The sequence below is a fragment of the Corynebacterium sp. HMSC034A01 genome (genome assembly GCF_001838175.1).
GTDB lineage: Bacteria > Actinomycetota > Actinomycetes > Mycobacteriales > Mycobacteriaceae > Corynebacterium.
On the sequence record NZ_KV835972.1, the window covers coordinates 1 to 53,910 of the forward strand.

Below are 53,910 nucleotides of genomic sequence, written 5' to 3' on the forward strand. Positions count from 1 at the left end.
CCTTCCCAGGCTGCAGGCACGGGGCGTATGCTTCCGAGATTCACCACGTGAAAGCGTGGAAACACGGCGGGCTGACCAACATGGACAACCTGGCGCCGCTATGCAGATATCACAACCGCATCAACGACGATGACCCCTGGCGCAACACCCGCGGCCGCATCGCCATGATCAGAGGCGCGCCCTGGTGGGTCTCACCACGCGGATATCACCTGAAAAGCACCGACCGCGGAGCACTCGACCAACTCTTCGGACCACCAAGCACCTAGCAACGCGAAACGCCGCCGCCCAAACGGACGACGGCGTAAAACGCACGCGTAAAAGCGCTCGAAGTCGAACTACTTGGTGGCGTAGTTCTTCTCCACGGAGGTGTCCACCGGCACACCCGGGCCCTGGGTTGCGGAGACGGTGATCTTCTTCAGGTAGATGCCCTTCGCGGAGGACGGCTTGAGGCGGAGGACCTCGTCGAGCAGTGCGCCGTAGTTCTCAGCGAGCTGCTCCGGGGTGAAGGACGCCTTGCCGATGATCGCGTGCAGGTTCGACGCCTTATCCACGCGGAAGGCGATCTTGCCGCCCTTGGAGTCCTGGATCGCCTTCGCGACGTCCGGGGTGACGGTGCCGGTCTTCGGGTTCGGCATCAGACCACGCGGGCCCAGCACGCGGGCGACGCGGCCGACCTTGGCCATCTGGTCCGGCGTAGCGATAGCCACGTCGAAGTCGATCTGGCCGGCGTTGATCTGCTCGATCAGCTCGTCGGTGCCGACGATGTCCGCGCCAGCCTCCTGCGCCTTGGTTGCGTTCTCGCCCTCGGCGAAGACTGCGACGCGGACGGTCTTACCGGTGCCGTGCGGCAGGTTGACGGTGCCGCGGACCAGCTGGTCAGCCTTGCGCGGGTCGACGGACAGGCGCATTGCCACGTCGATGGTTGCGTCGTACTTGTCGGAGGAGGTCTCCTTCGCAAGCGTGACGGCGTCGAGCGGGTGGTAGAAGTTGTCGCGGTCGACCTTCGCCAGCTGCTCGATGTAGTGCTTGGACTTCTTAGCCATGTTGGGTTCCTTTCAGGAGTTGTGGTTTGCGGGCCTGGCTTGCGGCCCTTCCACGTGAAGCTTTTTACTTCTCGACGTCAATACCCATGGAACGGGCAGTACCAGCGATGATCGCAGCACCTGCCTCGATGTCGCGGGCGTTGAGGTCGTTCTTCTTGGTCTCGGCGATCTCCTTGCACTGCTCCCAGGTGACCTTGCCAACCTTGTCAGTGTGCGGGACGCCGGAGCCCTTCTTCAGGCCTGCAGCCTTCAGCAGCAGGGACGCTGCCGGCGGGGACTTCAGGATGAAGTCGAAGGAGCGGTCCTCGTAGACGGTGATCTCCACCGGCACGATGTTGCCGCGCATGGACTCGGTTGCGGCGTTGTAGGCCTTGGTGAACTCGACGATGTTCACGCCGTGCGCACCCAGTGCCGGACCGACCGGCGGGGCCGGGTTGGCCATGCCTGCTTCGATCTGCAGCTTGATCAGGCCGGTGACCTTCTTCTTTGCCATCGCATTACCTCCTAGTTACAGCACCCGCAGCCACGATGAGCTGCCGCGGGGCTTCCGGATGCCGGGGATAGACCCAGCCACCGGGGATTTACAAGAATTGAAAACGTCGCGCGTGCGTGCACGCGCGACGAATCAGGATACGCCGTGAGGACGTCGAGAAGCAAAACGCTTCTACATGATGCGCTCGATCTGGTCGGCGGTCAGCTCCACCGGGGTCTCGCGGCCGAAGATGGACACCAGCGCCTCGATCTTGCCGGTCTCCGGGTCGATCGCGTTGATGGTGGCCGACACGGACGCCAGCGCGCCGGAGAGGATCGTGACAGCCTCGCCGACCTTGTAGTCGTGCGCGAGCTTCTTCGGCGCCTCTTCCTCCGGCATCGCCACGACGGTCTCGCCCTCGGCGTTGACCTCCGGCTTCGCGCCGGTTGCGGCGGACTTGGGAAGCAAGAACTTAGCGACGTCCCGGTGCTTCACCGGCGTCGCATTCCCCTCGTTGCCCACGAACGAGGTCACACCCGGGGTCTCGCGGACCACGGACCAGGCGGCGTCGTTCATGTCCATGCGCACGAGCACGTAGCCCGGCAGAAGCTTGCGCTTGACCAGCTTCTTCTTGCCGTCTTTGTTCTCGATGGCCTGCTCGATGGGCACGACAACCTCGTAGATGGAGTCCTCGACCTCAAGGGTCTGGGAACGCATCTCCAGGTTGGTCTTCACCTTGTTTTCGTAGCCGGAGTAGGACTGGATGATGTACCAGTCGCCCGGCTGCTTCTTCAGCTCACGGGTGTACTCGCGCAGGCGGCGGCGGTACTCGCTGTCGGAGTCAGCGTCCGCGTCAGCCTCGCCCTCGCCCGCGGCGGCCTCGACGTTGTTGAGGTCGGTCTCCTGGACCGGCTCCTCGACGGCACCGTCGGCGTCGGTCGCGGTGCCTGCGTCATCGGCCTCGGCGTCGACGGCGTCCTGCACCTCGGCGTCGCTCAGCTCCGCGCCAGCGACGTCCGCGTCCGCAGCGTCAGCCTCGCCGCTACTGTCGCTCTCCTCGTCGGAGGAGTCACCGCCCTCGGTGCCGGCCGGGTCGTCGTCGCCGCCGCCGAGGACCGGGTCGGTGGAGGGCTGCACGGGCGCGCCCTCGTCGATCATTTCCTGCTCGTTGTTCTCGATTGCGCCTTCAACGTCTTTGTTTGCCTCAGTCATGGGTGTGTCTCCTCATCCGTCGAAACGTGTGCGCCCCAGGGTACCGGGGCAAAAATTATCCCGCCCTCCTCGGCGTCCGAGGCGGCGGGAAAAGTTTGTACGCGTGGAATTGTACCTAGCGGATGAAGATCCAGCGAATCAGCATGGACGCCAGCGTGTCGGTGCCCCACACGAAGATGGTCAGCACGATCAGGAACGCGAACACGATGAGCGTGTAGTTGAGCATCTGCTTGCCGGTGGGCCAGATGACTTTGTTCATCTCGGAGACGACTTCGCCTGGGAAGGCGGTGACTCTGGAGCCGTCCTTCTCGTTCGCATCGTCGGCGGCGACGGGGGCACGCTTCGCTTCGTAGCCTTCGGAGGAAACGGGAGAAGCCCCACGCAGCTGACGCTTGCCGGTCGGCTGTGCGGGGTTTTGACCGTTGGGGTTAGTCACTAAAACTCCTCCAGGTTGTTTTGGCAGGGGCGACAGGACTCGAACCTGCAACCTACGGTTTTGGAGACCGTTGCGCTACCAATTGCGCCACGCCCCTAGGGCACTCGATCAAGTGCGCCTAACCCTACCACGGTCACCTTCCGGTTCCCGTTTGAGGTGAGTAGCGATGGAGAGAATTGAACTCTCGACACAGCGATTATGAGTCGCTTGCTCTACCACTGAGCTACACCGCCATGGTGCTCGCCGGGCCGAAAGGCCCTAGCAAACAACAGAGCCCCCTGACAGAATCGAACTGTCGACCTTTTCCTTACCATGGAAACGCTCTGCCGACTGAGCTAAGGGGGCACAGCCTCTGTGTTGTGGATCTTCGCTTTCGCTCTGACCCGCTCCGTTGAAGCCTTGGAAAGATTAACCCGATGTTGTTTTCAAACACAAATCGGCTGGCAGTTGCAGGTTTTTAAGCGGTTATGGTGTGCACTTTAGACGTCGTGAAGCAATTGCTTAACGACGAAACCCCGCCGGTGAAACCGACGGGGTTTGTGTGTGGTGCCAGGTAGAAGATTCGAACTTCTGAAGGCAATGCCGGCGGATTTACAGTCCGCTCCCTTTGGCCGCTCGGGCAACCTGGCAAGCACGTTCAAAGTGCGGGATTTACCTTACAACACCGCCCCGCAATCGGCGCAAATCGGCTGGTTAACCGACCCGTTCAACGGTCATGCGCGTCATGGTGCGAAGCGCTTCACGGGCGGGGCCGTCCGGCAGGGCGTCGAGTTCGCGCTCCACGGTCTCGACGTAGCCGCGCACGGTGTCCAGGGCGCGCTCGCGCCCGCGGGTCTGGCCGATGAGTTCCAGCGCCCGTGCGACGTCGGCGTCGTTGGTCAGCGGGCCGGTGAGCAGCCCGCGAAGCTCCTCGCCCGCCGGCGAGTCCTCTTGCAGCGCGTAGAGCACCGGCAGCGTGAACACGCCCTCGCGCAGGTCGGTGCCGGGGGTCTTTCCGGACTGTTCGGGGTCGGAGAAGATGTCGATGATGTCGTCGACGATCTGGAAGACCATGCCCACCGCGTCGCCGATGCGGGAGCAGCGCTCCACCACCTCGTCGGAGGCGCCGGCGTGGCGCGCGCCCAGGTAGGCGGCGGAGGAGATGAGCACGCCGGTTTTTTCCTCGATGACTTTCAGGTAGTGCTCCACGGGGTCTGCCGCGCCCGTGCCGTCCGCGCCGACGGTTTCGCGCATCTGGCCGGTGACCAACTCGGAGAATGTGTCGGCGAAGTGGGCCACGGTGTCGAGGTCCATGAGCGCCATCTGTCGCGACGCGTGGGCGAACAGGATGTCGCCGGCGAGGATGGCCACGGTGTTGGTCCACCGGGTGTTGGCGGATTCGACGCCGCGGCGGCGCTCGGCTTCGTCCATGACGTCGTCGTGGTAGAGCGTGGCCAGGTGCACCATCTCGGTCACGGCGGCGCCGCGGATGACGTTTTCGGCGCCGGGGTTCGGCCCGAATTCGCTGCAGAGCAGCGCCATCATGGGGCGGAAGCGTTTGCCGCCGGCTTTGGCCAGGTGGGTGACTTTGTCGGTGAGGAAGCTCTCCCCGCGGTTGAGCTCCGTTATCAGCAGCTCCTCCACCGCTTCGAGCCCGGTGTTGAGCCGGGTGTTGAGCGCGTCGTCGCCCAGGTCCAGGTTGAATCCGTGGCGCGGTGACGGAGTGGTGCCGTACGTCATAGATAACGTCCTTGCAGGTTGGATGGGCCCATGTGTAACGCACTAACCGTAGCCCAATTACCCCGCCGGGTGCACTTGCGGGTGGCGCTGGCAGAATGTGGCGCGTGAGTGAGTTGTTCGACCTCGTTGTTGTGGGCGCTGGCCCTGCGGGTTCCGCAGCCGCGATCGCGGCGCAGCGCGCCGGCATGAGCACTTTGCTTCTCGACACGCAGGGCCCCCGCCGCGACAAAACTTGCGGGGACGGGCTGACGCCGCGCGCCGTCGATACGCTTGTGCGCTTGGGGCTGGACGTGCCTGCGTACCGCAACAAGGGCCTAAAGTTGCATGGCTTCGGCGGGGATGTTGTCGCGCCGTGGCCGCGCGGCGAGGGGTCCGCGTCCCCGAGGGCGAGGTTTGACGCGATGCTTGTCAGCGAAGCTTCGCTCGCCGGCGCAACCGTGCGCCACGACTGCGCGGCGACGGGGGTGCGTTTCAGCGGTTCCGCGATCAGCGAAGTGGAGACCGAACAGGGCGTGGTGCGTGCCCGCTGGGTGGTCGTGGCGGACGGGGTGCGCTCCCCCTTCGGCAAGCTGCTGGGACGTACGTGGCACCGCGGGCAGGTCTACGGGATCGCGGCGCGCTCCTACTGCACGTCACCCTTTTCGGACGAGCCGTGGATGCACTCGCACGTGGAACTTCGCGACGCCGACGGGGTGATCCAGCCCGGCTACGGCTGGATCTTCCCGCTCGGCGACGGCACCGTCAACCTGGGCTGCGGCGCGCTGTCTACCGACGCGCGCCCGGCGAAGGTGAACACGAAGAAGCTGCTCGCCCTATACGCCTCGCAGCAGCGCGAGGCGTGGCAGCTCGGCCCAGAAAAGGCCGTGGCCTCGGCGCTTTTGCCCATGGGCGGGGCGGTGTCCAACGCGGCGGGGCCGAACTGGGCGCTGGTCGGCGACGCGGCGGCGTGCGTGAACCCGCTCAACGGCGAGGGCATCGACTACGGGCTGGAAACGGCGGTGCTCGCCGTCGACCTGATCGCGGACGGCGGGGATTTGACGCTTGCGTGGCCAGCGCTTCTGCGTGAGCAGTACGGCGACGCGTTCACGCTGGCCCGCACCCTGGCGCGCCTGCTCACCTACCCGCAGTTTTTGCCGCTGGCGGGCCCGGTGGCGCTGCGCGGGCTCGGCGGGCGCTACCTCATGCCGGCGGCGGCGCGGCTGATGGGCAACCTCGTGGCCGAGGGGGATACGGACCTCGTCGCAAGGCTGTGGCGTACAGCTGGCAAGAGCGCGCGGGCGGTGTCTGGCGGCCAGCCGCTTTGGGACGTGCGCTAGACCGGCTTCACCGCACTATGCAGCGCGACGATGCCCGCGGTGAGGTTCTGCCAGCTGGCGTCTGACCAGCCGTTGGCGTTGATCGCCGCGGCGAGCTCCTCCTGGCCCGGCCAGGCGCGAATGGACTCGGCGAGGTACTCGTAGGCCTCCGCGTTGGAGGAAAACAGCTTCGCCAGCGCCGGCACCGCCAGCGGCAGGTACTCCTTGTACAGGATGCGGAAACCCGGCACGACGGGGGTGGAAAATTCGTTGACGGCCAAACGCCCGCCCGGCTTGGTCACGCGCGCCATCTCGCGCAGGCCCGCCTCGAAGTCGTGGACGTTGCGCAGCCCGTAGGAGATGGTCACCGCGTCGAAGGTGTCATCCGCAAACGGCAGGTGCATCGCGTCGCCGACGACCTTGGGCACGTCGCGGTCCTTGCCGGCGGCGAGCATGCCCTGGGAAAAGTCGCAGGCCACTACCCACGCGCCGGACTTGCCCAGCTCCACGGTGGAGACGGCGGTGCCGGCGGCGAGATCCAGCACGAGCTCGCCGGGCTGCAGGTTCAGGCGCTCGCGGGTGCGGCGGCGCCAGTACTTGTCCAGGCCGAACGACAGCACGGGGTTGGTGATGTCGTAGTTTTTGCCCACGTCGTCGAACATGCCGGCAACGTCGAAGGGCTTTTTGTCCAGATCCGCCTTGGCCATGGTGCGCAAGTTTACTTTGCCACCCACAAACGGAGGTCGTACGACAACACAACACTTGCAAGTTCGGCTCACCGAACTTTATTATTCGCCGGTATGGGACTTGATGACTCCAACATGGGCGCATGGCTCGAAGCCATCGCATTGTTCGAGACCGCACGCGAAGGCGACTACCTCGCGTCCTCGCGGCTCGTGCGTTCCAGCGCTAACCCGGAAGACGTCACGCTCAACCTGATGCGGCTGCTCGCCGTCTACCTGCGCGACGAATCCCCGCAAAAGCTCGACCGATTCATTGCCACGTCCCACCGCGTCGGCCCGCCGCCGCTTCTCTAACCGCACGGAAAAACACAGAAAGAAAAGGACCAACATGCTGAAATCCAAGGCGCTCGCACTCGCCGCCACGGCTGCGCTAGCTGCCGGCCTCGCAGGCTGTTCGCAGGACAGCACCGACGCCGCAGGCGGCAAAGACACCCCCGTGGTACTCACCACGTTCACGGTGATCCAGGACATCGCCTCGAACGTCGCCGGCGACCACCTGCGGGTGGAGTCCATCACCAAACCCGGCGCGGAAATCCACGGCTACGAGCCCACCCCCGGCGACATTTCCCGCGCCGCCGATGCGGACCTGATTTTGGATAACGGCATGAACCTGGAGAACTGGTTCGCCCAGTTCGTCGCCGACCTGGACGTGCCCCACGCCGTGGTCAGCGAAGGTGTCGACCCGATCGACATCGCCGAGGACGCCTACGCCGGCAAGCCCAACCCGCACGCCTGGATGAGTCCGGTGAACGTGCAGAAGTACGTGGACAACATCGTCGACGCGTTCAGCGAACTCGACCCGGAGCACGCCGATGATTTCAAGGCCAACGGCGAAACATACAAGCAGGAACTGCAGGCTGTGCAAGACGAGCTGGAAACCAAGCTCGCCGCTGTCCCCGACAAGCAGCGCGCCTTGGTCACCTGCGAAGGTGCGTTCTCCTATCTGGCTCGCGACGCGAAGTTGACCGAGCGCTACATCTGGCCGGTCAACGCTGAGCAGGAAGCCACCCCGCAGCAGATCGCCGGCGCGATCGAGTTTGTGAAGGAAAACAACGTCCCGTCTGTGTTCTGTGAATCCACGGTCTCTAACGCGCCGATGATGCAGGTCGTGAAGGCCACCGGCGCGGAGTACGGCGGCACCCTCTACGTCGATTCGCTTTCTGAGGAAAACGGTCCGGTGCCGACCTACCTGGATCTGATTCGCCACGACACGAAGGTGATCATCGACGGTTTGAACGGGGGCAAGCAGTGATCCCCGCAATCGCGGTTGACGATGTTGCGGTGCGCTACGGCGACGTCGTCGCGCTCGACGGCGCAACTTTGAGCGTCCAACCAGGCCGTATCTGTGGGCTGATCGGGATGAACGGCGCGGGCAAATCCACGCTACTCAAGGCGATCATGGGGTTGGTCAAGCCGGATCGCGGCACGGTTCGTATCAACGGCATCGACCCCATGCGCGCCCGCAAGACGCAGGTGCTGGGCTACGTCCCGCAGAGCGAGGACGTGGACTGGCAGTTCCCGGTCACAGTGCGTGATGTGGTCATGATGGGCCGCTACGGCCACATGGGCTTTACCCGCCACGCGCGTGCGGAGGACATTGCGGCTGTGGATCGCGCGTTAGAGCGCACCCACCTTGAGTCGTTCGCAGACCGCCAGATCGGCCAACTTTCGGGTGGCCAGAAGAAGCGTGCCTTCATCGCCCGCGGTATCGCTCAGGGTGCGAGCATCATGCTTCTCGACGAACCCTTCGCCGGCGTGGACAAACATTCCGAGGCCACCATCACTGAGCTGCTGCGTGACCTCGCGGCAGAAGGCACCACTATTTTTGTGGTGACGCACGACCTGGTTGCCTTGCCCCAGCTCGCGCCGGAGACAGTGCTGTTGAACCGCCGGGTGTTGATGCACGCCCCGACTGAAGTGGTGTTAGAGCCGGACAATTTGGTACAGGGCTTCGGTATGGGGGTGTCAGCATGATTGCGCTGCTTACGGAGCCGTTTGGGTACGAGTTCATGATGCGTGCGCTTGCGACCTCGCTGGTGGCGTCGATTGTCTGCGCGCTGTTGTCGTGCTGGCTGGTGTTGGTTGGCTGGTCGCTGATGGGCGATGCGGTAAGCCACGCTGTCCTACCGGGCGTGGTGCTGGCCTACATTCTGGGCGTGCCGTTTGCCGTCGGCGCGGTGGTGTTCGGGTTCCTTGCGGTGGCACTGATCGGGCTGGTGCGCGATACGTCCCGGGTGAAGGAGGATGCGGCCATTGGCATTGTGTTCACCACCATGTTCGCGCTGGGGCTCGTGCTCATTTCGGTAACCCCTTCGCACACGGATCTGAACCACATCATCTTCGGCAATCTGCTTGGTGTGTCCCGTGGGGACCTGCTGCAGGTGGCCATCCTGGGAGCGATCGTGTTGAGCGTGCTGGTGCTCAAGCGGCGCGACTTCACCCTCTACGCGTTCGATCCCACCCATGCACACGCGATTGGGTTGAATCCGCGCCTGCTCGGTGCGGCCCTGCTGGCACTGCTGGCGCTGACGTCAGTGGTGGCACTCCAGGCCGTTGGCGTGATCCTGGTGGTGGCGATGCTGATCATCCCGGGTGCGACCGCCTACCTGCTCACCAACAAGTTCGGCACGATGCTGGTCATCGCCCCGACCATGTCGGCAGCGTGTGCAATCGTGGGGTTGTACTGCTCCTACTACCTGGACACAGCCTCTGGCGGCATGATTGTGCTCGCCCAAGGTGTGGTGTTTGGTGTGGTGTACCTGTTCGGCCCGCATGGGGTGCTGCGGGGTCGTCGTTACGCATCCACGCGCACGAAGACGGAATCCGTGGCTTCCTCGCCGAGCGGCACCGCCTCCGCCGCGCCGGCAAGCCGGACCGCGACCGCGCCGGAGTAAGGGGCACCCTCTCCCACCTCGAGGGTTGCGCCGACGACGAGCCCATGGCTGTCAAGGAACTTCAGCAGCTTCGGGTCGTCGTCCGCGATGCGCTCGATCGTGGCCGTGTGCCCGGGTTGCACACCGGTCAGCGGCACCGCCGCGGGGGTGTCGACACGGCCGCTGGCTGAGGGGATGGGGTCGCCGTGGGGGTCGCGGCTGGGGTAGTCCAAAAACGCGTCGATACGGTCGACCATGAAGTCGCTCACCGAGTGTTCGAGGTTTTCGGCCTCGTCGTGCACCTGGTCCCAGGTGTAGCCCAACGCCTCCACCAAAAACGTTTCAATCAGGCGGTGGCGGCGGATCATCGCCACCGCGTACGTGCGGCCTGTGTCGGTCAGCTCGACGGCGCCGTAGGGCTTATGTTCCACCAGGCCCTGCTCGCCGAGCTTGCGCACCCCGTCGGAGACGGTGGATTTGCGCAGTCCAAGGTGCTTGGCCACCGACGACGGCGTCACCGGCGTATCTGACCACTCCGAAAGCGCCCAGATGCCTTTGAGGTAGTTCTGGGTGCTGGTGGACAGGTCGCCGACGGACATGCTCGCCACTCTACTTGGCGGCGCGCATGCGCCTACGCGGTATCGCCGCGCCGCGCTTGCCTGCGGGATTGGCCTAAGCGTGCCGGCGCCCAGCGCGGCAGGGCCACGTCGCGGCCGAACAGGTGCACCACGTTGCGCTCGTAGGTCTCCAGCACCTCGGTGTAGTAGCCCAGCAGCTGGTCGCCGAGAGCGGCCCAGGTCTTGTCAGCCACGGATTCGCGGGCGGCGGCCTGCAGGCTGGCGTGGCGGGCGTCGTCGAGGATCCAGCGCGTGGCGTCCGGCAGCTCGTCTTCGAAGGTGTCCACCTCGAGCAGCAGGCCGTTGTCGCCGTGTTGGATCAGGTCGATGGGACCGCCGGCGCGCGGGCCGATCGTCGGCACGCCCGAGGCCTGCGCCTCCTGGATGGCCTGGCAGAACGTCTCAAACTCGCCGGTGTGCACGAACAGGTCCAGCGACGCGTACGCGCGGGCGAGCTCCTCGCCGGACAGCGCCCCGGTGAACACGGCGGAGGGCAGCACCGTCGCCAGCTCGTCTCGCTCGGGGCCGTCGCCGACGACGACGAGTTGGACCGACGGGTCGCTGACAAGCGGGGCGAGGCGGTGCACCGACTTCTCCGCGGCCAGCCTGCCCACGAAGCCCACGATCTTCTTCGCCCCCGTGGGGTCCCACATGCGGCGCAGCACGTCGGAGCGCTTGTCCGGGTTGAACAGTTCGGTGTCCACGCCGCGGCCCCAGTGGCGCACGTTGTTGATGCCGTGGGATTCGAGCATGCGGATATAGCTTGACGACGGCGCCAGCGTCATCTCGCTCATATTGTGAATCGTGCGCGTCCAGTCCCACGCCAAATTCGCCACCATGGGCAGGTGGTACTTGGTGGCGAAGCCGGCGACGTCCGTCTGGTAAAGCGCCACCGCCGGCACCCCGAGCTGGCGCGCGGCGAACGCGCCCGCCCCGCCGAGGACGAACGGGCTGGCCAGGTGGATGATGTCCGGCTTGAACTGGGAAAGCGCCGCGGCGACGGTGGTGGTGGGCACGCCGATCGGCAGCGAATCCACCAGCGGGACCATCACAGTGGGCACGCGGACGATCTCGAAGCCGAGGTAGTCCGGGATCTCGTCCTGGAAGTCGCGTGCGCCTGGCGCGACCACCATCGCCTCGTGGCCTTCGCGCTTGAGGTGCTCGAGCACGCGCAGCACCGAATTGGTCACTCCGTTGACGTTGGGCAGGAAAGACTCCGCCACGATTCCCACTCGCATATCAGGCACTCTCCCACTGCAATCCGAACTTGTCGCCAATTTTGGTTGAACCAAACATGAATTTTTACTCCTCCGGCACCCACCGTCCGACGGCGAACCAGGCCCCGGCGGCGACGAGCGTGGCCACCGCCCACGTCGACAGGGCAGGGGTCAGCGCCAGCGCCCAGCCGCGGCCTTCCACCTTGACCAGGTCGGGGTCGGACTTCGCGTAGGTCACCCACACGTGCTGCCCTTCCCCCAGGCCGGTCGGGTACAACAGCCCGCGCGGCGGGGAGACCAGCTGGCCGTCTTCGGTTTGGTACTCCACGAACGTGCGCATGGGTCCGGTTTCGGTGACGGTGGCGGTGCCGCGGCCGGGGTTGGCCTGGATGCGGGCGTCGTTGAGCGCGGGGCCGGCGACCATTGCCACGCTGCCGAGCGTGGCAAAAGCGTAAAGCGCGAGCACTACCTGGTGCGCGCGGCGGCGCCACCTCATCGGTTCAGGCGCGCCGCCAGCGCCCGTCGGGTTGCGCGTGTGGTGGCGGCTTCCACGACGGTGATCGGGTTCGGCTGGGATTCGAGCTCCAGCAGCACCTCGTTGAGTTCGGCGAGGGTGTCGGCGCGGCGGTAGTCGGCCCCGTAGGCTTCCGCCAGCTTCTCGACGTCCACGCCGTGCGGCGTGCCAAACACCCGCTCAAACGCGCCGCGGAGGTGGTCTGCGCCTGGTTCGAGGGCCTCGAAGATGCCGCCGCCGTCGTCGTTGGCCACCACGATGGTGAGGTTGCCCGGGCGTGGCTCGTCGGGCCCGATGAGCAGGCCGTTGGCGTCGTGGATAAAGGTCAGATCCCCCATCAGGGCGACGATACGCGGTGCGCGGATCTCGTCGGGCCGCAGCGCCTGGGTGGCAAGCGCCACGCCGACGGCCTGGGAGACGGTGCCGTCGATGCCCGCGGCGCCGCGGGCGGCGTAGGTGGACACCCCGTCGAACGGCATGCCCACAAACGACGCGTCGCGCACCGGGTTGGACGAGCCGAGCACCAGCGTGTCGCCCACGCCGAGGGTGTCGCACACCGCGGCGGCGACGTGCAGGCCGGTGAACCCGAACTCGTCTTCCGTGAGCGCCTGGCGCACGGTTTCGGCGCCGACGTCGCCGGCGGCCTCGCAGATCTTCAGCCACGTGTCCGTGGGCTGGCCGGTGGCGTTGACACGCGAGCCGCGTGTGTCCGGCTGGCCGGTGAACGTCCCGGTGCGCGAGATGCCGATGACCTCGATGTCCGGGTCCGCCAACAGCGCCATCACGTCACGGTGCAGCGTCGGGTGGCCGACCACGATGACCTGCTCCGGTTTGGTGTCGGCGGCGAAGTCGCCCCCGTCGTGGGAGATGGCCACCTCGGACTGCGCAAAGAAGCGCGCGGCCAGCGGGTGCACCTGGTGGAAGGGTGTGGGCGCGGTGGGCTCGGCGATGGTGGGCATGTGCTCGAGTCCCGGCACCTCCCAGGCCTCGTCGCCGGCGATGACCAGGGTGTTGCGGGTCAGGTCGACATCAACGGCGCCGTTGTCCACGTACCCGCGAGCCCCCTCGAGCGCACCCGGCCCAACCCGGCGCGGCTGCCCCACCGGCTCCGGCAACGCTTCCGGTACCAGCGGGGCGTCCAGGGCCACGTTGATGTGGACCTGGGGGGTGGCAAAGGAGGCCGCGTGGGCGTCGTCAAGCGATTGCACCTGCTGCGTTTCGGCGTAGCGGCTGAAGATGCCCTGCTGCCAGATGGTCTGGCTTGCCCCGGTGCCCACGAGGCGCTCCGGGCGGTCCGCGCTGATCACCGCGAGCGGGGTGTGGGACATGTGCGCCTCAATCACCGCCGGGTACGCGTTGGCCACGGCGGTGCCGGAGGTCATCACCACGCCGACGTGGCGGCGCTGCACTCGTGCCAAACCGAGGGCGGTGAAGGCGGCGGAGCGCTCGTCGATACGCATGTGCACCGTCACGTCGCGGCGCGCCAAAAGCGCGTAGGCCAGCGGCGAGTTGCGCGAGCCCGGGCTCATGACCACATCGGTGCAATGCTTCGCGACGAGCTCCGCCACCGCCGCCGCAATCTCCATAGCTGCCATCTACTGCTCCTGTAGGTACTCGTCCGCGCCGCCGCGCAGCTGGTCCAGAATGTCGCGGGCGCCGTCGCGGATTTCGCGCTCGATCTCGTTCGGATCCGGCGCCGGCACCGGCTCCGGCTCCAGCGTGGCGGTGGGGTTGTCCCGGTCCCGGAAAATGGACGGGAACTTGGTGGTGGTCTCCGTCTTCGTTTCCGTGGTGGTCTGGGTAACCGTGCTGGTCTCCGTCACCGGCGGCTTGTCCGCCTCCGCCGCCGCGCCGCGCCACAGCACGGCCAGCACCACCGCGGCGATGAAGCTCAGCGCCGCGAACACGCCAAGTGCGATCGCGCCCGCCGACGTGCCCTTCTCCGGCTCCGGCTCATAACCATTGTCGTAGTACGGCTGTTCGTAGACGGGCTGGGCGTAGTGCTCCTCGTAGCGCGGCTGCGCCTGCTGCTGGTACTGGTTTTGGGACTGGTCCGGGAAGTACTGCCGGGGTCGCTCGCGGCGCGGCTCGCCACCCTGGGGGCCGTACTGTCTCGTCTCGTTATCCATGCGAAATACACTAGCGCGCCCCGCCAAAAGCTCTTGACGGGGCGCGAAGGTGTCGCGGCGGTATGGGCTTACAGCACCAGCCCGAACACTGGCACCGCGATGAAGTAGGTGGCCAGCGTGATCAGCACCATGGCGATCACGTTGAGCCAGACGCCGCCCTTGATCATCTCGCCCATGGTGACGTAACCGGAGGAGTACGCGATCGCGTTCGGCGGGGTCGCCACCGGCAGCATGAACGCACAGGTGGCGGCGAGTGCTACTGGGATGGCAAGGAGCATGACGTTCATCTCCGTGGCGTCGGTAAGCCCGATGCCCACTGCGACGCCGCCCATGATGGGCAGGAACGTCGCGGCGGTGGCGGTGTTAGAGGTCAGCTCCGTCAAGATCAGCACGAGCGCGGCGACTGCGAAGATAAGCAGGATCATCGGCAGCGACGCCAGCCCCTTGGCCTTCTCGCCGATCCACAGGGACAGGCCAGTAGCGGTGAACATGGCGGACAGGGAAAGCCCGCCGCCGAACAGCAGCAGCACGTCCCACGGCATCTCGTTGGCCGTCTCCCAGTCCAACAGACGCTTGCCGTTGGAGGTGCCGGGCACGATGAACATGAGCAAGCCGGCGATGATGCCCACAATCGCGTCGTCGTACGGGAAGTCCCAGCCGAACTGGCTGCGGCCAAGCGGGATGAAGATCCACGCCAATGCGGCCACGAGGAAAATCACACCGACTGCGACCTGGGGGAAGGTCCAGGGGCCGAGCTTTTTCAGCTCGGCGTCGATGAGCTCGCGCCCGCCCGGGATGGTATCCACCTCAGGCTTGAACACGGTGATGAGCACCCACCACGCGATGAAGGTGAACACCACGGCCACCGGCAGGCCCACCAGCATCCACTCGCCGAAGCCGATGACGATGCCGTGGGCTTCTTCCATGTAGCCCTTCAGCAGCGCGTTCGGCGGGGTGCCGATGAGCGTTGCCAGCGATCCAATCGACGCCGAGTACGCGATCGCCAGCATGAGCGCGGTAGCGAACTTCTTCTGGTTTTTCATCCCGCCGACGGTGTCCGCGGTGAGCATGAGCACGGAGGTGCCGATGGGCAGCATCACCACGGCGGTTGCGGTGTTGGACACCCACATGGACATAAAGCCGGTGGCGAGCATGAAGCCCAAAATGATGCGCTTCGGGCTGGTGCCCACCACCTTGACCACCATCAGCGCCAGGCGGCGGTGCAGGTTCCAGCGCTGCAGGCCCAGCGCCATGAGGAAGCCGCCCATGAACAAAAAGATCGTCGCGGACGCGTACGGCGAGGAGACCTCTTTAAACGGCGCCACGCCCGCCAGCGGGAACACGGCAATCGGCAGCAGTGCGGTGGCGGCCAGCGGGATCGCCTCGGTCATCCACCACGCGCCCATGAGCACGGTGGTGGCGGCGACGATGCGCATGGTGTCCGCGGAGTACTCCACGCCTTCCTTCGCGCCGGAGGACTGGGAGACGGTATCGGCCGCGCCGGAGGGGAAGAAGAAGTAGACGAGCACGGCCAGCACCACGCCGGTGATCAAGCCGATGAGCTGGCGGCGCCACTCGCCGGGTTCGGGCGCTTTGGCCAGGTCGCCGTCGGAAAGGGCGGCGGAATCGTGGATCACGGGAGTCGACATGGGCGAAAGGTTAGCGGACACCCCCTGATTCCCACACCCGTTTCCGAATTTACACCCGGATTCGGGGGCACTGATTTAGCACCTCTACGCAGGCGCGGACGCGGTCGAACCACCAGTCGCGGCGCGTCGCCGGCGCCCGCAGCGCGTGCAGCCTGTCCGGATCGGGGGTAGTGCGAGTCACCGCCATGCGCCCGTCCGTGATCTCCCGGGGCTCCGCGACGTCTTCAACAAACAGCCGCTGCGTGGCCAGCCCAGCCGCGCGCGAGCCAGCAAGTTTCGCGGCCACCAGCCCCGCGTCCATCCCGACGGCGGTATCCAACGCGCTGGCCACGGTCACATCGAGGTTCAAGTCGCGGGCAATGCGCAGAAGCTTATCGACGCCACCTAACGGCGCCACCTTGCACACCGCCACATCCGCCGCCTGAAGTTCGGCCACCCGGTATGGGTCGGCGGCGCGGCGGATAGACTCGTCCGCCGCGATCGGCGTCTTGGTGCGCCGTCGGACTTCCGCGAGTTCCTCCACGGTGGCGCAGGGCTGCTCGATGTACTCCAGCTCGCCGAGCTTCTCGGCGGCCTCGACGGCCTCATCGACGCTCCAGCCGCGGTTGGCGTCCACGCGAAGGGTCGCGTCGGGGCGAAGTTGGCGGACAGCGGCGACGCGCCGGAGGTCGTCGTCAAGCGATTGCCCCTTCTCCGCCACCTTGATTTTGAAGGTGGAAACGCCCGGGTAGCGCGCGAGCACCGGCTCGACGTCGGCGACCGCCGGGATGGTGCCGTTGACCTCGACTTCGCCGTGCGCTTCAGGCAGGCCGGTAAATGCCGCCTCGATGCCGGCGGCGAGCCACGCGGCGGATTCCTGCGCGCCGTATTCGACGAAGGGGGAGAATTCGCCCCAGCCGGCGGGGCCGTCGATGAGCAGGGCCTCGCGGGTGGTCACGCCGCGGAATTTCACGGCCATGGGCAGGGCGACGACATGGGCGCGCTCGAGGATCTCGTCGGCGGAAGGCAGCATGGTGCAAAGTGTAGGCATGAGTTACTCCACCGCCCAGCCCTTCGACCCCAGCCAGTGGCGCGAGGTCGAGGGCTTCGATTTCACGGACATCACCTACCACCGCCACGTGGGCGACACGCGTGCCGACGGCACCGTGCGCATCGCGTTCGACCGCCCCGAGGTGCGCAACGCGTTTCGCCCCCACACCGTGGATGAGCTCTACCAGGCGTTGGATCACGCCCGGCGCGATCCGTCGGTAGGCGTGGTGCTGCTGACCGGCAACGGGCCGAGCGAGAAAGACGGCGGGTGGGCGTTTTGCTCCGGCGGCGACCAGCGCATTCGCGGCCGTTCCGGCTACCAGTACGCCGGCGGCGAGACCGCAGAAACCGTCGACGAAGCGCGTGTGAAGGCCGAGGGCGGGCGCCTGCACATCCTGGAGGTCCAGCGTTTGATCCGCACGATGCCGAAGGTGGTCATCGCCGTGGTCAATGGCTGGGCGGCCGGCGGCGGGCACTCGCTGCACGTGGTGTGCGACATGACCATCGCCTCGAAGGAAGAGGCGCGGTTCAAGCAGACCGACGCGGACGTGGGGTCCTTCGACGCCGGCTACGGCTCGGCGTACCTGGCCAAGATGGTGGGACAGAAGTTCGCCCGCGAAATCTTCTTTTTGGGCCGCACCTACTCGGCGGAGGAGATGCAGCGCATGGGCGCGGTGAACATCGTCGCGCCGCATGCCTCGCTTGAGGACGAGGCGATCCAGGTCGCCCGCGAGATCAACGGCAAGTCCCCCACCGCGCAGCGCATGCTGAAGTTCGCGTTCAACCTTGTCGACGACGGCCTGATGGGCCAGCAAGTCTTCGCCGGCGAGGCCACCCGCCTGGCGTACATGACCGACGAGGCCGTCGAGGGCCGCGACTCGTTCTTAGAGAAGCGCCCGCCGAATTGGGAGGAATTCCCCTTCTACTACTAGGCGTCTTGCTGCTCGGCCGCGCCGGCCAGCAAGTCCTCTACTGAAATTGCGCCGCCTGCCGCTTCGAACTCCCTCTGGGCGTCGGTCAAAAGCTGCGGGTCGTTGAGGATGTCTGCGATGGTTTGGGCCAACCCGACCGCGGCATCGAACGCGCCTGCAAAAGCGTGATCTGAGATCGCCGCGTCGGCGAAATCGGTGGTGTGCAGTGCTGTACCCTCCGGCGCGATTTTCACCAGCGGATGGATACCCGGAACCAGGTGGGACACGTTGCCGAAATCGGTCGATGCGGCTTGCGAATCCGGCAAGGTCCCCGCCGGAAGCACATCCCTTCCGCGTGACGCCTGCGTGGCACCCCACCGCCGAGCGAGCGTCTCGTTGTTTCGCACGGGCAGTGACATCGGATGTTCGTCCCACTGCGCATCCACTGCCGTGCCTGTCATTAACGCCGCACCCTGAAGGATGTCCTCCACGCGTTGGCTTAAGTCCATCAGTGTCTCTGTGTACAGCGAGCGAACATACAGCTGCAGGGTGGCGGTCTCGGGGATGATCGAGGCGCGGGCTCCGCCGTCTGCAATCACGGCATGCAACCTGTCTGAAGGCGGCATCTGCTGGCGCAGCAGCCCGCACGCTTGGTAAGCGAGCGTCGCCGCGTCGAGGGCGTTTCGCCCCATGTACGGCTGCATCGACGCGTGCGCCGGCACGCCGGTGAAGGTGGCCGTCAACGTGCGGCGGCCCACCCACACGTGGGACACAAGGTCGTAGGAAAACGGGTGCATCATCACTGCGCAATCGACGCCGTCCAGCATGCGGCCGCGGATCATGTATTCCTTGCCTGTGTGCCCCTCTTCCGCGGGGGTGCCAAGGAACACGATCCGGCCGCTGCCGCTTCCAACGGCGCCGAGAAACGCGCCTACCCCGGCCGCCGCAATGACGTTGTGCCCGCAGGCGTGGCCGATGCCGGGTAGCGCGTCGTACTCAACCAACACGGCAACAGTGGGATGCGCCGCTGGGTCGTAATCGTTGCTGTGCCATTCGGCCCGCAGTGCCGTCGATACGCCATGTGCGCCACGTTCCACCTGGAACCCGCGGCGTTCAAGAATTCCGGCGATCACCGCTTGCGCGTGGTGCTCTTCAAACGCCTCCTCCGGGTGGGCGTGCAGGTCGCGGACGATGTGGTTGAGGTCCGCGCGGACCTTTTCCACCCGCGCCTCGGCGTCCTTCCAGGACTGCAGGTGCTCTGGACTTCTCGGCACACGATCGAAGTCCGGCTCTGCCTCCGCGAGTCGGTCCTGGACGGCTTCATCCATGCGCTCCAAGAACGCGCTGGAGGGGGTGGTTGGTCGGGCGGGTCGGTCGGAAGTAGGCATTGGTGCTCAGCAGTGGTCTTGTCGAACAGGACATTTCGGCCGACGGTAACAAAAAGCCCGTGCACCACGTCGGAGCCAATTTCCTCACTCTTACTAGACACCTGTGCGGGAATTTCAGGGCGCTTCAAGGTCAGCGGGTTACGCTCCGGCCATGTTGAGACGAACGATGACAGCCACAATCGTCGCCGCCTCGCTGACTCTGGCCGCGTGCGACGGAAACATCCCAGACACCCCGACCACCGCTGACGCCGCCGATGCCTCCGCCGCGGAAGCGGCCCCGCCCGCCGACGCTCCCGCCGCTGCCCCTGTCGCGCCGGTTGCGGACGAAGACAACCTCCCCGCGCCCCCGCCATCGTCGGCGGTACCCAACAAGCGCGACGCGTACGCCGCAGCACTCGCGGACCCCGCGCAATACTTCGCCGACCAGGACGGCCTCGACGGCACGTTCACCTACGACCTCATCGACGTCGACGGCGACGCCGAACTCGAGCTGCTCCTGCGCGCTGGCAAGGAAGGCCCGGCACCGGTGCGGGTGCTGCAGCTTGTCGACGGCACCCTCACGGCCACCACCGACTACCTGGTTGACGCCGCCGGCACCTACCCCACCGTGTTCACCGCCGGCGTGCAGCCGGGACTGACGCAATACGAGACGGACGGTACGACGCTGACCGCGACCCAGTTCGAGCTGCACGGCAACCGCCTGGTCAAGACGTTCGGCCCGGAGGAGACCATCGTGGGCAACCCACTGGACGACGTGACCCTGATCCACTGGACCCCGACCACGGACACCGCGCAGCTGGCGGAGCTGGACCAGCCCGACCCGCTGAACGTGCCGCGCGAAGGCACCATGAAGCAGGTCTCCGACATCCCGGAGCTCAACGACCAGTCCTACCGCGTGCAGTTCGGCACCCGCGACCGCGGCGGCCGCATCCCGGTGACCTACCCGGACCTCGGCTGCGCCGGCCTCCTCGAGCCGACGCACGCCTCCGCTGGCGAGGAGATCCAGGACGGTTTCCGCGAGAACATCACGGAAGGCACCTGCGACAACGGCGGCACCTGGCACTTCTCCATCAACGACTCCCGCGAGCGCGCCACCTACAACGCCCCCACCGGGCGCTACCACGCGGAAGGCCCGCTGACCCGCACCGGCTAAGCACGGCTCAGCGACGGACCGGGCGCATCCCGCGCAGTACTCGGAGCAGCACAACCACCACCGCGGCCAGCAGGATTGCGCCAACCGCGAGCGCACCCCACACCCGCAGGCCGGTGGCGGTCACGGGCCAGGCGGGCACCGCGGCGATCCACAGGAAGGACTCCGCCAGTACGTCGCCGCCAATGGTGACAGAGACGATCGTGACCAGGATTGTCGCCGCCAGCGTCCACATCACGCCAAAGCGCACGGTCACAGCGAGCGCAGCGAGGGTGAGGACGGTGCCGGCAATTACGGCGAGCACACCAAAACGCGCACTCCCAGCCACTGCGCCCGCGATCAGGCACACAAGCGCAACGATGCTGGTAAACCAGCTCATTAGCGCGAGGCCGACTCGCGGGTGCTCCACTTGCATCAGCGCCCATGCCGGGCGGATCCGCGGCCACACAAGCGTGGGCAACACGCCCGCGCCAACCGGGAGGATCGCGTACGCGAACAGCGCCTGGCGCACATCTGCCGGATAACGTGTGGCAAACAAAAGTACCAGTGCGGTCAGCACAAGCACCATGCTTAACGACGGCATCCGCCCCGCCCTCGCAACCCCCTTCCACGCGGACACAAACCCGGTGTGCGCGGGCCTCGGCTTGGCCGGCCCAGTAAGCGCGGGCGCAACGACTTCGTGGGTGGTGCGGCGTCTAAGAATGGGTCGCGTGCGGCGCGGAGTGAGCACGGCAGCAGCGAATCCGGCCGCGGCTAGAAGCAAGGTGAGCGCGAGCGCAGGAAACGGCGACTCGCCGGCCATGGGTGAGGTGTCCTCCAGCGGCAACAGGTTGAAGTGCATCTCCATCGTGGGTAACGCCAAGCGCGCGGGCCAGGCACCGGGGTTAAGCCACCACCAGCTTCGCTCCACGAAGTACCCGAGCTCGATGGTGAACACGAATGCGGCTACGAGCGTCGGCAACAGCCCAACACGGCGTGTGGCCGCGGCTGCCAGGCCCGCGGGGCCCAGCATGCCGAGCCACACAAACGCACCGACGAGCGCGACTTGCGCAGCGCCATCCAGGCCGAACACCAGCGCCGCCGCAACGGGCACCACGAAGTCCAGAACGGCGAACACGGCCAGGGCCAGCCACACCACTGTGATGCGGGCGGCGCGGGTGCCCGTGGAGGAGACGGGCCGCCAGAGTGTGCCCCCGGCGCGGGAGTCGCGCTCGCGGTTTTCAGCCAGTCCCGCAAACAGCGCCGCAACGGGAGCGGCCATACCGGTGACCAAAAGCCCCTGGGGATACAGCAGGGACTTCGCGGAGCCGACATCGCCGACCAACGAAAAAGCAGTCAGCAGCAGGCCAAGAAGCAGCCCCGCTCCTGCGAGCCACCACAGCGTTGAGCCTTTGGCGCGGATCCATTCGGCGCGAAGCAGACTCATTGCCCGCCCCCTGCGGTCAAGCGGAAGAAGGATTCCTCCAAGTTCGGCCCGAGCTCCGCAAGTTCCCCGGCGAAGCGGACGTCGCCGCCGGCGATGACGGTGGCGTCGTCCGCCATGTGCAGCACCTCGCCCAACTGGTGGGAGCTGACCAGCACAGTGCGCCCGGCGCGGGCGTAGTCCCTCAGGTAGGCGCGCAGGTGGGCGATGCCCTCGGGGTCGAGGCCGTTTTGGGGCTCGTCCAAAATGAGCACCTCCGGCTCACCGATGAGCGCCTGCGCCAGCGCCAACCTGCCCTTCATTCCGGTGGAGAAGGTGCCCGCCTTCTTCTTGCCTGCACCCTGCAGGCCGACGAGTTGGAGCACCCGGTCAGCCTCCGTGTCGGGCAGGCCGAGCAACGCAGTGTGCACGCGCAGGTTGTTGCGCGCGCTCAGGTGGCTGTAGAAGGCGGGGTCATTGATCGAGGCGCCCACGTGCCGCAGCGCCTCGCGGGTGAACGGCTGGCCCACTAGTGTCACCTCGCCCGCGTCCGGCTGGATCAGGCCGAGCAGCACCGACATCAGCGTCGATTTCCCCGCGCCGTTGGGCCCCAACAGCGCGTGGACGCGGCCCGGGGTGGTTGTCAGTGAAATATCGCGCAGCACCTGGTGCCCGCCGAACGAAACTGCGACACCGCGGCAGGCGAGTTGTGTATCGGTCATGCCCCTATCGTCCGCGGCGAGCGAGCCTCACACATCGGTCGGCGGGACCACAACGCCTCCTTCGCTAGGAGGAGATGCCGGCGCGTTGCGCGATCAGCGCCAACGCCACCCGGTCGCGTGCGCCGAGTTTGGCCAGCAGGCTGGAGACGTGCGTTTTCACTGTGGTTTCCGCGATGTACAGCGCGGCGGCGATCTCTGCGTTAGTCGCTCCGCGGCCGATCTCGGCGAGCACCTCAAGCTCGCGGGTAGTCAGCCCCTCCAGCGCAGTGGCCGACGCCGGACTACCTGGACCTTCGCGGACCCACTCCATCACCCTGCCGGTCACGCCGGGCGCGAGGACGGATTCGCCGCCGGCCACCGCGCGCACCGCTCCCGCGAGCACGTCCGGCTCTGCGTCCTTGAGCAGGAATCCGTGGACGCCGGCGGCGATGGCTGCGTGGATGAGCGTGTCGTCGTCGAACGTGGTCAGCATGATCACCCGCGGGCCCAGCTCCATGATGGTGCGGGCGGCGGCGATGCCGTCCAGCACAGGCATGCGGATGTCCAGCACGGCGACGTCGATGCGGTGCGCCCGCGCCTTCTCCACCGCCTCCGCCCCATCGGCGGCTGTGGCCGCGACGGTGATGTCGTCTTGCGCGCCCAGGATGGTCTCGAGCGCACTGAGCAGCAACGGTTGGTCGTCCGCAAGCAAAATCCGGATCATGCCGCCAACTCCGCCCGCACGGTGAATGCCTCGCCTGCCTGCCATGCTTCGAGCGTGCCGCCGGCGCTCGCGGCGCGCTCGCGCAGGCCTTCCAAGCCGACGCCGGTGCCCGGCTGCGGGCGCACCCGCCCGGTAGAGACCACTTCCACCACAACGGTCTGCCCCGGTGTCACGCGCACGGAGACAACTGGGTCCACCTGGTGGCGGGCCGCGTTGGTCAGCGCTTCGGCCACGATGCGGTGGATGGCGAGGGAGGTCACCGGAGGGACGTCGACAGGCGGGGCGTCGAGTGTGACCTGCACACCGGCGTCGCGGAAGCGCTGCACCAGCGCGGGCAGCTCCGCGATCCCCACCACCGGCGCGAACCCGCGATCGCTTTCGCGCAACCCGCGTACGAGCAGGCGGATCTCCGCAAGCGACTCACCCGCTGCAGCGTTGATCTGCTGCAGCGCCTCGCGCTCGCGCCCGGACGCGAGCCCCGCATTAGCCTGCGCCTTGATCAGGGTCAACGAGTGCCCCAGCACGTCGTGGATGTCCCGCGCGATGGCCTGGCGCTCGTCCACCCGCGCCGCCGCCAGACGCTGTTCTTTCGCTTCCGCGGCCCTACGGCGGGCGGCCTCCTCCCCCGCCAGATTCGCACCCAGAAGGTACGCCACTGCGAACGCTGCCCAATGCAGCGCCAGCGTGAGCGCGCCGTCTGCGCCACGGCGGTAGAACAACACGAGTTGCTCGTCCCACGTCCACATAAACGGCGAGAGCAACGCCCACGCGCACGCCGCCGCCAGCATCGCAAGCGCGAAGCGTTTACCGGCGTACCTGCCGGCGACGAACGTCGCCACCGGCACCGCCAGCACCCACAGCGAATAGCCCAGGTTCACCGGCGCAGCCAGCCACACCAGCGCCCAGGCGGTGTTGAGCGCCACTAATGCGGCCGATGCGACCCGCGGCTTGCCGGTGAGCACCGCGAACACAGCGACGAACCCCCAGGACAGCAGGGCCTGCGCCCAGGCGGCGGCGCCCGGGTCGCTGATCGCACTCACGGTGTAGACGGCGGCAAGCACCGCCGCCGCCACCGCGAGCACTGCGTCACCCGTTTTCACATGCACGGGCGCCTAGCTTATCGACGTCTCCGCGCCCCCACCTCCTCCCCAAGGAGGAGACCTACTTGGTCAACCCCGGGATCTGCGGAATGGTGGGCAGCCCCTTGACGCCCGCGTTCTGCAGCAGCGCGAACAGCGCGCCCAGGGCGGTAAGCACCGCGGCGACGATGCCGATGATCTGCGCCAGCTTGGCGTCGAAAGTTGCCGGGGCCTTCTCATCCGGCTTTTCCTCGGGGTCCTTCGGGGCGGGATCCGGCTCAGGCGTGGCGTCGCCCAGGTTGGCGTTTTCCAGTTTCGGCGCCTCCGGCAGCTTCAGGTCCTGCGTGGGGAAGATGACGTGGCTAGTGCCGTCGTGGCAGGTTTTGGACTCCTCGAGCGCGTAGTAGTACGAGCTCTCCAGCGTGTCCAGCACTTGAGCAAAGTAGGTCTTCTTCATGTTCGCGGCGAATGCCTCGCGCTGCCAGCCTTCCACGTGGCGCAGCCACTGCGCGGTGTTTTGGCCGGTGTGGCCGAACGCGTACTCGTCGCCGAGCGGCTGCACCTTCGGCACCCCGCCGTCGATGCCCACGAACCAGTCAGCGTTGCCCTTCAGCGAGCGGCCGGCCGGACCCAGCGGGATCTGGGAGCCTTCCTTCATGTCCAGGTAGAAGTCGGCGTCGGTGGTGTGCAGGCCCAGCGGCTCCAGCTTCTCCTTCGCGGCGGCGCGGGCGTCGGCGCGGATGTCGCCCTCGGGCGTTTTGTCGTCTCGCAGCAGGCGAAGGTGCTCGATGACGGTGGGGTCGGCCACGTAATCGTCGCCAAGCTTCTTCAGCTCCGGGAATGTGGCCTCGAACGCCTCGACGACCGAGGTGGCGTACATGCCGTGCGTGAGCGTCTTCGCGGCGCGTTCGGCTTGGTTGGCGGGGCCGCGCTCGACGTCATTGAGCGTGACGCGGCAGTAGTTGGTGCCGTCCTTGGTAAACGGGGTCAAGGTGGCTGCGGTAGCAGGGGCAGGGACAGTGAGTGAAAGGGCGGTCGCCGCAGCGACGGCCGGTGCGATGATCTTCCTCATGTCTGTTTAATCGGTGGAAAGTGAGATCTGCGTTACAGGTGACTAGGAGCGGGGCTAGCCGGGTCGATAGCTCGATGTCGATAGTTCCAGGTCGATAGTTCCAGGTCAGCGCGTCGAGAGTGTTTTCGACCCAAAATCGGCGAAACGCTGTGACCAGCAACTATCGACATCAAGGTATCGACCTCGCCGCAAACGCTCGTTTCCACCGCCCCGTCGCACCGCCCACCGCGACCCGCCACGTCCGCACCGGTATCGTTTCTGCCATGACGTTGGGCCTTCTCATTCTGCAGTTCGTGGGCTTGGTCGCCCTCGTGCTGCCCGCGTGGTTCGTGGGAAAGCGCAGGCTCGGCTTCAGGTGGGCGTCGCTCGGCTGGGGCACACTGGCGTTCCCACTGTCCCAGGTGGCCAGGTTTGCGTTGGTTATCCCGTTGCAGTTCCTGTTCAGCAAGACATTCGATCCAGCGACGGCCACCGCCCTGACCACCACTTTGTTCCTGGTCACCTCGGGCCTGTTCGAGGAGACCGCCCGCTGGATCGTGCTGCGATTCTGGGACAAGAACACCCGCGAGTGGAACGACGGCGTCGGCTTCGGCCTGGGTCACGGCGGCATAGAGGCGCTGCTACTCTTCACCAACCTGTTTGCCGGCAACATCATGCTGCTGACCAGCGGCGACGCAATCAAGGCGCAGGCCACCGGAAACGACGACCCCGCCACCGCGCAAGCCATTGCAGAGCAGATTGAGGCGCTGCAGAACATCGGCATGGGAATGATCGCCGCAAGCTGGTACGAGCGCGCGCTCGCGATCGCCGCGCACGTGGTGTTCACCCTGATCGTGCTGCGCGCGGTACGCGAGCGCCGCTGGCAGCTCTGGGCGCTTGCGGTTGCCTGCCACATCGGGTTCAACGCCGTTGCCGTGCTCGTCGCGCCCCACAGCGTGCCGGTGATGTACTTGCTGCTCACCGCACTCACAGCCGCGGGGCTGTGGGCGACTATCGACGGCCCGCTGTCGCACAAGACCTTCGCCCGCACCACTCCCACCAACCCCCTCGAGAACGAAACGCCCGCCCCGTGACCCACCTGCTGGAACTTCTCCCCGTCGACCCCGCCAACCCGCTGGCCATCATCCCCGCGCTGGAAGAGGCCCTGACCGGTCAGCGCACACTCCTGCCGGTGCCCGCGAACGACCCGGCACGCACGAACCTGCTGCGTAACACGCTGAAGCCCGGCGCGCCCATCGACGACGACATCGCCCTGGTCGTGTCCACCTCCGGCTCCACGGGCAAGCCGAAGGGCGCGATGCTCACCCCGGCGAACCTGATCTCCAGCGCGGACGCGACCCACCAGGCGCTCGGTGGCGAGGGCCAGTGGCTGCTTGCCATGCCCGTCGCCTACATCGCCGGGCTCCAGGTGCTCGTCCGCAGCATGGTCGCCGGCGTCGAGCCCGCGTTCATCGACCTGACCCGCGGCTTCAACGTCGCCGAGTTCGCCGCCCGCGCCCACGAGCTCGCCCGAACCGGCGAGCGCACCTACACCGCCCTGACCCCGATGCAGCTGGCCAAGGCCACCTCCACGCTCAAGGGCATCGACGCGCTGCGCACGTTTTCCGCGGTCCTCGTCGGCGGCGCCGCAACCAACCCGCGTCTGCTCGACTCGGCTAAGAAGCTGCGCATCAACGTGGTTACCACCTACGGCTCCTCCGAAACCTCCGGCGGCTGCGTCTACGACGGCCGCCCCATCGCCGGCGCGCGCGTGAGAATCCAGGACGGCCGCATCCACCTCGGCGGCCCTATGGTCGCCCGCGGCTACCACCAGCTCGACTCCCCCGATCTCACCGGCGGCTGGTTCCGCACCTCCGATGCCGGCGAGCTCGACAGCGGCGTGCTCACGGTCCTCGGCCGCACCGACAACGTCATCTCCTCAGGCGGCCTCAAACTCCACCCCGAGGTGTTGGAAGAGGAGCTTTTGCTTATCGACGGCGTCACCGCCGCCACCGTCATCGGCAAAGACGACGACCGCCTCGGCCAGCGCATCTGCGCCGCCTACACCGGCTCCGCGACAGTGCCGGACATCCTGGACGCGCTCGCCGACGCAGAGGACTCCGGCCGCATCGCGCACTGGCAGATCCCCAAGGAGCTCAAGGTGGTGGCGGCGTTGCCGCAGCTCGGCCCGGGCAAGGTGGACCGTACGGCCGTCAAGGAGCTGTTCTAGCCGTTCGGGTTCTCAATGATCACAGGCGCGACCTGGAAGCCCGGTGAGCCGTAGTCAGCCACCCACCGGAGAAACGGCGTGATCTCTTCGCCCGGGCGCTTCCCTTGGTTGATCTGCTTGATCACTAAGTGCGCAGCCGCGATCTCCCCCTGGTGCGGCGGACGCTTGAGGCGCAGTCCGTCTAGAGACTTGATTTCCTTGTAGCTATACCGCATCTTCGCCGCTACTCTTCCTTACCCCGCCGCCAACTCCGACGCCCGCTGGTACGACACTCCGAGCACCTGCCCCATCTCACGGAGCGTGAACCCCTCGTCCTTCATCTTGCGGGCCAGTGCCGACCTCGCGGCAGCAGCATCATCCGATGCAGCTTTCGCCTTCACGCCGAGTTCGTCGGCACGCTTACGCAACGACTCGACCTCGGCGGGGAGGATAGGCACAACCTCGATCTCAAACTCGCCCGGCTGCATCCCAGACTGAAACGCGATCGCCTCCGCCACCTCATCGGCCGCCCGATCGAGTCGCCGCGTCTGTGAGACCACCCCAAGTTCATCGCACTCCAGCACCCAAGCGCCGCTCGGACCACGCTCTGCGGTCACCGTGAACGCCTTCATCGCCACCACCCTTTCCCTAATTCGTTCTGAAATTGGTCAAAGAACTTCCGCGCTGCAAGATCGTCTATCTCGTTATGTCTGCCCAGCGTCCGAGTCGTGTCTCCAACCCGGTATGCGTCATGGCGAGTTAGGTGGATCTCCTCAAATTCCAATCCGCGTCTGCGTGCTTCAGCTCGCAACTTCCTAATTACTGCATAACGCTTCATAGTTCAACCTCCCCCATCGCATATCTGTCAACCATAGATTGACATCCGGTTTTCACCCTTCACCCCTTTGGACGCAGCGAACCCGCCACCGGTTCCATAGAGCTTTTGCCTATCGACGCCCTCCGGCCCCCTCCCCCGCCGCCAACCCGAACACCCGTCCGATTTCACACCCCGCGCGTCGGCCCATGGCCTAATCTGCTGAACAGACAACAAAAGGCAGCGCAGACTGCCGCGGAGAGCAAGGAGCGATGATGGACCCGCAACCCGGGCACCCGAACCACACCAACACCCCGGTCAACAACACCGGTTTCGCAGTGGTGGACCTGGAGACAACTGGTGTGATGCCCAGCGACCGGATCGTAGAAATCGGCGTGGTGCTGCTTCGGCCGGACCTCACCGTTGAGCGGACGTGGGAGACGTTGATCCAGCCGGAGCGCGACATCCCGAATAGCTACATCCACAAAATCACTGCCACCGACGTCGTCGACGCTCCCTCGTTCCGCGACGTCGCTGCGTACCTGGGCTCGCTGCTGCACGGCCGCACGCTTGTGGCGCACAACGCGCCGTTCGAGCGCCGCTTCCTCACCAACGAGTTTGCCCGCGCCAAAACGGAGAACGGTCTCGCGCAGTTCTGGGTGGACACGATGACGCTGTCCAACCAGCACCTCGGCGTGAAGAAACTTGAGCAGGCCCTCGCCATCGCGCAGATCCACAATCCCCTCGCCCACTCCGCACTGGCAGATGCGCAGGCCACCGCAGAACTGCTGAAGTACTTCCACACGCGCCACGGCGCGGTCCTCGACGGTTTTCCCACCGCTGTTTTCCCTGCTCCTGCGGCTGAGCCACGCGTGCTCCCCAGGGGCGCCGCGTCCGCATGGACCGGCCAGCTTTCCCGCACGCTGCCAGCCACCGGCACGAAGGACGAAGAGGCTTACCGTGCTGAGCTGACCTGCGCACTCGTCGACCGCCAGATCTCACGCACCGAGATGCGCCAGCTGGAGCAGACCGCGATCACTTCCGGGCTAAACGCCGACGACGTCGAGGCGATCAACGAGGAATTCGTGCGCCAGCTCGTCGTCGAGGCCTGGTCCGACGGCGTCATCACCGCAGAGGAACGCAGCGAACTTCTCGCTGTTGCCGATGCGCTGAGCGTGGATCCCGCACTCATGCATTCGCTTCTCGACGAACCACAGGCCGGCACCGCCCCCAGCCAATTCACCCTTCACCCTGGCGACCGCATTGCGCTCACCGGCGCGATGGATATTTCTCGCGATGCCTGGGCAGAGCGCGCCACCGCCGCAGGTCTGGAGGTCGGCGATGTCACCCGCAAGTGCGTGTTGCTGGTCGCCGCCAATCCGGACTCCATGAGCGGAAAGGCTCAGAAGGCGAGGAAGTACGGCATCCCGATTGTCGGCGAGACGAAGTTCGCGCAGCTCTTGAGCGCGATCGACCATGAAGCCATTCCGCAGCAACCCGCAGCGTCAGGGCAGCCTGCAGACAGCGCCGAGCACGAGACACAAGAGCAGTTCTCCTGGCTCTCACCGGAGCAGGTTCGCACGACGGGCGCATCCCCGTCGCGAATCGCGGCGGCCTGGATCGCGCTGCACCCCACGCGTCCGCTTCACGAGATGGCCGAGAACCTCGAGCCTCACCACATCCCCGAGGCCACCGGGCGAGGCATCGACCGCTACCTGGCGGTGTGGAGCTTGGAGCACCCCGAAATGCTGCAGGTCAGCGCCGACGATCTGCTCCAACTTCCTGGTGTTGGGCCGAAACGCCGCGACCAACTGGTGGAGATGGTCGTTGATCTTGCCGTCGACGGGGTTCCTGAGGCTCCGGCTCAACCTGCAGATATTGCCGACGCAAGTGCGACCACGTCGGCGCCCTCTCCATCTGCCGACCACACTTTCACTCCCCCGCAGCCCGTGACCGAATCCGGACCACAGCCGGTTCTTGACCTCCGCCAGGCTTCGGCAACCAGCCGACCCGCCGCCGAACCCCAACAACCCGCACCTTCCGACCCGACCCCCGAAGAGCTCCTCACCGCTGCGAACGCTCCGCACTACACCCCTGCGCCGGTGCCCTCATCTTGGAGCACCCCGGCTCCGACGGAACCTACACCCGCGCCGGTAAAGCGCCCGAAGGCCGCCAAGGTGTTCAAGTGGTCTGCGGGCCTCGGTGTGCTGTGCTTCTTCCTGTTCGGTTTGTGCATCGAGACCTTTGACCCGGATGCCGAGTCCTTCATCGCCGGCGTGTTCGCACTCGGCTTCTTCTTCGGCGGTCTCACCGCTGCGATTTCTGGCGTGATGGCGCTGTTTAACTTGTTCCGAGGAAAGTAGCCAAAGGCCCCTTAGGGCTTCGTCGCGGTGATAGCGAATTGGAGCGGCAGGCGCTCGGGGTTGTCGCGGAGGATGAATCCGCGGGAGTCCTCCACCATCAGCTCCGGCCAGGGGCACCACGCGGAGTAGGGGGTTTCTTCGAGGGCGGTGATGGTCAGGCCGGCGTCGATGAGCGCGGTGACAATCTCGCCGAGTGAGTGGTTCCACTGGTGGTTGCGCGGGCTAGTCAGCTTCGGCGCGCCCGGGGTGATGACGTAGCTGTCCTCGTCCTCCCAGGTCAGCGGGTCGGGCATTTCGAAGTACGGCTGCTCGATGCGTAGACCCTGGGAGATGTCCTCGCCGATGGTCATGAACATGGGGTGGTCGTCGCGGATGAAGAACGTGCCGCCCGGAGCAAGTAGCTTTGCGACAACCTCCGCCCACCCCCGCACCTGCGGCAGCCAGCACAGCACGCCGGCGGAGGTGTAGACGAGGTCGAATTCGCCGTCGACAGCTTCGCGAGCGTCGTAGACGTTGCTCTGGATGAACTCGACGTCCGCGTCGGCCTGGGCAGCGAAGTCGCGGGCGTAGTTGATCGACTCGGCGGACAGATCCACGCCAACGACTCGGGACGCCCCGCGGCGGGCGAACCCGATGGTGTCCGTGCCCACGTGGCACTGCAGGTGGCACACGGACTTTCCGGTGAGGTCGCCGAAGCGGTCGATGTCCACCGCGAGGACGCTGCTGATTGCGGTCTTGTCCGCGATCAGCTCGTCCTTGCCGCCGTAGTTGCCGAACATGTGGGCGTGGGCCCGTGAATCCCAGTTGGCTTGGTTGTCCGCGAACCAGGATGCTGTTTCGGACTGCGGTGCGTTGGTCTGCTCGTCGCTCATGGTGGCAGATGTTACGCGCCGCGGGCTTCGTCGATGAGGCGAAGGAGCTTACTCACTGGAATTGAGGCCTCGGCCCCAGCCCGGTCATCCACTCCGGCTTCAATGAACCGCCGGAGCACATCGTTGGTAGAAACTCCCTCGGCTGCGGCCATTCCCCGCGCGGTGCGGAGAACCCGATTAGGCATGGTGACAGTAAACGCAACGCTAGCTTCGGGGTCTGCGACATTGCCCAGGTCTCCTGGTTGAGCATCTTCCATGAGATCGGAGGTGTCGGTGTTGTCGTAATAGGAACGTAGTTTTTCCGACTGCTGCTCGTTCATCGTTGCTCCTTCCTCCGGAATTGCCTGATTTCTTGGGCCTCGCACACTTGGTCGGCATTTTTATCACCCGCTGGCGAGACTAGCTTGCGCGAGAGTAGAAACCTACCCATTTAGCTGTCTAAAATGCGTAATTATCTTCCCCATCCTAAAAACTAAGAACGGAGGTGCCATGAGAAAGTCTCTGACCCCAGTTCGGAGAACTGTGGAGGAATTGGATGAAGAACTCGCCAGTTTGAAAGCCCAAATGGCACCTCTCACCGTCGAGCACCTTCGTCGCTTACGGGATGCTGGTGCGATTGAGTATGCGGAAGAGCGACTCTTAGAGCGGTACGAGGCCTGTATGTGGCTCCGATACGGAGTGGCGTGACTTCATCACGGGGCCTCGAAAACGCAGTGCGCGCCTTCATGCTGCTGACGGTGCAATTGCTCGAGAGGACCCTTGAGGGCTCATCGCCGATCGACGCGGAGATTCTGGCTGACGGACAACGAGCATTCGTCGAGGGTACTCATCCGGTCATTATTGCCCACTCTGGGAGCGACCGCCTAGTCCTCCGCTATGAGTATCTACTCAGATATGACGATGTCAACGACGATGTCGAAATAGAGAAAAGCACCTTCAAAATCGAGTTCAGGGCGAGAAAGAAGCCCGTCCCGGTCGTCCGGTTCGAGTACGAATCGCAAGCCAGGAACAAACCCGCTTCGCATTTCCAGTTCCACGCTGACTCGGTGCCACTAGGACTACTGCTTGCCCGTGCGGGAAGGTATGACACCGCAGCCCAGCAGCAGGACATCCATTTCCCGATGGGCGGACCTCAATTCCGTTTGCAACTCACGGATGTCGTCGAACTGCTTATCCGAGAGTTCGGCGCTGCGCCCGAGACAGGATGGGAAGAGTGGCTCGATTTTCACCGCACCCTCTACCACGACGCGGAGGTGGATCGGGTGATCCACGGAAATCTTTCCCGGGCGGTGGCCCTTCTGGAAGAGAGCGGGTACAGGGTCGAAGGACCAGAATAAGGACTGCTACCGGAGGATCGTCGCAAAGCAATTGCTCGCAAAGCACAATCGTGTAATTCGTGCCACAATGCGGTGGTGTGAGGCACGAGAAGCTACGCTCCCGCAAACCGTCCACAAATCCGAAGTACGCAACCTCCCCCTCCACCACCCACTACCGCGGCACCTCGCCGGCGCGCATGCAGGCGTCGAGGTTCCGCAACAAACAGCGAATCCCGATGATCCCGGCCAGGTGATAGTGCACGTTTGGGCCGGGCGTAGGGGTTAGGCAGTTTCAGTTGTTGTTTCAGCAGTCGGTGCCTTCGAGCGATCGAAGGCCAGCAGGAGTAGGCCGAGGAGAATCCAGCAGCACAACACTATCCAGGGCTGCGTGGACCCGGCACCATCGAAAAAGCTTAGCGAGCGAACGAGGAAGCCCGTCGCGCCAATCGGCATCAGCTGGCCGAGCGTGGACCAACCCGCCGGCAGCAACCACGGGCCCGTGGCCAGGCCGGACAAGGGGTTGGCAACGAAGATTGTCAGCACCGCGCCCAGGCCCGCACCCGGCATACCCATAAGCGCGCCGAGGCCCGCGGTCACCGACGACGTCGCGGCAAGGCCGAGCGTCACAGCCAACCATTCCATGAACACGCTGCCGGAGAGGGTGCCGTATACGCCGTGCAGCATCCAGACCGCGACACCGGCGCCAATCATTGCAACACCAGCAATCACGGCAGCCTTCGACCACTTCTTCCCGCGAAGCAGCAGCGTCGGCAAGATGCCCGAGATCACGCCGCCGAACGCGAGCGGCAGTCCGAGCAGCGCGAGGCCTTGGGCCTGCGGGTCATCTTTGGTGGTGGGGGCGAGATCCTTCGTTTCCACAGGCATGCCGCTGGCCTCCATGTTTTGAGCGACACCGCTCAGCATTTGCACGTACGGTGCGCCATTGCCGGAGGCGGTATACACGGTCGCGCCGCCTTCACCGATCGCGATCGCGCCAACCGCCTCGCGGTCGCGCACCATCGTCTCCGCCTCCTCCGGCGAGCTCACGGTGATGAAGTCCGGGTGCTCCTCTTGCTGTTCAGCTTGAGCAATGAGCTTCTCGACGACAGGCCCCGGACCGGCCACCGCAACCGGCACCCCGTCCGGCCCGGACGCGAATGTCGGGGCCAAAAACGCCCAGAGCAGCAGTCCGATGACGACGGGGATGCCAAGGATCATGGCGAGTGCCTTCTTTGTTGCACCCTGCGTGGGTGCGGGGCGCGCCACGGTTGTGGACAAAATCTCCTCCAAATGGAACAGTGTGTTTCAATTACACAAATGGAGCATACTGTTCCACTTCTGGCGCGTCAACGGTAAGCTGCGGGTCATGCGAAAAGATACTGCCGAAAACCGTCAAGCGATTGTGGAGGTCGCCTCCACGCTCATCGCCCAGATGGGGCCTGGCGTGTCGCTGCGCAACATCGCTAAGGAGGCAGGCGTGGGCGTGGCCACCGTGAGCCGCCACTTCCCCGACAGGGACGAGCTCTTCCGCGCGGTGCTCGAACACACCATGAACAGCATGCGCGACGTGGTGGACAAGCACCTCCTGCGTTTCCCCGACGCACCCGAAGACACCTGGCGTTCCGCGATCGGCGAGATGGTGAACTTGAACTTCCCCGCCGTCGGCCAGGAAATCCTGCCCAAACTGCTACCCACGTTGTCGCACGAAGACAGGGCTGTCGCCACCGCGCAGCTGCAAGCCATCTACGACCCGCTACTTGCGCAAGCCAAACAGCACGAACTGTGCCCCCCGGACCTCGACTACCTGTCGTTCGACTTCGCCATCATCGCGCTCTCACGCCCGCTGCCCGAGCCCGCGGAGGAAGCGTTCGCGGGCAGGCGCGCCTGGCTCGTCGACGTGTTCATTGATGGATTGCGCACCCAGCAAGCGAGCTAATGTACGGCTCCTACTAGCTCGTCGATAAGCGAACGCACACGGGCGTCAATGTCGTCGCGCACCAGGCGCATGCGCTCCATGCCCTCGATGCCGCGGTGCGAGGGTTCGTCGGTGTGCCAGCGCTCCAGCGTGCCGCGGGCGCCGTCAGGCATTTCCACCTGCGCGTCTTCGCCGAGCACCACGACGCGATCAACGCTGCGCAGCAGTTCCGGATCGATGGGTTTGGGCGTGCCGTGCGACATGTCGGCGCCAGTCTCTGCAATCGCCTCGACCGATTCCTGGTTCAGCTTCGTGCCGGGTTTGGTGCCTGCGGAGTGGATGCCGAGCTGGCTACCCGCGTGCTTCTCGGCGAGCGCCGCCGCCATCTGGGACTTGCCGCCGTTGCCGACGCAGACGAACAGGACTGAGGGCTTCATGTAAGGCTCCTTTGGTTAGGCAGGGTTGGGTCACCGGGGAACAGTTTCGGGCCGATCCCCCGCATGAGGTAGACCAAGCCGACGAGCACCGGGATCTCGATGAGCGGGCCAATCGTACCCGCCAGCGCCTGGGCGGAGGTGGCGCCGAAGGTGCCGATCGCCACCGCGATGGCGAGCTCGAAGTTGTTGCCGGCGGCGGTAAACGCCACCGAGGCGGATTGGGCGTAGTCCATGCCGGAGAGTTTGGCCACCACAAGTGCCACGGCGAACATGCCCACGAAGTAGCACAGCAGCGGCAGCGCCACCGTGGCCACAGTCAACGGCCTGGACAGGATCTGGTCGCCCTGCAGGGAAAACAGCAGCACGATCGTGTACAGCAGGCCGACCAGCGCCAGCGGGGAGATCCGGGGCAGGAAGGTGTTTTCGTACCAGTCGCGGCCCTTGGTGCGCTCACCGATGATGCGAGACAGCAGCCCGGCCAGCAGCGGGATGCCCAAAAAGACGAGCACGGAGGAGACGATCGCCCAGAAGGAGAAATCCACCGAGGTGGTCTCCAGGCCCAGCCAGGACGGCAGGACCTGCAGGTAGAACCAGCCAAGCACGCCGAACATGAGCACCTGGAACACCGAGTTGATGGCCACCAGCACGGCGGTGGCTTCCCGGTCTGCGCAGGCGAGGTCGGACCACACCAGCACCATGGCGATGCAGCGCGCCAACCCGACGATGATCAGGCCGGTGCGCAGCTCCGGCTCGTTAGGCAGGAACATCCACGCGAGCGCGAACATGAACGCGGGGCCAAGAATCCAGTTCAAAATGATGGATACGGTCATGAGCCGTTTGTCGGTGGCGATCTCGCGGGTTTTGTCGTAGCGCACCTTGGCCAGCGGCGGGTACATCATCACAAGCAGGCCGAGCGCGATCGGCAGCGAGATCCCGCCGACTTCAAGGCGCTCGAGTGCGCCCGAAAGCCCCGGCACTGCGCGGCCGAGGGCGAGGCCCGCCGCCATGGCGAGCATGATCCACACCGGTAGGAAGCGGTCAAGAAATGACATGCGCTCTACTGGCTGAGAGGTTGTGTCTTCCATCTGGAATCCTTATCTATTGACGATTATCAATACGAACACTAAAAGGCACATTTATCGCTGTCAATATGAAAAGGTAGGAAGCATGAAAGATTCTGTCGCCACGACAGCAGACACTGGCCTCGACTGCTGCTCGCTGGGCTCCGGCTTGCTCTCCGCAGACGACGCGACGCGTTACGCGGCCCTGTTCAAAGTTTTGGCGGACCCCGGCCGGCTGCAACTACTCTCCTGGCTCGCCGAAGAGGGCTGCGAGCCGATGAGCGTGAGCGAACTGACGCAACGCTCTGGGCTAAGCCAACCGACGGTTTCCCACCACCTCAAAAAACTTACCGAGGCCGGCCTCCTAGAAAAGAGCCGCCTGGGCAGGTCGGTCCTCCACCGGCTGCGCCCGGAGCTGTTCGCGGAACTTCGCACCGTGCTGCAGATGGACTGAGACTCACCAGCTGAGACAGAACCACTCCCAGCCGAACTGGTCCAAAGACTGCCACATGCCCCTACTGCTGGGAGAAACGCTCTAAGTCGTCCGGCGCACCCGCCATCACAATCAGGTCCGACGGGGAGAGCTCCTGGCCCGGCACAAACGGCTGCCACTCGCCATTGCTGTTGCGCACGGAGACCACCTGCACGCGGTGCTTGTCCCACAGCTTTTCCGCGTCGCAGGGACCGGACAGCAGCGCACGCGGCGGGGCCATCTTGATCACGCCGTAGTTCTCCGCCAACTCTGCGAAATCCTGGAACCTCCCGCCGAGCAGATGCGCCACCCGGCGGCCGGTGTCGTGCTCCGGGCGCACCACGTGGTGCACGCCGAGGCGTTGCAAAATGCGGGCGTGGGACTCCGAATCAGCCTTCGCCCAAATGTCGGGCACCCCTAGATCTACCAGGTTGGAGGCGGTCAGGATGGACGCCTCCAGCGCGGAGCCGATGCCGAGCACCACGCGTTTGACGTCATGCACACCGAGCTGGCGTAAGGCTTCGGGGTCGGTGGTGTCGGCGACGGTGGCGTCGGTAAGCAAAGGCGCATGCTCGCGCACCAGCCGCTCATCCACATCGACGCCCATCACCTCCACGCCGTAGCGGGTGAGCTCCTGGGCGATCGCACCGCCGAAACGGCCCAGGCCAATGACCACCACGGGCGGGATATTCAAACGCTGCGTGGACGTGAAACGGGGGAAGTTAACCAATGAACGGCCTTTCTGTGGGGTAGTCGAACCTGCGGGAAACGGTGCGCAGCGCCAGCGCTGCGACGAGTGTGAACGGGCCGATGCGCCCGAGGTACATCAGCAGGCACAGCGCGAGCTGGGACGGGGTGGACAAATCCGCGGTGATGCCGGTGGAAAGCCCCGTGGTGGCAAACGCCGAGATGACCTCGAAGTTGACCTGGTCGGCGGTGAACTGGGGGTCGCAAATACGCAGCGTAGCTACGCCTGCGGTCACCGCTACCAGTCCCGCCGCGGCCACCGTCATGGCCTGGCGCACCACACTTTTTGGCACGGTGCGGTGGCCCACGGTGGTGGCGTCGCGGCCTTTGAATTCCGCCAGCATGGCCGCTAGCAGCACGGTCGCGGTGGTGATCTTGATGCCGCCGGCTGTGCCCGCGGACCCACCGCCGATGAACATGTAAATGTCCGTGACCATCAGCGTGATCGGGTGCGCCTCGGCGTAATCGACAGAGTTGAACCCCGCGGTGCGCGGCGTCACCCCGGAAAAGAACGCGTTGAGGCACTTGACACTGGTTGGCATGCCGGCGAGGAAGCCGCGCCACTCCAGTAGTGCGATGATAAGCGTGGCGCTGACCACCAGAAACGCGGTCGCCTGCAGCGTCATGCGGGTGGTGATGGACAGCCGCCGCGAGCTCACCGGCGCGCCGTGGACCAGCCCGCGCATCTGCTCGCGGCCGCGGCGCACCAGCTCGGAAAGCACCGGGTAGCCCAGCCCGCCAATCATCAACGCACCCGCCAACGGGATGAGGATCCACCCGTCCGTGTTGTAGGAGACCAGACTGTCCGGACGCAGTCCGAAGCCGGCGTTGTTGAACCCGGAAATCGCGTGGAACACGCCCTCGTATGCGGCGCGCCCCGGCGCCATGCCGTAGACGGTGGCGAAGCGAATGCCCAAGATCACCGCTACCACCCCCTCAAAAAAGAAGGTGAGCAGCAGCGTTGCCACGAGCGTCCGCCTCACCCCACCTTCCAAAATTGGCCGCCCCTCAGCTGCCGTGGCATACCGCGAACGCAGCTTCACCCGGCCGGTGAGCAGCATGCCGGTAAGCGAGGTAATGCTCATGATGCCCAGGCCGCCGGCCTGGATCAGCGCCAGCACAATGAACTGTCCGGCCAGGCTCCAGTGGCTGCCGGTGTCCTCGGTGACCAGGCCGGTCAAAGTGGTCGCGGACGTGGCGGTAAACAGCGCGCTCATCAGCGCTGTAGGCGCGCCGTCAGCGGAGGCGAACGGCATGGAAAGCAGCGCTGTGCCGGTGAGGATCAGAGCTAGAAAGCCCAGCGCAGTTAGTTGCGCGGGGCCGAGCCACCTCTTGGAGGCTGTGTCATTCACCGGCCAAACGCTACTCCGCGGCGCGCAGCTTGGCTACGTCTTCTGCTGAATACGTCGCCGCGATTTGGACGTCGTTGCCGCCGGAGAGGTTCACCCGCGACAGGCGCACACGCTGCGAGCCCGGGACCAGCGGAAAGTTCGCCGAGCGCTCCGAAACCTGCTTCACCGGGAACCCGGCGCTCAGGGCGCAGTGGTTCAGCCACACATCGTCGGCGCGTGGTGCGAGGTCCAAAAACTCCGTGCCGCGCTCGGCGACGTAGCGCACCATCTCCTTCGGGTAGCGCACGCCGTCCACGCCGGTGGCGAAGTGCAAAATCGACGGCTCTGTGCTCCTTACCGGCCGCCACTTCTTGTACGGGGCGATGCCTTCTTCGTCCAGCACGACTCTGTGGGCGCGGTAGGCGGTGATGGTGGAGGCCGAAGGAGCGTCGATGAGCTTCTGCGCAAACGTGCGCGGGTAGAGCACATCGTCGTCGACGGTGATGACGTTGCGGTCCGGGTACTGCTGGAACGTGCCGTAGTACTTGGTGTGCGGGCCCAAGCCGCCGGTGGATTCGTGCACCTGCAGGCCGCGATTCGCAAGCGACTGCAGCGCGTCCGGCCACCGGGCGTGGAAATCCACCGGGTCCAGCCACAGGTGCACCGGCAGGCGCACCGTGCCCACCAGCAGCGACGCAATCGCCGCGGCAGCCGAGCGCAAACGGGTGCCGTGGGTGGTTAAGGAAATGACGGTCTCGCCGTCTGCCGGGAAGCGCTTGTCCGAGTTGTGCGCCGCGTTGAGCAGCAACGGGAGACGAACGAATGCGCCGGTGGCCACGAACCCTTGGCGCACGGCGTAGTCAATCCACATGGCGCATTACCCTAGCCGACCGGCGAGGGAGGGTGCATGATGGAGGGCATGACTGACACTGGGACTCACACTGCCACGCCCCGCGACTGGTGGGACGCCGCCCGCCCCCACACCTGGCCCAACGCATTCGCCCCCGTCATCGCCGGTACCGGCGTGGCGGCCCTGACCTTGCAGGCCCACCCCGGCCGCGCCGTGCTGGCGCTTCTGGTGGCGTGGGCGCTGATCATCGGCGTCAACTACGCCAACGACTACTCCGACGGCATCCGCGGCACCGACGACGACCGCACCGGGCCGACGCGCCTGACCGGCTCCGGGCTGGCCGCGCCGGAGCAGGTAAAGCTGGCGGCGTTTATCGCGTTCGGCGCCGCCGCTGTGTTCGGCGTGATCCTGTCCGCGGTGGCGGGCGCGATGTGGCTCGTGCTGGTGGGCGCGCTGTGCATCGCCGCGGCGTGGTTCTACACCGGCGGCGACAGCCCGTACGGCTACTCCGGCTTCGGCGAGGTCTCGGTGTTCGTGTTCTTCGGCCTCGTCGCCGTGATGGGCACCGAGTACACCCAGTCCGGGATGGTGTCGTGGGAAGGCTTCCTGTGCGCGCTGGCCATCGGCGCGATCTCCGCGTCGGTGAACCTGGCCAACAACATCCGCGACATCCCCACCGATGCGGCCGCCGGCAAGCGCACACTCGCAGTAAGGCTTGGCGACGATAAAGCGCGCACCCTCTTCACCGTGCTGACTTTGTTCCCGTTCTTCATTTCCGTGGTGCTGTCGATGACCACCGTGTCTGCGCTTGCGGCACTGGTGGCGCTGCCACTGGCGGTGGCGAGCGTGCAGAAGGTGCGCGGCGGCGCTTCTGGTGCGGAGCTGATCCCGGTGCTGGGGCTCAACGGCAAGACGATGCTTTTGTGGGCCGTGGTCACCGCGGTGGCGTTCGCATGGTTCGGCTGGACGTTCTGGGGCGGGTTCAGCGGCATCGGCGAGGCCGTGCCGTACGCGCCGTTGTCGTAGATGTAGTCGCAGGTGTCGATCGGGCGCGCAGGTGCCTCGTTTTCGCAATGTGGCAAATATTTGCCACATTCCCAAACGCAACCACCCCCAGCGATACACTCAGCCGCATGCTTGACGTCCTCACCGGTTTTGCCATCATCTTCACCGTCATCGCGGCGGGGTGGTGGCTGGCCCACAAGCGCGCCATCGGGCCTGGCGAGGAGCGCCTGCAGCTCAACCGCATCGCGTTCTACGTGGCCACCCCGTCGCTGATCTTCTCCTCGGTGGCGGTCTCGGACACGGACGCGTTCTTCTCCCCGGTCATCCTGGTCATCGCCGTCGCCACGGTGGTGACCATGCTCATTTACTGGGCGATCAGCGCGGTCTTCTTCCGTCAGGACGCCGCGGAGACGATGGCGGGCGCGGCGTCGGCGAGCTACTACAACTCTGTCAACATCGGCCTGCCCATCGCCACCTATGTGCTTGGCGACGCCACCTTCGTCGTGCCCGCCCTCGTCCTCCAGATGGCGGTGCTCTCCCCCATCGTCATCGCGGGGCTGGACCGGGGCGCGAAAGGCGTCGGCAAGTCCGTGGTGGCCGGCCTGACCGCGCCCGTGGTGGTCGCGGCGTTCGCGGGGTTTGCCGTCTCCGCGTCGTCCTGGACAGTGCCGGAGCCGGTGCTCGCGCCGCTGGAGATCTTGGGCGGGGCGTCCATCCCGCTGATCCTTATGAGCTTCGGCGCCTCACTCACCGGCGAGAAGGTACTGACAAGCCACCGTGGCCCCACCCTCACCGCCACCGCGTTGAAGCTGGTGGGTATGCCGGCGGTGGCGTGGATCGTCGCAAAGCTTCTGCACCTGGGGCCGGAAGAGATGTACGCCGCGCTGATCCTCTGCGCGCTGCCCACGGCGCAGAACGTGTACAACTACGCGGCGACGTACCGCTCGGGTGAAGTGATCTGCCGCGACACCGTGTTCCTGACTACCTTCCTGGCCCTGCCGGCCATGCTGCTGATCGCCGGAGTGTTCTAGCTGTACTGACCTCAAACGTTGGTCAATCGTGAAAACCCAGTGCAACCAGCCGTCGAGCTCGCCGCGGTAGCAAAGCGGTGGAGAGGTGTGAGGATGATGTTGGCGTGTCTTAGGTCTCTCATGCCTCGGCCAGCGTCTTCTGTGGCATCTTGAGTTGACCCAGGGCTAGGAGCAGTGCTGCCGTGGCCAGTGGCACCAGGCCGGCGGTGATGAACAGAGTTCTGGAGTCGATGAAGCGGCTGAAGAGTCCGGTGAGGGCGATGGACAGAGGCATGAAGGCGATGGAAATGAAGAAGTCGAGGCTGGCGACCCTGCCGAGCATCTCCAAGGGGACGTGCTCTTGAAGCACTGTTCCCCAGATGACCATCCCGATCCCGATCAGCGCCCCGTAGAACGCGAGTCCTGCACCGATGGCCCACGGATTGCTGGTGAGCGCCGGGATGGACAAGGGCAGACATCCGAGCGCCCAGACGCCGACCATTGCGGGCAGGAAGCGTTCCGGTGTGCGCCACGACCCCGCCAGCAGGGAGCCCACCAACCCGCCCGCGCCGAGGGCAGCCAGGACGGCCCCGTAGAGGGCAGGTCCATTGTCATGCGAGGAGCGCATAAGAGCGGGTAGGAGGACTTCGAGTGGTCCGGTCACGACCAGTCCCATGACGGCCGCGAACAGGACACTGGAGCGAACCCAGCGTGTGCGGGAAACGTAGCGGAAGCCATCGAGCAGATCGGTGATCGGTGAGTCTGCCGCAGCGTCGGCATTGGCCTCCGTTTCGGCGCGGGTGGGGGTGGGAAGCCGCAGGGCCGCGAGCAGGCCAAGTCCGATTGCTGCTGCGATGAGGTACCCGCCAGCGGCGGGCATGCTTGCGCCGATGAGCGCTCCGACGACAGCGGGCGCAAGTGCCTGCCCGACCAAGGGACGGGTGGCGCCTTCGAGGCCGTTGACGGCCATGAGGTCGTCGCTATCCACCAGGACTGGCACCAGTGCCGTGTAGGCGGGGAAGAAGAAGGCGGTTGAAGCGCCACTGATGAACGCGGAGACCGCGAGCATCCAGAAGGTGACAAAGTCGAGGATTGCTGCTGTGGACATCGCGGTCGCGATGGCGAGATTCAGGGCGAGCACACCCACGATGACGGATTTGTTGGGGATCCGGTCGGCAATTACGCCAGCTGGGAGGGATCCCGCAAGCAGGCCGATGCCGCTCCAGGCCACGACACCCGACAAGGTGGCTGGCGTGGCGCCCAGGTCGAGGGTCTGCATGGTCAGGTAGAGGGCCCAGGCGCCCTGGGCGAAGATGGTCAGCACCATCGCTGCGAACAACTGGCGGTACGTGGGGATGGTCAAGGGGTGAAGCGGGTTCATGGCATGTCCTTCAAGTCAAGGTTCAGGTGGGGCCAGTCGGAAAAGTCGTGGAGCATCTGCCGGTCATGGGTGGCGACGATCACCGCGCAGGAGGCCTGTTGGAGCTCGGTGGTGATGTCGTCGACGAGGTTCGATGACAGATGATTGGTGGGTTCGTCCAGGAGCAGCAGGTCTGGGTCCTGTGCCAGACACATGGCCAGGTGGAGTCGGCGTTGCTGTCCTTGCGACAGGCGCCCCACGGGCGTGTTGGTTGCAGAGGCCTCGAGCAGCCCGAGCGAGCCGAGAGTAGGCGCCTGAGATCGGCGGCCCAGCTTTGTTAGGTACGCCTCGTAGACCTCGTGTGCGGGGCTGGAGTGATCCCAGTCGGAGACCTCTTGAGACAGCAGAGTGATGCGTGCTCTCGGGTTCACTCGCACATGTCCCGTGGTGGGGGCCAGACGCTGTGCAAGAACTGCCAACAAGGTGGACTTTCCCGCGCCGTTTGGTCCGGTGACCACCAACCGGTCACCGCCGTTCACGTCAACCGACACCGGAGTGTCCAACCGGTCCTTCACAGTAACTTCGGTGGCGTTCATGATGCTCTGCCCGGCACGAGTTGTCGAGGCGGGCCACGCTAGACGCAGTGGCGGTGCCGGCACGTCGATCTCATGACGTTTCAGGTCTTCTATACGTCGGTTGAAGGCTTGGACCACTCCAGCAGCGCGTGTGGCGCGTTGGTGCTTGCCTGTGCCCTTGTCAGGTCTCCATCCCCCCTGAGACAGGCGGGAGCGTGCCTCGGCTGCAGCGCGTGTCAGTTCATTGTGCCGGGCGACCTGGGCGGCGTGGTCCTGTTCCCACACGAGGCGTTCTCGTCGGCGGCCTTCAATCCAGCCTTGGTAGCCGCCCGAGTAGGTTCGCGGCACGCCATCTCGGGTCGGGTCGAGATCCAGGAAGGTAGTCGCCACATCACGCAGCAGAGCGCGGTCGTGACTGACCAGAGCCAGGCCACCGGGGTGATCACGCAGTCGTTCGGTTAGGAAGGACAGTCCTGCAGCGTCGAGGTGGTTCGTGGGCTCGTCCAGCAGGAGCAGGTCAGGGGTCGATCCAAGTGCGACGGCAAGCCGGACCCGGTACCGTTGCCCGACCGACAAGGTCGACAGTATGCGAGCGCGGTCGCTGCAAGCGTCAAGGCCTGCAAGTGCGATGTCCACGCGCCTTTCTGCATCCCAGGCATCCAATAGCGTGGCGGTCTCGAGCGCTGCGGAATAGGCATCGGCCGCGTCGTTTCCTGCGGCGAGTGCTGCGCTCGCCACGTCGAGTGCCTCAAGTGCAGCCCTGGAGGGAGCTGTCGCTTCGGCGATGAGATCGCCGACGGTGCGGTTGCCTTCGGTGGGCATGTCCTGCTTGACCAGGACGAGGGAACCCATCTGGGTCACTACTCCCGAGTCAGGGGTCAGGAGCCCCGCCAAGATATGGAGCAAGGTGGTCTTACCACGGCCGTTGTCGCCGACGATCGCCAGGCGTGAGCCGGCGGAGACGGTGACATCCAGCCCGTTCAGGAGGTGCCTGTCTCCCAAGGTGATGTGGATTGATTCGGCACGGATGTGTGCGACTGGCCCGCGGGGCGTTCCGTTCCACACACATGACCGCAAGGTTGGTGTGATTGGCATTTCGTACTTTCAGCTCGTCATGGAGCCGGGCAGCACTAAATGACCGCCCGGCAGATGGCCAGGACGGCAGACGAGAGATCAGAAGGGGTCCCGCCGCCGTCAGCGGGCGGAACGCAGCTTCATGGAAGCGATGCCTGAGTACATGAGGCAGAGTTTACCCAGCGTGGCGGATCTCAGCCAATTAATTGACGTCTCCGGTCAATACGTCTAGTCCGCTTGACGCACCCGAGTGCAGTGGTTAACACTTTGGCAATGAGGAAGGCACGGAAAACTGTGGCAGCCGCGCTACTGACGGTGGCAGCGGTGTTGGGCGGATGCTCGTCGACAGGCGGAGCCCCCCGCAACGAAGACGGCGGCGGCACGGCGGGCGGCGTGGACACCCCGCGGTACGTGGTGGCGATGGTCACCCACGGCGCGCCCGGCGACACCTACTGGGACCTCGTGCGCAAGGGCGCCGAGGACGCCGCGAAGAAGGACAACATCGAGCTGCGCTACTCATCCGACCCGCAGGCGCCCAACCAGGCGAACCTCGTGCGCTCCGCGGTGGACGCGGGCGTGGACGGCATCGCCGTGACCATGCCGAATGCGGAGGCGATCGGCCCAGCGGCGCGCGACGCCGTGGACCACGGCATCCCCGTGGTCGGCCTGAACGCCGGCATGACCGCGTACCAGGACTACGGGTTGACCGGCTTCTTCGGCCAGGACGAGACCGTGGCCGGCCGCGCCGCCGGCGAGCGCCTCAAGGAGGAAGGCAAGAAGAAGGTGCTGTGCGTGATCCACGAGCAGGGCAACTCCTCGCAGGAGGCGCGCTGCGCCGGTGTGCGCGACAGCCTCGGCGGCGACTCAAACGCGGTGGAGCTGCTGTACGTCAACGGCCAGGACCTCACCGCCGTGCAGTCCACCATCACCTCGAAGCTTTCCCAGGACCGCTCCTTCGACACCGTGTTTGCGCTGCAGGCGCCGGTGGCGATGCGCGCCGTGGAATCCGTGAACCAGTCCGGCGCGAAGGCACAGGTGTCCACCTTCGACACCAACGCGGAGCTCGTTGGCGCCATCGCGGACGGGCGCGTGGCGTGGGCCGTGGACCAGCAGCCGTACCTGCAGGGCTACCTGGCGGTGGACTCGCTGTGGATTGCAAAACGCAACGGCGGCACCCTCGGCGGCGGGCGCCCCGTCTACACGGGCCCGAGCTTCGTGGACGCAAGCAACGTCGACAAGGTCGAAGAGGCCGCGAAGGCGGGCATGCGATGAGGGACGACCGCCTGAAAACCCGCACCGGGTTCGCGCGCCTGATCCGCCGCCCGGAGTTTGCCAGCCTCCTCGGCTTCATCGCTATCTTTGTCTTCTTCCTCTCCGTGGCGCCGGCGTTCCGCTCGTTTGAGGCGCTGGCCACCACACTCTATGCCAGCTCCACTCTGGGGATTGTGGCGCTGGCGGTGGGCATGCTCATGATCGGCGGGGAGTTCGACCTCTCCTCCGGCGTGGCCGTGACCACCGCCGCGCTCGCCGCGACGATGCTCAACTACAACTTGCACTTGAACTCCTGGGTGGGCGCGTTTTTGGCGCTGGGGATCTCGCTGGCCATCGGCGCGCTCAACGGCTTTTTGGTCACGCGCACCGGCATCGATTCCTTCCTGATCACCCTGGCGGCCTTCCTCATGCTCCAGGGCCTGAACCTGGCGGTGACGAAGCTGGTCACCGGCCAGGTGGCCACCCCCACCATCGCGGACATGGAGGGCTTCCCGTCCGCCCACGCCGTGTTCGCCGGCAACTTCCACATCGGCAACGTGCGCGTCTCGGTCACCGTGCTGTGGTGGATTTTCTTCGTGGCCGTGGCGTCGTTCGTGCTGTTCCGCACCAAGCTCGGCGGCTGGATCACCGCGGTCGGAGGCAACGCCGAGGCCGCCCGCGCCGTGGGCGTACCGGTGCGCCGCGTGAAGATCCTGCTGTTCATGGGCGTCGGCTTCGCCGCGTGGTTCGTTGGGATGCACACCCTGTTCGCCTTCGACTCCATCCAGGCCGGCCAGGGCGTGGGCAACGAGTTCCTCTACATCATCGCCGCGGTCATCGGCGGCTGCGCCATGACGGGCGGGCGCGGCACCGCCGTCGGCACCGCCATCGGCGCGCTGATTTTCGGCATGACCAACCAGGGCATCGTCTACGCCGGTTGGAACCCGGACTGGTTCAAGTTCTTCCTCGGCGCGACACTGCTGGTGGCGGTGCTCGCGAACACCTCCTTCGCCAAATACACCAAGGGGCGCTAAGTGGCTGTCATCGAACTGGAAAACATCACCAAGTCCTACGGCAGCTTCGAGGCGCTGCGCGGCGTTAACCTCGCCGTGCGCGAAGGCGAAGTCACCTGCGTGCTCGGCGACAATGGCGCCGGCAAATCCACCCTGATCAAAATCCTGTCGGGCCTGCATCAGCCCACTTCGGGCACCATGCTTATCGACGGCTCCGCTGCCACCCTCACCTCCCCCCGCGACGCCATCAGCGCCGGCATCGCCACCGTCCACCAGACGCTGGCGATCGTCGACGAGCTCAGCGTCTGGCGCAACTTCTTCCTCGGCCAAGAACTCACCGGCGCGTTCGGCGTGCTGCGCCAAGCCGAGATGAAGCGGATCTGCTCCGAACAGCTTCTAGAGATGGGCATTGACATCCCCGACGTGGACGTCGAGGCCGGCAACCTCTCCGGCGGTCAACGCCAGGTCATCGCCATCGCCCGTGCCGTCTACTTCGGCGCCCGCGTGCTCATCCTCGACGAGCCCACGGCGGCCCTTGGCGTGAAACAGTCCGGGGCGGTGCTGCGCATGGTCGCCGCCGCCCGCGAGCGCGGCATCGCCGTCGTATTAGTCACCCACAACCCCCACCACGCCTTCTTGGTCGGCGACCACTTCACCATCCTGAAGCTCGGCCACCAGGAGCTCGACGCGCCCCGTTCCGAGGTCACCCTCGAGGAGCTGACCCACCAGATGGCCGGCGGCGGCGAGCTGGAGGCGCTCAGCCATGAGCTGAGGCGGGACTAAACCTTTGGTGCGTCGATTAGCGAGCTAGCGTTCGGCGAGCTCGGACTGAATCCAGTCCTTGCGCGCCTGGCGCTGGTGCTTCAGCTCCGCGACAGCCTCATTCGCCTCAATGCGGTGGCGCTTAAACAGCAGCATCGACAGCGGGAACGCCACAATCAGCGCCAGCAGCGCCGACATAATCACCGGCACCGGCGCGCCAATGAGCACCGCGGCGAGCTGGATCACCACCGTCAGCGCGATGAACAAAAGCAGGCGGTCCAAGCCGTAGATGGCCACGGCCTTGTTCGCCCTCGATTTCGCCCCGGGGTCTACCTGCGGAGAACGTTGATCAGTCACGGTTGTTCACCCTATCCGGTGGCCAAGTATGTTTAAAACCATGGGAAGGTTGCTACTCCTCGCATTGGTCGTCCTGGCCGCCGTGCTGCTCTGGCGCGCGTTCGGCCCCGGCTCCGCCGAGCGCTACGGGTCGCTGCGCGGCGGTTCGCAGCGGCAGGTGGAGCAAAAACCCGTGATTAAGGGCCCGGACGACGACGAAGAGTTCCTCTGGAACATCGAGAAAAACCGGTTCAAGGAGCGCCGCGCCCGCGAAGAGGCCGAGCGCCGGGAGGCCGAGCGACGTGAGCTGGAGCGGCGTCGTTCCGAGGCCGAGGCGGAGCGGAAGCGCCGCGACGACGAGCAGCGCGACGACATCTAGGGCTTTTGCCAGCCCGTCTGAATTTGTTCACTAGCCCAGTGAACAAATTTCGAACGGGCGCCGGATTCCTGACAGATTCCGCCGGACGTTTGCGCCGACCTGGGCAAATAGGGGCCCTCTGACAGATTCCGCCGCGGAGTGTCAGCGGCGGGGGGCGGAACGCGGCCGCGGCGAGCGGAAGAAGCCCGACCTACGCCTCGGTGAACCCGACGCGCAGGCCGAGCTCGGCCGCCACGGCGATGACCTTCTCCCAGCGCACGCCGGCGCCGCCGTGCTCGATGGTGTGCAGGGTGGAGCGGGACACCCCGGCGGCGTCGGCGACGTCCTGTTGAAGGCGGCCGGTGGCGCGGCGCCTGGCGGCGATCTGCTCCCCCAGCGCGATCAGCACCGGGTCGTCGCTGGCGGGTTTGCCCTGCTTGTTGCGGGGTTTGTGGTGGGCGTCGCTCATCGGCCCGCCTCCTTCAGTCCGGCTTCCTCGGCGAGCACTGCGGGCAGTTTCTTGGACCAGGCGAGGGAGTGGCGGACGCCGTCGACAAGCGAGAGCTCCGCGGACCACCCCAACACCGACTGGGCCTTGTCGGTACGCGACGCGCTGCCGACCACGTCGCCGGGGCGGGCGGGGCCGGTGCGGACCTCAAGTGGGGTGCCGGTGGCTTCGCCGAACGCCTCGGCGAGCTCGAAGACGGTGGTGCCCTGGCCGGTGCCGAGGTTGATCACGTCGTAGCCGGAATCCCCCACCACAGAGTCGAAGCGCTCCAAAACCGCGACGTGCGCGCGGGCAAGGTCCCAGACGTGAATGTAATCGCGCAGGCCAGAGCCGTCGCGGGTGGGCCAGTCCACGCCGGTGACGGTGAAGGGCTCGCCGGCGGCGTGCGCGGAGATCATCTTGCCCATGGCGTGGGTGGGGTGCGGGTTCTGCAGGCCGGTGCGCAGCGCCGGGTCCGCGCCGATCGGGTTGAAGTAGCGCAATGCCATTGCGCGCAACCGGCCGGTGGCGGATTCGTCGCGAAGCACACGCTCCAGCAGCCACTTCGACGCCGCGTACGGGCTCTGAGGATCAACCGCGCTGGTTTCGTCCACCATGTAGTCCTCGCCCGGCTCGTACATCGACGCCGTCGATGACAGCACGAACCGGCGCACGCCGAAGCGCTCCATCACCGACAACAGCGTGATGGCTTTGCCCACGTTGTTGTCGTAATAGGCCAGCGGCTGCTCAACGGACTCCGGCACGACGATCTTGGCGGCGCAGTGGATCACCGCGTCGATGTCCGGGTGGTCCGCGAACACGCGCTCGAGCAGCGCCACGTCAGCGATGTCACCCTCGTAGCAGGCGAAGCGCTCGCCGAAGACGCGCAGGCCCGTGGAGAAATCGTCCAAGATCACTGGGGTGATCCCGGCGTCCGCGCAGCACGACGCAATGGAAGAGCCGATGTAACCGGCGCCGCCGGTGATCAGGACTTTCATTAGTTCAGCCCCGCGTAGGAGTGCAGGCCGGCGATCACGGTGTTGACGTAAGTCATGTTAAAGATCGTCATGGCCATGGCGAACACGTTGATCCAGGCGGCGGCGGTGGACTTCCAGCCGGCCGTGGCACGCGCGTGGAGGTAGGCGGCGTAGAGGATCCAGGTGATCATGGAGACGGTTTCCTTGGCGTCCCAGCCCCAGAAACGGCCCCAGGCGACCTCGGCCCAAATCGCGCCGAACACGATGCCGATGCCGAATAGCGGCAGCGTCACCACCGCGGTCTTGTACGCGATCTGGTCCAGCGTCTTCGCGTCCGGCAAGGGACGTGCGATCGCGCCGAGGAAGCCGTGCTCCTCGCCGCGCGGCTGGCGCATGCGCAGCAGGTACAGCAGCGCGAACGCGCCGGAGACCAGGCCCACGGACGCGCCGATGGCTGCCGATGAGACGTGCACCGGCAGCCAGTAGGACTGCAGCGCCGGCACCACGGGCGCGGCCTGCATGTGGAACACCGTGGAGTTCAAGAACATGGCGATGACCATGGGGAACAGCAGCCACGGCCACACGGTGTGCCAGTTCTTGCGCTGCACCACCACGGCGGCGACGACCATGATCACGGCGGTCATGAACAGGATGTACTCGTACAGGTTGCCCAGCGGGAACCGCCCGGCGGCGAGCCCGCGGGTGACAAACGCCACCAGGTGCAGCGCCACGCCGACCCAGACGAGGGCTTGAGTCATGCCTGCCCATTTGCGGGCGTTGGCGATCATGTCCTCGTCGGGCTTGTGCTTCTCGACGACCTCCGGTCCGCCCGCGCCAACCAGCACCTTCTTCTCGGCCAGGGCCTCGCGCCGCGCCTCGATGATGCTGTTGACGCGGCCGTAGTAGATGAACGCCATAATCAGCGCCACGATGTAGACGATGAACGCGGTGCGGAACGTCAGGTCAGACAATTCCGCCATGGTTGTGTTGACGAGCATGCCCATAACCTACTCCACCGACACGCGTTATCAAAGGTCATAGGGGTTGAACTCCCCCTGGCTATCTTCCCCGTCGTCCGGGTCGAGCCCGAGGATCGCGGCGGCGATGTCGTCGAATTCGCGGCCCCATCCGGCGCGGTCGGTGCGGGCGAGCCCGGCGATTTCGACGTGGGTGACCGCTTCCCCTGCAGCCGGCGCACCCGGCCGCAGCCTCACCCAGATGCGGCGGCGCTTGATCGCCAGCGAGCCGGCCAGCCCCGCGAGCATCACCGCGGCCGCCAGCAGCGCCCACACCTGCGTCGGGTCGCGGGAGATCTGGTAGTTGGCGTACTCGGCGGCGCCGTCGAAACGCACCTTGACCTCGCCGTCGCCGGTGTCCACGGTGGCCTCGGAGCCGGGGGTGAGCTGGACGCGAGAGACCTTCTCCAGGCGCCCGTCGGCGACCAGGGACTGGTCCAGCACGAACACGTTCTGGGGCCGGCCGGTGTCCAGGCCGGCGTCGCCGACGTAGACATCCACGGACACCGCCGGGTCGTCCATGGACGGGAACGCGGACTGCAGCTGGTCGCCGTTCGGCCCGGCCCAGCGGGCGGTGGGCGCGAAGTTGCCCTCGATGGCGATCTGGTGCTGGCGGCGGTCCGCCAGGTCCGGGTACATGCCGGCGGGCGGGTCGAAGCGCATCACGCCGGAGGACAGGAACGTGAACACGTCCGTGGGCCGAAACTGCATCATCTGCGTGCGGGTTTCCCCGTTCGGCCACGTCAGGGTGATCTGCGGAGCGAAGCCGTGCCCTTGCAGGTAAACACGGTCGCCGCCTAAGCGCAGCGGGTGGTTCACCGCCAGGCTCGTGGGCGTCCACTCCTCCTGCGGGACCGTCAGGTCGTCGGTGTAGGTGATGTCGGAGGAGAACTCGTTGGCCTGGCCGTTATTCAGGTAGGTGGCCGAGAAGTTCTGGGATTCGAAGCAGAACGGGGTCAGGCCGGTGCCGTCGAAAAGCGGGCCCGCCCGGAAGACGTCGAAGTTGGCGGGCGAGGTGTTGCAGAACACCCGCGATTGCTCCACCGGCACCGCGGATTCGGCCTCCGAGTTGGTCACCACGATGACCTGGCCTTCGTAAAACACCATGCGACCGGCCACGAAGGTGAGGATCATGGCGACAATGCCGATGTGGAAAATCAGGTTCATCAGCTCGCGGGTGTAGCCGCGCTCGGCGGAAACCGAGTACGCTCCGGCGCGGTCCTCGTCCGGGGTGTAGGACGCCACGTGCCAGCGTTTAAGCTGTGTACGCAACTGCTTCTCGACGTCCTCCGGCGCCCCCGCAACCTCCCCCTCCACGTGGTGAGGCATGCGGCCCAAGTACTTGGGCGCGCGCGTCGGCTTGGCCTTGTAGGCGCGCCAGTGGTCGATGGAGCGCGGGATGATGCAGCCGACCAGGGAGATGGTCAAAAGCACGATGATGGCGAGGAACCACGTGGACTGGAAGACGTCGAAAAGCTGCAGCTTGTCGTAGATCGGGCCGGTGGTGGGGTTGGCCTTAAGGTAGTCGTCCACCAGCGAGGACGACACGGTGCGCTGCGGCAGAAGCGCGCCCGGGATGGACGCCACGGCCAGCACGAACAGCAGCATCAAGGCGGTGCGCATGCTGGTGAGCCAGTGCCACGCCTTTTTCAGCCAGGTCTGTGCCGTCTTCATTTAGATGATCGTCCCTCCGAATCCGACGACGAGTTGGCGCGACCAACCGATAAACACGTCCCAGGCGCCGGTGAGCAGCGTGATGCCGACGACGATCATGGCGATACCGCCGGCGATCTGGATAGCGCGGGAGTGGCGGCGCAGCACGTCGATGCTGCGCACGGCCTTCGAGGAGCCGAGCGCAACGAGCAAAAACGGCAGGCCCAGCCCGATGCAGTACGCGATGACAAGCACCACGCCGCGCGCCGCCGTGACGCCCTGGGTGCCCACAGACACCGAGATAATGGCGCCCAGCGTGGGACCCAGGCACGGCGTCCAGCCGAGCGCGAAAATGCCGCCGAGCAGCGGCGCGCCCACAATGGTGGTCCAGCGCTTGGGCTGGAAGCGGGTGTCCTTCTGCAGCGCGGGCACGGCCCCCATGAACACCAGGCCCATGAGGATGGTGACCACCCCGCCGATGCGGGTGAGCGTTTGCGCATTGAGCGCGATGGCGCTGACCGCGCCGAACACCGTGACGGTGGCAAGCAGAAACACGACGGTGAACCCGGCGATGAACAGCAGGGCGGCACCGGCAACCGCCCAGTGTTTGCGGGACACGCGGGGCCCGTCCTCCTCAAACGTCATCTCGCCGCCGACCACGCCGGTGAGGTACGAGATGTAGCCCGGCACCAGCGGGATCACGCACGGCGAGGCGAAGGACACCAGCCCGGCAACCGCGGCGGCGAGCAGGCCGAGCAGCAGCGGGCCGTCGGCGACAAGATCGGCGAAGCCCACCTAGGCCTCCTCGTCAAGACGGTCGATGACCTCAATCAGATCGTCCGCGGTGATCTCACGCAAAAACACGGCGGCCGGGCGGTGCTGCTTGTCCAGCACGATCGTGGTGGGAATGACGGAGCTGGGCACGCCGCCCAGGTTCGCGGCGGTCTTAAACGGCGGGTCGTAGATCGACGGGTAGGTCACGCCGTTATCCGCCAGGAAATCCCGCGCGATCTGCGGATTCGGGTCGCGGACGTTGATGCCAAGCACGGTGCCGGAGTTCTGCTCCTGCAAATGCTCGTGCACCTGCTGCAGGTCGTCCACCTCCGCGCGGCACGGCGCGCACCACTGGCCCCACGCGTTGAGCACGACGATCTGGCCGTCGAAATCACTCAGGGCGATGGTCTGGCCTTCGTCGAGAAGCGACTCGCCCTCGAAGCCGGCCAGGGGCTTGCGGTCCGCCTCCTCGTAGAGGATTTCAGTCTGCCCGCCCGGCGAGTGGAACGCGAAGTTGC

General features: G+C 65.8%; 58 protein-coding genes and 4 tRNA genes (1 of these 62 only partly in view). 20 read left to right on the forward strand and 42 right to left on the reverse strand.

Annotated features, from left to right (window positions below; all coding sequences use genetic code 11):
- Nucleotides 1-266, forward strand: a 266-nt coding sequence (locus tag HMPREF2791_RS11620) for an HNH endonuclease signature motif containing protein (RefSeq protein ID WP_141764946.1), incomplete at its 5' end; no start/stop codon positions are given.
- Nucleotides 267-335: 69 nt separating this feature from the next.
- Here HMPREF2791_RS11620 and rplA read toward each other — a convergent pair.
- From rplA to HMPREF2791_RS07310, 9 genes are all read right to left on the reverse strand, one after another.
- Nucleotides 336-1,043 carry a 50S ribosomal protein L1 gene (gene rplA, locus HMPREF2791_RS07270; protein ID WP_070474784.1) on the reverse strand — a complete coding sequence of 236 codons (708 nt, stop codon included), beginning with the start codon at nt 1,041-1,043 and terminating at the stop codon, nt 336-338.
- Between the two features lie 64 nt (nt 1,044-1,107).
- Nucleotides 1,108-1,536 (reverse strand): 50S ribosomal protein L11, encoded by a 429-nt coding sequence (gene rplK, locus HMPREF2791_RS07275; protein ID WP_034997189.1) that lies wholly within the window; start codon nt 1,534-1,536, stop codon nt 1,108-1,110.
- A 171-nt stretch (nt 1,537-1,707) separates the two neighbouring features.
- On the reverse strand, nt 1,708-2,727 hold the full coding sequence (nusG, locus tag HMPREF2791_RS07280; protein WP_070474785.1) for a transcription termination/antitermination protein NusG: 1,020 nt from the start codon (nt 2,725-2,727) through the stop codon (nt 1,708-1,710).
- A gap of 115 nt (nt 2,728-2,842) precedes the next feature.
- The gene (gene secE, locus HMPREF2791_RS07285) at nt 2,843-3,163 is read right to left on the reverse strand and encodes a preprotein translocase subunit SecE (RefSeq protein ID WP_070474786.1); all 321 of its coding nucleotides are present in this window, start codon (nt 3,161-3,163) and stop codon (nt 2,843-2,845) included.
- A gap of 21 nt (nt 3,164-3,184) precedes the next feature.
- Nucleotides 3,185-3,260, reverse strand: a tRNA-Trp gene (locus HMPREF2791_RS07290).
- A gap of 64 nt (nt 3,261-3,324) precedes the next feature.
- Nucleotides 3,325-3,396 (reverse strand) — tRNA-Met (locus HMPREF2791_RS07295).
- A gap of 39 nt (nt 3,397-3,435) precedes the next feature.
- Nucleotides 3,436-3,508 (reverse strand) — tRNA-Thr (locus HMPREF2791_RS07300).
- A 199-nt stretch (nt 3,509-3,707) separates the two neighbouring features.
- Nucleotides 3,708-3,792, reverse strand: a tRNA-Tyr gene (locus tag HMPREF2791_RS07305).
- Between the two features lie 64 nt (nt 3,793-3,856).
- Nucleotides 3,857-4,882: a polyprenyl synthetase family protein gene (locus HMPREF2791_RS07310; protein WP_070474787.1), complete on the reverse strand. Its 1,026-nt coding sequence runs from the start codon at nt 4,880-4,882 to the stop codon at nt 3,857-3,859.
- Nucleotides 4,883-4,977: 95 nt separating this feature from the next.
- Here HMPREF2791_RS07310 and HMPREF2791_RS07315 point away from each other — a divergent pair, with 95 nt between their 5' ends.
- A complete protein-coding gene (locus HMPREF2791_RS07315) occupies nt 4,978-6,198 on the forward strand; it encodes a geranylgeranyl reductase family protein (RefSeq protein WP_070844893.1) in 1,221 nt (406 codons plus the stop codon).
- On the opposite strand, the gene HMPREF2791_RS07320 is transcribed toward HMPREF2791_RS07315, so the two are convergent.
- Nucleotides 6,195-6,884 carry a demethylmenaquinone methyltransferase gene (locus tag HMPREF2791_RS07320; RefSeq protein ID WP_070844894.1) on the reverse strand — a complete coding sequence of 230 codons (690 nt, stop codon included), beginning with the start codon at nt 6,882-6,884 and terminating at the stop codon, nt 6,195-6,197. The two genes, HMPREF2791_RS07315 and HMPREF2791_RS07320, sit on opposite strands and share 4 nt — an antisense overlap.
- Nucleotides 6,885-6,977: 93 nt before the next feature.
- Between HMPREF2791_RS07320 and HMPREF2791_RS07325 the strand changes: the two genes are divergently transcribed.
- The 4 genes from HMPREF2791_RS07325 to HMPREF2791_RS07340 are packed head-to-tail and all read left to right on the forward strand — an operon-like array spanning nt 6,978 to nt 9,814.
- The gene (locus tag HMPREF2791_RS07325) at nt 6,978-7,214 is read left to right on the forward strand and encodes a tudor domain-containing protein (RefSeq protein WP_070844895.1); all 237 of its coding nucleotides are present in this window, start codon (nt 6,978-6,980) and stop codon (nt 7,212-7,214) included.
- A gap of 34 nt (nt 7,215-7,248) precedes the next feature.
- On the forward strand, nt 7,249-8,172 hold the full coding sequence (locus HMPREF2791_RS07330; protein WP_070844896.1) for a metal ABC transporter substrate-binding protein: 924 nt from the start codon (nt 7,249-7,251) through the stop codon (nt 8,170-8,172).
- A complete protein-coding gene (locus tag HMPREF2791_RS07335; RefSeq protein ID WP_034997179.1) occupies nt 8,169-8,894 on the forward strand; it encodes a metal ABC transporter ATP-binding protein in 726 nt (241 codons plus the stop codon). Before HMPREF2791_RS07330 ends, HMPREF2791_RS07335 begins: the two co-directional genes overlap by 4 nt.
- A complete protein-coding gene (locus tag HMPREF2791_RS07340) occupies nt 8,891-9,814 on the forward strand; it encodes a metal ABC transporter permease (protein WP_051106251.1) in 924 nt (307 codons plus the stop codon). Before HMPREF2791_RS07335 ends, HMPREF2791_RS07340 begins: the two co-directional genes overlap by 4 nt.
- Here HMPREF2791_RS07340 and HMPREF2791_RS07345 read toward each other — a convergent pair.
- The 7 genes from HMPREF2791_RS07345 to HMPREF2791_RS07375 form a co-directional block, all read right to left on the reverse strand.
- Complete coding sequence (locus HMPREF2791_RS07345; protein ID WP_070474791.1) at nt 9,715-10,392, reverse strand: metal-dependent transcriptional regulator; 678 nt, start codon at nt 10,390-10,392, stop codon at nt 9,715-9,717. The genes HMPREF2791_RS07340 and HMPREF2791_RS07345 overlap by 100 nt on opposite strands.
- A gap of 32 nt (nt 10,393-10,424) precedes the next feature.
- Nucleotides 10,425-11,648, reverse strand: a complete 1,224-nt coding sequence (locus HMPREF2791_RS07350) for a glycosyltransferase family 4 protein (RefSeq protein WP_070844897.1) — start codon at nt 11,646-11,648, stop codon at nt 10,425-10,427.
- Between the two features lie 64 nt (nt 11,649-11,712).
- Entirely contained in the window at nt 11,713-12,123 is a 411-nt protein-coding gene (locus tag HMPREF2791_RS07355) for a DUF3592 domain-containing protein (RefSeq protein WP_038609543.1), read from the reverse strand.
- On the reverse strand, nt 12,120-13,736 hold the full coding sequence (menD, locus tag HMPREF2791_RS07360) for a 2-succinyl-5-enolpyruvyl-6-hydroxy-3-cyclohexene-1-carboxylic-acid synthase (RefSeq protein WP_070844898.1): 1,617 nt from the start codon (nt 13,734-13,736) through the stop codon (nt 12,120-12,122). The genes HMPREF2791_RS07355 and menD overlap by 4 nt, the downstream gene beginning before the upstream one ends.
- Nucleotides 13,737-14,270, reverse strand: coding sequence for a hypothetical protein (locus tag HMPREF2791_RS07365; protein ID WP_070844899.1), 534 nt, complete (start codon nt 14,268-14,270; stop codon nt 13,737-13,739). It lies immediately after the preceding gene.
- 68 nt (nt 14,271-14,338) lie between these two features.
- On the reverse strand, nt 14,339-15,919 hold the full coding sequence (locus HMPREF2791_RS07370; RefSeq protein ID WP_070844942.1) for an SLC13 family permease: 1,581 nt from the start codon (nt 15,917-15,919) through the stop codon (nt 14,339-14,341).
- A 49-nt stretch (nt 15,920-15,968) separates the two neighbouring features.
- Nucleotides 15,969-16,931, reverse strand: coding sequence for an o-succinylbenzoate synthase (locus HMPREF2791_RS07375; protein WP_070844900.1), 963 nt, complete (start codon nt 16,929-16,931; stop codon nt 15,969-15,971).
- 16 nt (nt 16,932-16,947) lie between these two features.
- Here HMPREF2791_RS07375 and HMPREF2791_RS07380 point away from each other — a divergent pair, with 16 nt between their 5' ends.
- Complete coding sequence (locus HMPREF2791_RS07380) at nt 16,948-17,880, forward strand: 1,4-dihydroxy-2-naphthoyl-CoA synthase (RefSeq protein WP_070844901.1); 933 nt, start codon at nt 16,948-16,950, stop codon at nt 17,878-17,880.
- On the opposite strand, the gene HMPREF2791_RS07385 is transcribed toward HMPREF2791_RS07380, so the two are convergent.
- The gene (locus tag HMPREF2791_RS07385) at nt 17,877-19,187 is read right to left on the reverse strand and encodes a M20 family metallopeptidase (protein ID WP_083327931.1); all 1,311 of its coding nucleotides are present in this window, start codon (nt 19,185-19,187) and stop codon (nt 17,877-17,879) included. The two genes, HMPREF2791_RS07380 and HMPREF2791_RS07385, sit on opposite strands and share 4 nt — an antisense overlap.
- A 226-nt stretch (nt 19,188-19,413) precedes the next feature.
- Between HMPREF2791_RS07385 and HMPREF2791_RS07390 the strand changes: the two genes are divergently transcribed.
- Nucleotides 19,414-20,400 (forward strand): hypothetical protein, encoded by a 987-nt coding sequence (locus tag HMPREF2791_RS07390; RefSeq protein WP_070844903.1) that lies wholly within the window; start codon nt 19,414-19,416, stop codon nt 20,398-20,400.
- A gap of 7 nt (nt 20,401-20,407) precedes the next feature.
- Here the strand turns inward: HMPREF2791_RS07390 and HMPREF2791_RS07395 are convergent, their stop codons facing one another.
- The 5 genes from HMPREF2791_RS07395 to HMPREF2791_RS07415 form a co-directional block, all read right to left on the reverse strand.
- Complete coding sequence (locus HMPREF2791_RS07395; protein WP_070844904.1) at nt 20,408-21,823, reverse strand: ABC transporter permease; 1,416 nt, start codon at nt 21,821-21,823, stop codon at nt 20,408-20,410.
- Nucleotides 21,820-22,521 (reverse strand): ATP-binding cassette domain-containing protein, encoded by a 702-nt coding sequence (locus HMPREF2791_RS07400; protein WP_042405806.1) that lies wholly within the window; start codon nt 22,519-22,521, stop codon nt 21,820-21,822. Before HMPREF2791_RS07400 ends, HMPREF2791_RS07395 begins: the two co-directional genes overlap by 4 nt.
- Nucleotides 22,522-22,585: 64 nt before the next feature.
- Nucleotides 22,586-23,224 carry a response regulator gene (locus tag HMPREF2791_RS07405; protein ID WP_070844905.1) on the reverse strand — a complete coding sequence of 213 codons (639 nt, stop codon included), beginning with the start codon at nt 23,222-23,224 and terminating at the stop codon, nt 22,586-22,588.
- Entirely contained in the window at nt 23,221-24,330 is a 1,110-nt protein-coding gene (locus tag HMPREF2791_RS07410) for a sensor histidine kinase (protein ID WP_141764947.1), read from the reverse strand. The genes HMPREF2791_RS07405 and HMPREF2791_RS07410 overlap by 4 nt, the downstream gene beginning before the upstream one ends.
- Nucleotides 24,331-24,385: 55 nt before the next feature.
- Nucleotides 24,386-25,375 (reverse strand): hypothetical protein, encoded by a 990-nt coding sequence (locus HMPREF2791_RS07415; protein WP_070844907.1) that lies wholly within the window; start codon nt 25,373-25,375, stop codon nt 24,386-24,388.
- A gap of 263 nt (nt 25,376-25,638) precedes the next feature.
- Here HMPREF2791_RS07415 and HMPREF2791_RS07420 point away from each other — a divergent pair, with 263 nt between their 5' ends.
- Together HMPREF2791_RS07420 and menE are read left to right on the forward strand one after the other, a co-directional pair.
- Nucleotides 25,639-26,448, forward strand: coding sequence for a YhfC family glutamic-type intramembrane protease (locus HMPREF2791_RS07420; protein WP_070844908.1), 810 nt, complete (start codon nt 25,639-25,641; stop codon nt 26,446-26,448).
- Nucleotides 26,445-27,584 (forward strand): o-succinylbenzoate--CoA ligase, encoded by a 1,140-nt coding sequence (menE, locus tag HMPREF2791_RS07425; protein WP_070844909.1) that lies wholly within the window; start codon nt 26,445-26,447, stop codon nt 27,582-27,584. Before HMPREF2791_RS07420 ends, menE begins: the two co-directional genes overlap by 4 nt.
- On the opposite strand, the gene HMPREF2791_RS07430 is transcribed toward menE, so the two are convergent.
- Nucleotides 27,581-27,799 (reverse strand): hypothetical protein, encoded by a 219-nt coding sequence (locus tag HMPREF2791_RS07430; protein ID WP_038609494.1) that lies wholly within the window; start codon nt 27,797-27,799, stop codon nt 27,581-27,583. The genes menE and HMPREF2791_RS07430 overlap by 4 nt on opposite strands.
- An 18-nt stretch (nt 27,800-27,817) precedes the next feature.
- Nucleotides 27,818-28,195, reverse strand: coding sequence for a hypothetical protein (locus HMPREF2791_RS07435; RefSeq protein ID WP_038613649.1), 378 nt, complete (start codon nt 28,193-28,195; stop codon nt 27,818-27,820).
- Nucleotides 28,196-28,649: 454 nt separating this feature from the next.
- Between HMPREF2791_RS07435 and HMPREF2791_RS07440 the strand changes: the two genes are divergently transcribed.
- Nucleotides 28,650-30,740: an exonuclease domain-containing protein gene (locus HMPREF2791_RS07440; protein WP_070475253.1), complete on the forward strand. Its 2,091-nt coding sequence runs from the start codon at nt 28,650-28,652 to the stop codon at nt 30,738-30,740.
- A gap of 11 nt (nt 30,741-30,751) precedes the next feature.
- Here HMPREF2791_RS07440 and HMPREF2791_RS07445 read toward each other — a convergent pair whose 3' ends face one another.
- Nucleotides 30,752-31,612 (reverse strand): class I SAM-dependent methyltransferase, encoded by an 861-nt coding sequence (locus HMPREF2791_RS07445; RefSeq protein ID WP_038609491.1) that lies wholly within the window; start codon nt 31,610-31,612, stop codon nt 30,752-30,754.
- An 11-nt stretch (nt 31,613-31,623) separates the two neighbouring features.
- Nucleotides 31,624-31,932 (reverse strand): hypothetical protein, encoded by a 309-nt coding sequence (locus HMPREF2791_RS07450; protein WP_038609488.1) that lies wholly within the window; start codon nt 31,930-31,932, stop codon nt 31,624-31,626.
- A gap of 363 nt (nt 31,933-32,295) precedes the next feature.
- On the opposite strand from HMPREF2791_RS07450, the gene HMPREF2791_RS07455 reads away from it, so the two are divergent.
- Nucleotides 32,296-32,949, forward strand: coding sequence for a hypothetical protein (locus HMPREF2791_RS07455; RefSeq protein ID WP_141764948.1), 654 nt, complete (start codon nt 32,296-32,298; stop codon nt 32,947-32,949).
- 261 nt (nt 32,950-33,210) lie between these two features.
- Here the strand turns inward: HMPREF2791_RS07455 and HMPREF2791_RS07460 are convergent, their stop codons facing one another.
- On the reverse strand, nt 33,211-34,218 hold the full coding sequence (locus HMPREF2791_RS07460; RefSeq protein WP_246825486.1) for an ABC transporter permease: 1,008 nt from the start codon (nt 34,216-34,218) through the stop codon (nt 33,211-33,213).
- 76 nt (nt 34,219-34,294) lie between these two features.
- Here HMPREF2791_RS07460 and HMPREF2791_RS07465 point away from each other — a divergent pair, with 76 nt between their 5' ends.
- Complete coding sequence (locus HMPREF2791_RS07465; RefSeq protein WP_070844911.1) at nt 34,295-34,864, forward strand: TetR/AcrR family transcriptional regulator; 570 nt, start codon at nt 34,295-34,297, stop codon at nt 34,862-34,864.
- Here HMPREF2791_RS07465 and HMPREF2791_RS07470 read toward each other — a convergent pair.
- Both HMPREF2791_RS07470 and arsB read right to left on the reverse strand, forming a co-directional pair.
- Nucleotides 34,861-35,280 (reverse strand): arsenate-mycothiol transferase ArsC, encoded by a 420-nt coding sequence (locus tag HMPREF2791_RS07470; protein ID WP_070844912.1) that lies wholly within the window; start codon nt 35,278-35,280, stop codon nt 34,861-34,863. The genes HMPREF2791_RS07465 and HMPREF2791_RS07470 overlap by 4 nt on opposite strands.
- The gene (gene arsB, locus HMPREF2791_RS07475; protein ID WP_290172069.1) at nt 35,277-36,332 is read right to left on the reverse strand and encodes an ACR3 family arsenite efflux transporter; all 1,056 of its coding nucleotides are present in this window, start codon (nt 36,330-36,332) and stop codon (nt 35,277-35,279) included. Before arsB ends, HMPREF2791_RS07470 begins: the two co-directional genes overlap by 4 nt.
- 115 nt (nt 36,333-36,447) lie before the next feature.
- Here arsB and HMPREF2791_RS07480 point away from each other — a divergent pair, with 115 nt between their 5' ends.
- Entirely contained in the window at nt 36,448-36,795 is a 348-nt protein-coding gene (locus HMPREF2791_RS07480) for an ArsR/SmtB family transcription factor (RefSeq protein ID WP_070844914.1), read from the forward strand.
- Between the two features lie 61 nt (nt 36,796-36,856).
- On the opposite strand, the gene HMPREF2791_RS07485 is transcribed toward HMPREF2791_RS07480, so the two are convergent.
- Genes HMPREF2791_RS07485 through HMPREF2791_RS07495 form a run of 3 tightly spaced genes read right to left on the reverse strand, consistent with a single transcriptional unit; the run spans nt 36,857 to nt 39,762 of the window.
- Nucleotides 36,857-37,543, reverse strand: coding sequence for a potassium channel family protein (locus HMPREF2791_RS07485; protein ID WP_070844915.1), 687 nt, complete (start codon nt 37,541-37,543; stop codon nt 36,857-36,859).
- The gene (locus HMPREF2791_RS07490; RefSeq protein ID WP_070844916.1) at nt 37,536-38,912 is read right to left on the reverse strand and encodes a TrkH family potassium uptake protein; all 1,377 of its coding nucleotides are present in this window, start codon (nt 38,910-38,912) and stop codon (nt 37,536-37,538) included. The genes HMPREF2791_RS07485 and HMPREF2791_RS07490 overlap by 8 nt, the downstream gene beginning before the upstream one ends.
- Nucleotides 38,913-38,922: 10 nt before the next feature.
- Nucleotides 38,923-39,762 (reverse strand): glycosyltransferase, encoded by an 840-nt coding sequence (locus tag HMPREF2791_RS07495; protein WP_070844917.1) that lies wholly within the window; start codon nt 39,760-39,762, stop codon nt 38,923-38,925.
- 39 nt (nt 39,763-39,801) lie between these two features.
- Between HMPREF2791_RS07495 and HMPREF2791_RS07500 the strand changes: the two genes are divergently transcribed.
- A complete protein-coding gene (locus HMPREF2791_RS07500; protein ID WP_083327939.1) occupies nt 39,802-40,767 on the forward strand; it encodes a 1,4-dihydroxy-2-naphthoate polyprenyltransferase in 966 nt (321 codons plus the stop codon).
- 107 nt (nt 40,768-40,874) lie between these two features.
- A complete protein-coding gene (locus HMPREF2791_RS07505; protein WP_070844919.1) occupies nt 40,875-41,777 on the forward strand; it encodes an AEC family transporter in 903 nt (300 codons plus the stop codon).
- A 118-nt stretch (nt 41,778-41,895) separates the two neighbouring features.
- On the opposite strand, the gene HMPREF2791_RS07510 is transcribed toward HMPREF2791_RS07505, so the two are convergent.
- On the reverse strand, nt 41,896-43,137 hold the full coding sequence (locus tag HMPREF2791_RS07510) for an MFS transporter (protein ID WP_070475265.1): 1,242 nt from the start codon (nt 43,135-43,137) through the stop codon (nt 41,896-41,898).
- On the reverse strand, nt 43,134-44,786 hold the full coding sequence (locus tag HMPREF2791_RS07515) for an ABC-F family ATP-binding cassette domain-containing protein (RefSeq protein WP_070475266.1): 1,653 nt from the start codon (nt 44,784-44,786) through the stop codon (nt 43,134-43,136). Before HMPREF2791_RS07515 ends, HMPREF2791_RS07510 begins: the two co-directional genes overlap by 4 nt.
- 252 nt (nt 44,787-45,038) lie before the next feature.
- Here HMPREF2791_RS07515 and HMPREF2791_RS07520 point away from each other — a divergent pair, with 252 nt between their 5' ends.
- From HMPREF2791_RS07520 to HMPREF2791_RS07530, 3 genes are read left to right on the forward strand one after another with little or no spacing between them, the layout of a single operon-like run.
- Nucleotides 45,039-46,037, forward strand: a complete 999-nt coding sequence (locus tag HMPREF2791_RS07520; RefSeq protein ID WP_070844920.1) for a substrate-binding domain-containing protein — start codon at nt 45,039-45,041, stop codon at nt 46,035-46,037.
- Complete coding sequence (locus HMPREF2791_RS07525; RefSeq protein WP_070844921.1) at nt 46,034-47,050, forward strand: ABC transporter permease; 1,017 nt, start codon at nt 46,034-46,036, stop codon at nt 47,048-47,050. The genes HMPREF2791_RS07520 and HMPREF2791_RS07525 overlap by 4 nt, the downstream gene beginning before the upstream one ends.
- Nucleotides 47,051-47,812 carry an ATP-binding cassette domain-containing protein gene (locus HMPREF2791_RS07530; protein ID WP_070844922.1) on the forward strand — a complete coding sequence of 254 codons (762 nt, stop codon included), beginning with the start codon at nt 47,051-47,053 and terminating at the stop codon, nt 47,810-47,812. It abuts the gene before it with no gap.
- 24 nt (nt 47,813-47,836) lie between these two features.
- Here the strand turns inward: HMPREF2791_RS07530 and HMPREF2791_RS07535 are convergent, their stop codons facing one another.
- On the reverse strand, nt 47,837-48,148 hold the full coding sequence (locus HMPREF2791_RS07535) for a DUF4229 domain-containing protein (protein WP_083290284.1): 312 nt from the start codon (nt 48,146-48,148) through the stop codon (nt 47,837-47,839).
- Nucleotides 48,149-48,188: 40 nt separating this feature from the next.
- On the opposite strand from HMPREF2791_RS07535, the gene HMPREF2791_RS07540 reads away from it, so the two are divergent.
- Nucleotides 48,189-48,506: a hypothetical protein gene (locus HMPREF2791_RS07540; RefSeq protein ID WP_070844923.1), complete on the forward strand. Its 318-nt coding sequence runs from the start codon at nt 48,189-48,191 to the stop codon at nt 48,504-48,506.
- A gap of 190 nt (nt 48,507-48,696) precedes the next feature.
- On the opposite strand, the gene HMPREF2791_RS07545 is transcribed toward HMPREF2791_RS07540, so the two are convergent.
- The 6 genes in view from HMPREF2791_RS07545 to HMPREF2791_RS07570 are tightly spaced (at most 30 nt apart) and all read right to left on the reverse strand, a layout consistent with a single transcriptional unit that may run on beyond the window.
- Entirely contained in the window at nt 48,697-48,954 is a 258-nt protein-coding gene (locus HMPREF2791_RS07545; protein WP_070844924.1) for a helix-turn-helix domain-containing protein, read from the reverse strand.
- Nucleotides 48,951-49,970: a UDP-glucose 4-epimerase GalE gene (gene galE, locus HMPREF2791_RS07550; RefSeq protein ID WP_070844925.1), complete on the reverse strand. Its 1,020-nt coding sequence runs from the start codon at nt 49,968-49,970 to the stop codon at nt 48,951-48,953. The genes HMPREF2791_RS07545 and galE overlap by 4 nt, the downstream gene beginning before the upstream one ends.
- Nucleotides 49,970-50,947, reverse strand: coding sequence for a c-type cytochrome biogenesis protein CcsB (gene ccsB / locus HMPREF2791_RS07555; RefSeq protein WP_070844943.1), 978 nt, complete (start codon nt 50,945-50,947; stop codon nt 49,970-49,972). Before ccsB ends, galE begins: the two co-directional genes overlap by 1 nt.
- Before the next feature lie 30 nt (nt 50,948-50,977).
- On the reverse strand, nt 50,978-52,639 hold the full coding sequence (locus tag HMPREF2791_RS07560) for a cytochrome c biogenesis protein ResB (protein ID WP_070844926.1): 1,662 nt from the start codon (nt 52,637-52,639) through the stop codon (nt 50,978-50,980).
- The gene (locus tag HMPREF2791_RS07565) at nt 52,640-53,413 is read right to left on the reverse strand and encodes a cytochrome c biogenesis CcdA family protein (RefSeq protein WP_070844927.1); all 774 of its coding nucleotides are present in this window, start codon (nt 53,411-53,413) and stop codon (nt 52,640-52,642) included.
- Nucleotides 53,414-53,910: the 3' portion of a TlpA family protein disulfide reductase gene (locus tag HMPREF2791_RS07570; protein ID WP_070844928.1), read on the reverse strand. The gene runs 76 nt beyond the window's last position; only the last 497 of its 573 coding nucleotides appear in the window; its start codon lies off the right edge, out of view — the gene reads right to left on this strand; the stop codon is at nt 53,414-53,416.

What these genes read in the sequence shown, in the direction of transcription:
- rplA (WP_070474784.1), bottom strand. Translation starts at nt 1,043, where the DNA reads ATGGCTAAGAAGTCCAAGCACTACATCGAGCAGCTGGCGAAGGTCGAC.
- rplK (WP_034997189.1), bottom strand. Translation starts at nt 1,536, where the DNA reads ATGGCAAAGAAGAAGGTCACCGGCCTGATCAAGCTGCAGATCGAAGCA.
- nusG (WP_070474785.1), bottom strand. Translation starts at nt 2,727, where the DNA reads ATGACTGAGGCAAACAAAGACGTTGAAGGCGCAATCGAGAACAACGAG.
- HMPREF2791_RS07310 (WP_070474787.1), bottom strand. Translation starts at nt 4,882, where the DNA reads ATGACGTACGGCACCACTCCGTCACCGCGCCACGGATTCAACCTGGAC.
- HMPREF2791_RS07315 (WP_070844893.1), top strand. Translation starts at nt 4,978, where the DNA reads ATGTGGCGCGTGAGTGAGTTGTTCGACCTCGTTGTTGTGGGCGCTGGC.
- HMPREF2791_RS07320 (WP_070844894.1), bottom strand. Translation starts at nt 6,884, where the DNA reads ATGGCCAAGGCGGATCTGGACAAAAAGCCCTTCGACGTTGCCGGCATG.
- HMPREF2791_RS07325 (WP_070844895.1), top strand. Translation starts at nt 6,978, where the DNA reads ATGGGACTTGATGACTCCAACATGGGCGCATGGCTCGAAGCCATCGCA.
- HMPREF2791_RS07330 (WP_070844896.1), top strand. Translation starts at nt 7,249, where the DNA reads ATGCTGAAATCCAAGGCGCTCGCACTCGCCGCCACGGCTGCGCTAGCT.
- HMPREF2791_RS07340 (WP_051106251.1), top strand. Translation starts at nt 8,891, where the DNA reads ATGATTGCGCTGCTTACGGAGCCGTTTGGGTACGAGTTCATGATGCGT.
- HMPREF2791_RS07345 (WP_070474791.1), bottom strand. Translation starts at nt 10,392, where the DNA reads ATGTCCGTCGGCGACCTGTCCACCAGCACCCAGAACTACCTCAAAGGC.
- HMPREF2791_RS07350 (WP_070844897.1), bottom strand. Translation starts at nt 11,648, where the DNA reads ATGCGAGTGGGAATCGTGGCGGAGTCTTTCCTGCCCAACGTCAACGGA.
- HMPREF2791_RS07355 (WP_038609543.1), bottom strand. Translation starts at nt 12,123, where the DNA reads ATGAGGTGGCGCCGCCGCGCGCACCAGGTAGTGCTCGCGCTTTACGCT.
- menD (WP_070844898.1), bottom strand. Translation starts at nt 13,736, where the DNA reads ATGGCAGCTATGGAGATTGCGGCGGCGGTGGCGGAGCTCGTCGCGAAG.
- HMPREF2791_RS07365 (WP_070844899.1), bottom strand. Translation starts at nt 14,270, where the DNA reads ATGGATAACGAGACGAGACAGTACGGCCCCCAGGGTGGCGAGCCGCGC.
- HMPREF2791_RS07370 (WP_070844942.1), bottom strand. Translation starts at nt 15,919, where the DNA reads ATGTCGACTCCCGTGATCCACGATTCCGCCGCCCTTTCCGACGGCGAC.
- HMPREF2791_RS07375 (WP_070844900.1), bottom strand. Translation starts at nt 16,931, where the DNA reads ATGCTGCCTTCCGCCGACGAGATCCTCGAGCGCGCCCATGTCGTCGCC.
- HMPREF2791_RS07380 (WP_070844901.1), top strand. Translation starts at nt 16,948, where the DNA reads ATGAGTTACTCCACCGCCCAGCCCTTCGACCCCAGCCAGTGGCGCGAG.
- HMPREF2791_RS07385 (WP_083327931.1), bottom strand. Translation starts at nt 19,187, where the DNA reads ATGGATGAAGCCGTCCAGGACCGACTCGCGGAGGCAGAGCCGGACTTC.
- HMPREF2791_RS07390 (WP_070844903.1), top strand. Translation starts at nt 19,414, where the DNA reads ATGACAGCCACAATCGTCGCCGCCTCGCTGACTCTGGCCGCGTGCGAC.
- HMPREF2791_RS07395 (WP_070844904.1), bottom strand. Translation starts at nt 21,823, where the DNA reads ATGAGTCTGCTTCGCGCCGAATGGATCCGCGCCAAAGGCTCAACGCTG.
- HMPREF2791_RS07400 (WP_042405806.1), bottom strand. Translation starts at nt 22,521, where the DNA reads ATGACCGATACACAACTCGCCTGCCGCGGTGTCGCAGTTTCGTTCGGC.
- HMPREF2791_RS07405 (WP_070844905.1), bottom strand. Translation starts at nt 23,224, where the DNA reads ATGATCCGGATTTTGCTTGCGGACGACCAACCGTTGCTGCTCAGTGCG.
- HMPREF2791_RS07415 (WP_070844907.1), bottom strand. Translation starts at nt 25,375, where the DNA reads ATGAGGAAGATCATCGCACCGGCCGTCGCTGCGGCGACCGCCCTTTCA.
- HMPREF2791_RS07420 (WP_070844908.1), top strand. Translation starts at nt 25,639, where the DNA reads ATGACGTTGGGCCTTCTCATTCTGCAGTTCGTGGGCTTGGTCGCCCTC.
- HMPREF2791_RS07430 (WP_038609494.1), bottom strand. Translation starts at nt 27,799, where the DNA reads ATGCGGTATAGCTACAAGGAAATCAAGTCTCTAGACGGACTGCGCCTC.
- HMPREF2791_RS07435 (WP_038613649.1), bottom strand. Translation starts at nt 28,195, where the DNA reads ATGAAGGCGTTCACGGTGACCGCAGAGCGTGGTCCGAGCGGCGCTTGG.
- HMPREF2791_RS07440 (WP_070475253.1), top strand. Translation starts at nt 28,650, where the DNA reads ATGATGGACCCGCAACCCGGGCACCCGAACCACACCAACACCCCGGTC.
- HMPREF2791_RS07445 (WP_038609491.1), bottom strand. Translation starts at nt 31,612, where the DNA reads ATGAGCGACGAGCAGACCAACGCACCGCAGTCCGAAACAGCATCCTGG.
- HMPREF2791_RS07450 (WP_038609488.1), bottom strand. Translation starts at nt 31,932, where the DNA reads ATGAACGAGCAGCAGTCGGAAAAACTACGTTCCTATTACGACAACACC.
- HMPREF2791_RS07465 (WP_070844911.1), top strand. Translation starts at nt 34,295, where the DNA reads ATGCGAAAAGATACTGCCGAAAACCGTCAAGCGATTGTGGAGGTCGCC.
- HMPREF2791_RS07470 (WP_070844912.1), bottom strand. Translation starts at nt 35,280, where the DNA reads ATGAAGCCCTCAGTCCTGTTCGTCTGCGTCGGCAACGGCGGCAAGTCC.
- arsB (WP_290172069.1), bottom strand. Translation starts at nt 36,332, where the DNA reads ATGTCATTTCTTGACCGCTTCCTACCGGTGTGGATCATGCTCGCCATG.
- HMPREF2791_RS07480 (WP_070844914.1), top strand. Translation starts at nt 36,448, where the DNA reads ATGAAAGATTCTGTCGCCACGACAGCAGACACTGGCCTCGACTGCTGC.
- HMPREF2791_RS07495 (WP_070844917.1), bottom strand. Translation starts at nt 39,762, where the DNA reads ATGTGGATTGACTACGCCGTGCGCCAAGGGTTCGTGGCCACCGGCGCA.
- HMPREF2791_RS07500 (WP_083327939.1), top strand. Translation starts at nt 39,802, where the DNA reads ATGGAGGGCATGACTGACACTGGGACTCACACTGCCACGCCCCGCGAC.
- HMPREF2791_RS07505 (WP_070844919.1), top strand. Translation starts at nt 40,875, where the DNA reads ATGCTTGACGTCCTCACCGGTTTTGCCATCATCTTCACCGTCATCGCG.
- HMPREF2791_RS07510 (WP_070475265.1), bottom strand. Translation starts at nt 43,137, where the DNA reads ATGAACCCGCTTCACCCCTTGACCATCCCCACGTACCGCCAGTTGTTC.
- HMPREF2791_RS07515 (WP_070475266.1), bottom strand. Translation starts at nt 44,786, where the DNA reads ATGCCAATCACACCAACCTTGCGGTCATGTGTGTGGAACGGAACGCCC.
- HMPREF2791_RS07520 (WP_070844920.1), top strand. Translation starts at nt 45,039, where the DNA reads ATGAGGAAGGCACGGAAAACTGTGGCAGCCGCGCTACTGACGGTGGCA.
- HMPREF2791_RS07525 (WP_070844921.1), top strand. Translation starts at nt 46,034, where the DNA reads ATGAGGGACGACCGCCTGAAAACCCGCACCGGGTTCGCGCGCCTGATC.
- HMPREF2791_RS07540 (WP_070844923.1), top strand. Translation starts at nt 48,189, where the DNA reads ATGGGAAGGTTGCTACTCCTCGCATTGGTCGTCCTGGCCGCCGTGCTG.
- HMPREF2791_RS07545 (WP_070844924.1), bottom strand. Translation starts at nt 48,954, where the DNA reads ATGAGCGACGCCCACCACAAACCCCGCAACAAGCAGGGCAAACCCGCC.
- galE (WP_070844925.1), bottom strand. Translation starts at nt 49,970, where the DNA reads ATGAAAGTCCTGATCACCGGCGGCGCCGGTTACATCGGCTCTTCCATT.
- ccsB (WP_070844943.1), bottom strand. Translation starts at nt 50,947, where the DNA reads ATGCTCGTCAACACAACCATGGCGGAATTGTCTGACCTGACGTTCCGC.
- HMPREF2791_RS07560 (WP_070844926.1), bottom strand. Translation starts at nt 52,639, where the DNA reads ATGAAGACGGCACAGACCTGGCTGAAAAAGGCGTGGCACTGGCTCACC.